General features: G+C 43.5%; 41 protein-coding genes. 21 read left to right on the forward strand and 20 right to left on the reverse strand.

The window, feature by feature from the left end:
- Positions 1 to 22: 22 nt before the first annotated feature.
- On the reverse strand, positions 23 to 613 hold the full coding sequence (locus B3Q46_RS08235; RefSeq protein ID WP_286714732.1) for a TIGR00730 family Rossman fold protein: 591 nt from the start codon (positions 611 to 613) through the stop codon (positions 23 to 25).
- Positions 614 to 765: 152 nt separating this feature from the next.
- Here B3Q46_RS08235 and B3Q46_RS08240 point away from each other — a divergent pair, with 152 nt between their 5' ends.
- Positions 766 to 1,779: a CorA family divalent cation transporter gene (locus tag B3Q46_RS08240; RefSeq protein ID WP_004786961.1), complete on the forward strand. Its 1,014-nt coding sequence runs from the start codon at positions 766 to 768 to the stop codon at positions 1,777 to 1,779.
- A 347-nt stretch (positions 1,780 to 2,126) separates the two neighbouring features.
- On the opposite strand, the gene B3Q46_RS08245 is transcribed toward B3Q46_RS08240, so the two are convergent.
- The 8 genes from B3Q46_RS08245 to dxs form a co-directional block, all read right to left on the reverse strand.
- Positions 2,127 to 2,417 carry an STAS domain-containing protein gene (locus tag B3Q46_RS08245; protein WP_180054098.1) on the reverse strand — a complete coding sequence of 97 codons (291 nt, stop codon included), beginning with the start codon at positions 2,415 to 2,417 and terminating at the stop codon, positions 2,127 to 2,129.
- Positions 2,418 to 2,429: 12 nt separating this feature from the next.
- A complete protein-coding gene (locus B3Q46_RS08250) occupies positions 2,430 to 3,065 on the reverse strand; it encodes an MlaC/ttg2D family ABC transporter substrate-binding protein (RefSeq protein ID WP_004786965.1) in 636 nt (211 codons plus the stop codon).
- 18 nt (positions 3,066 to 3,083) lie between these two features.
- Complete coding sequence (locus B3Q46_RS08255; RefSeq protein WP_262477757.1) at positions 3,084 to 3,761, reverse strand: outer membrane lipid asymmetry maintenance protein MlaD; 678 nt, start codon at positions 3,759 to 3,761, stop codon at positions 3,084 to 3,086.
- Positions 3,761 to 4,540, reverse strand: coding sequence for a lipid asymmetry maintenance ABC transporter permease subunit MlaE (gene mlaE, locus B3Q46_RS08260; protein WP_286714737.1), 780 nt, complete (start codon positions 4,538 to 4,540; stop codon positions 3,761 to 3,763). The genes B3Q46_RS08255 and mlaE overlap by 1 nt, the downstream gene beginning before the upstream one ends.
- The gene (locus B3Q46_RS08265) at positions 4,537 to 5,355 is read right to left on the reverse strand and encodes an ABC transporter ATP-binding protein (RefSeq protein ID WP_286714739.1); all 819 of its coding nucleotides are present in this window, start codon (positions 5,353 to 5,355) and stop codon (positions 4,537 to 4,539) included. Before B3Q46_RS08265 ends, mlaE begins: the two co-directional genes overlap by 4 nt.
- Positions 5,356 to 5,761: 406 nt before the next feature.
- Positions 5,762 to 7,570, reverse strand: coding sequence for a DEAD/DEAH box helicase (locus B3Q46_RS08270; RefSeq protein ID WP_286714741.1), 1,809 nt, complete (start codon positions 7,568 to 7,570; stop codon positions 5,762 to 5,764).
- Positions 7,571 to 8,099: 529 nt separating this feature from the next.
- Positions 8,100 to 8,930, reverse strand: coding sequence for an inositol monophosphatase family protein (locus B3Q46_RS08275; protein WP_286714743.1), 831 nt, complete (start codon positions 8,928 to 8,930; stop codon positions 8,100 to 8,102).
- 114 nt (positions 8,931 to 9,044) lie between these two features.
- Positions 9,045 to 10,955 (reverse strand): 1-deoxy-D-xylulose-5-phosphate synthase, encoded by a 1,911-nt coding sequence (gene dxs, locus B3Q46_RS08280; protein ID WP_005233697.1) that lies wholly within the window; start codon positions 10,953 to 10,955, stop codon positions 9,045 to 9,047.
- A gap of 312 nt (positions 10,956 to 11,267) precedes the next feature.
- Here dxs and ribA point away from each other — a divergent pair, with 312 nt between their 5' ends.
- Positions 11,268 to 11,870: a GTP cyclohydrolase II gene (gene ribA / locus B3Q46_RS08285; protein ID WP_004786979.1), complete on the forward strand. Its 603-nt coding sequence runs from the start codon at positions 11,268 to 11,270 to the stop codon at positions 11,868 to 11,870.
- A gap of 121 nt (positions 11,871 to 11,991) precedes the next feature.
- Here ribA and hemN read toward each other — a convergent pair whose 3' ends face one another.
- Positions 11,992 to 13,365, reverse strand: a complete 1,374-nt coding sequence (gene hemN / locus B3Q46_RS08290) for an oxygen-independent coproporphyrinogen III oxidase (protein ID WP_175966165.1) — start codon at positions 13,363 to 13,365, stop codon at positions 11,992 to 11,994.
- A gap of 242 nt (positions 13,366 to 13,607) precedes the next feature.
- Between hemN and hemF the strand changes: the two genes are divergently transcribed.
- The 6 genes from hemF (at position 13,608) to B3Q46_RS08320 (ending at position 19,244) form a co-directional block, all read left to right on the forward strand.
- On the forward strand, positions 13,608 to 14,555 hold the full coding sequence (hemF, locus tag B3Q46_RS08295) for an oxygen-dependent coproporphyrinogen oxidase (RefSeq protein ID WP_175966167.1): 948 nt from the start codon (positions 13,608 to 13,610) through the stop codon (positions 14,553 to 14,555).
- A 150-nt stretch (positions 14,556 to 14,705) separates the two neighbouring features.
- Entirely contained in the window at positions 14,706 to 14,912 is a 207-nt protein-coding gene (locus B3Q46_RS08300) for a hypothetical protein (protein WP_005233693.1), read from the forward strand.
- A gap of 98 nt (positions 14,913 to 15,010) precedes the next feature.
- On the forward strand, positions 15,011 to 15,799 hold the full coding sequence (aroE, locus tag B3Q46_RS08305) for a shikimate dehydrogenase (RefSeq protein ID WP_286714779.1): 789 nt from the start codon (positions 15,011 to 15,013) through the stop codon (positions 15,797 to 15,799).
- Between the two features lie 387 nt (positions 15,800 to 16,186).
- The gene (locus B3Q46_RS08310) at positions 16,187 to 18,010 is read left to right on the forward strand and encodes an acyl-CoA dehydrogenase C-terminal domain-containing protein (protein WP_286714746.1); all 1,824 of its coding nucleotides are present in this window, start codon (positions 16,187 to 16,189) and stop codon (positions 18,008 to 18,010) included.
- Between the two features lie 359 nt (positions 18,011 to 18,369).
- Complete coding sequence (locus B3Q46_RS08315) at positions 18,370 to 18,579, forward strand: cold-shock protein (RefSeq protein WP_004786992.1); 210 nt, start codon at positions 18,370 to 18,372, stop codon at positions 18,577 to 18,579.
- Positions 18,580 to 18,947: 368 nt separating this feature from the next.
- The gene (locus B3Q46_RS08320; protein ID WP_286714749.1) at positions 18,948 to 19,244 is read left to right on the forward strand and encodes a hypothetical protein; all 297 of its coding nucleotides are present in this window, start codon (positions 18,948 to 18,950) and stop codon (positions 19,242 to 19,244) included.
- 103 nt (positions 19,245 to 19,347) lie between these two features.
- Here the strand turns inward: B3Q46_RS08320 and hemW are convergent, their stop codons facing one another.
- Positions 19,348 to 20,502 (reverse strand): radical SAM family heme chaperone HemW, encoded by a 1,155-nt coding sequence (hemW, locus tag B3Q46_RS08325; RefSeq protein ID WP_286714751.1) that lies wholly within the window; start codon positions 20,500 to 20,502, stop codon positions 19,348 to 19,350.
- Between the two features lie 126 nt (positions 20,503 to 20,628).
- On the opposite strand from hemW, the gene B3Q46_RS08330 reads away from it, so the two are divergent.
- On the forward strand, positions 20,629 to 21,087 hold the full coding sequence (locus tag B3Q46_RS08330) for a DMT family transporter (protein ID WP_159122648.1): 459 nt from the start codon (positions 20,629 to 20,631) through the stop codon (positions 21,085 to 21,087).
- 40 nt (positions 21,088 to 21,127) lie between these two features.
- A complete protein-coding gene (locus tag B3Q46_RS08335) occupies positions 21,128 to 22,486 on the forward strand; it encodes an MATE family efflux transporter (RefSeq protein WP_286714754.1) in 1,359 nt (452 codons plus the stop codon).
- A 30-nt stretch (positions 22,487 to 22,516) separates the two neighbouring features.
- Here the strand turns inward: B3Q46_RS08335 and B3Q46_RS08340 are convergent, their stop codons facing one another.
- A complete protein-coding gene (locus tag B3Q46_RS08340; RefSeq protein WP_034169804.1) occupies positions 22,517 to 22,723 on the reverse strand; it encodes a DUF1737 domain-containing protein in 207 nt (68 codons plus the stop codon).
- A 288-nt stretch (positions 22,724 to 23,011) separates the two neighbouring features.
- Here B3Q46_RS08340 and B3Q46_RS08345 point away from each other — a divergent pair, with 288 nt between their 5' ends.
- Both B3Q46_RS08345 and B3Q46_RS08350 read left to right on the forward strand, forming a co-directional pair.
- Complete coding sequence (locus B3Q46_RS08345; protein ID WP_004787005.1) at positions 23,012 to 24,310, forward strand: ABC1 kinase family protein; 1,299 nt, start codon at positions 23,012 to 23,014, stop codon at positions 24,308 to 24,310.
- 97 nt (positions 24,311 to 24,407) lie between these two features.
- Positions 24,408 to 24,659, forward strand: a complete 252-nt coding sequence (locus B3Q46_RS08350) for a type B 50S ribosomal protein L31 (protein WP_004787006.1) — start codon at positions 24,408 to 24,410, stop codon at positions 24,657 to 24,659.
- 78 nt (positions 24,660 to 24,737) lie between these two features.
- On the opposite strand, the gene crcB is transcribed toward B3Q46_RS08350, so the two are convergent.
- Entirely contained in the window at positions 24,738 to 25,118 is a 381-nt protein-coding gene (gene crcB, locus B3Q46_RS08355) for a fluoride efflux transporter CrcB (RefSeq protein WP_286714757.1), read from the reverse strand.
- A gap of 166 nt (positions 25,119 to 25,284) precedes the next feature.
- Here crcB and B3Q46_RS08360 point away from each other — a divergent pair, with 166 nt between their 5' ends.
- On the forward strand, positions 25,285 to 25,617 hold the full coding sequence (locus B3Q46_RS08360) for a HopJ type III effector protein (RefSeq protein ID WP_004787011.1): 333 nt from the start codon (positions 25,285 to 25,287) through the stop codon (positions 25,615 to 25,617).
- A gap of 220 nt (positions 25,618 to 25,837) precedes the next feature.
- Here B3Q46_RS08360 and B3Q46_RS08365 read toward each other — a convergent pair whose 3' ends face one another.
- A complete protein-coding gene (locus B3Q46_RS08365; protein WP_286714760.1) occupies positions 25,838 to 26,401 on the reverse strand; it encodes a hypothetical protein in 564 nt (187 codons plus the stop codon).
- 180 nt (positions 26,402 to 26,581) lie between these two features.
- Between B3Q46_RS08365 and B3Q46_RS08370 the strand changes: the two genes are divergently transcribed.
- Positions 26,582 to 27,208, forward strand: coding sequence for a class I SAM-dependent methyltransferase (locus B3Q46_RS08370; RefSeq protein ID WP_286714762.1), 627 nt, complete (start codon positions 26,582 to 26,584; stop codon positions 27,206 to 27,208).
- Here the strand turns inward: B3Q46_RS08370 and B3Q46_RS08375 are convergent.
- A complete protein-coding gene (locus B3Q46_RS08375) occupies positions 27,205 to 27,789 on the reverse strand; it encodes a hypothetical protein (RefSeq protein ID WP_286714764.1) in 585 nt (194 codons plus the stop codon). The genes B3Q46_RS08370 and B3Q46_RS08375 overlap by 4 nt on opposite strands.
- Before the next feature lie 26 nt (positions 27,790 to 27,815).
- Complete coding sequence (locus B3Q46_RS08380; protein WP_286714766.1) at positions 27,816 to 28,283, reverse strand: Holliday junction resolvase-like protein; 468 nt, start codon at positions 28,281 to 28,283, stop codon at positions 27,816 to 27,818.
- 123 nt (positions 28,284 to 28,406) lie between these two features.
- On the opposite strand from B3Q46_RS08380, the gene B3Q46_RS08385 reads away from it, so the two are divergent.
- The 5 genes from B3Q46_RS08385 (at position 28,407) to B3Q46_RS08405 (ending at position 33,715) form a co-directional block, all read left to right on the forward strand.
- A complete protein-coding gene (locus B3Q46_RS08385) occupies positions 28,407 to 29,051 on the forward strand; it encodes a ParA family protein (RefSeq protein ID WP_286714768.1) in 645 nt (214 codons plus the stop codon).
- Between the two features lie 131 nt (positions 29,052 to 29,182).
- Positions 29,183 to 30,331, forward strand: a complete 1,149-nt coding sequence (locus B3Q46_RS08390; RefSeq protein ID WP_286714770.1) for an AI-2E family transporter — start codon at positions 29,183 to 29,185, stop codon at positions 30,329 to 30,331.
- A gap of 110 nt (positions 30,332 to 30,441) precedes the next feature.
- Entirely contained in the window at positions 30,442 to 30,984 is a 543-nt protein-coding gene (gene sodC / locus B3Q46_RS08395; protein WP_286714772.1) for a superoxide dismutase [Cu-Zn] SodC, read from the forward strand.
- Between the two features lie 142 nt (positions 30,985 to 31,126).
- Entirely contained in the window at positions 31,127 to 33,292 is a 2,166-nt protein-coding gene (yccS, locus tag B3Q46_RS08400; protein WP_286714780.1) for a YccS family putative transporter, read from the forward strand.
- Between the two features lie 126 nt (positions 33,293 to 33,418).
- The gene (locus B3Q46_RS08405; protein WP_004787034.1) at positions 33,419 to 33,715 is read left to right on the forward strand and encodes a DUF3817 domain-containing protein; all 297 of its coding nucleotides are present in this window, start codon (positions 33,419 to 33,421) and stop codon (positions 33,713 to 33,715) included.
- A 210-nt stretch (positions 33,716 to 33,925) separates the two neighbouring features.
- On the opposite strand, the gene B3Q46_RS08410 is transcribed toward B3Q46_RS08405, so the two are convergent.
- The 4 genes from B3Q46_RS08410 to B3Q46_RS08425 form a co-directional block, all read right to left on the reverse strand.
- Positions 33,926 to 35,155: an MFS transporter gene (locus tag B3Q46_RS08410; protein ID WP_286714774.1), complete on the reverse strand. Its 1,230-nt coding sequence runs from the start codon at positions 35,153 to 35,155 to the stop codon at positions 33,926 to 33,928.
- 266 nt (positions 35,156 to 35,421) lie between these two features.
- The gene (locus B3Q46_RS08415; protein WP_286714775.1) at positions 35,422 to 35,997 is read right to left on the reverse strand and encodes a hypothetical protein; all 576 of its coding nucleotides are present in this window, start codon (positions 35,995 to 35,997) and stop codon (positions 35,422 to 35,424) included.
- A gap of 79 nt (positions 35,998 to 36,076) precedes the next feature.
- On the reverse strand, positions 36,077 to 36,454 hold the full coding sequence (locus B3Q46_RS08420) for a hypothetical protein (RefSeq protein ID WP_286714776.1): 378 nt from the start codon (positions 36,452 to 36,454) through the stop codon (positions 36,077 to 36,079).
- A gap of 142 nt (positions 36,455 to 36,596) precedes the next feature.
- Positions 36,597 to 38,006, reverse strand: coding sequence for an FAD-binding oxidoreductase (locus tag B3Q46_RS08425; RefSeq protein WP_286714777.1), 1,410 nt, complete (start codon positions 38,004 to 38,006; stop codon positions 36,597 to 36,599).
- Between the two features lie 354 nt (positions 38,007 to 38,360).
- Here B3Q46_RS08425 and serA point away from each other — a divergent pair, with 354 nt between their 5' ends.
- Positions 38,361 to 39,593: a phosphoglycerate dehydrogenase gene (serA, locus tag B3Q46_RS08430; RefSeq protein ID WP_004787044.1), complete on the forward strand. Its 1,233-nt coding sequence runs from the start codon at positions 38,361 to 38,363 to the stop codon at positions 39,591 to 39,593.
- Positions 39,594 to 39,717: 124 nt separating this feature from the next.
- The gene (locus B3Q46_RS08435) at positions 39,718 to 40,584 is read left to right on the forward strand and encodes an EamA family transporter (protein WP_286714778.1); all 867 of its coding nucleotides are present in this window, start codon (positions 39,718 to 39,720) and stop codon (positions 40,582 to 40,584) included.
- Positions 40,585 to 40,642: the final 58 nt, after the last annotated feature.

Below are 40,642 nucleotides of genomic sequence, written 5' to 3' on the forward strand. Positions count from 1 at the left end.
TATTTCATCGAACTCAGGTTACTTATTTTACGAGATCTTCCTGATCGACCATACCCCATTTTGCTTCAGGCGGCTGGTAGTCTTGAAATTTTTGCAAAATTTCTTCGAAGTCATCACTCACGATCAGGGATTCAGTAAAACGTGGCTTGGTAAAACCTTTGTCCGTGGTCATCTGAATGAATTTAAGCAGATCATCATAAAAGCCATCGGCATTGAGAAAAGCGCAAGGTTTTTTATGAATTCCAAGTTGAGCCCAGGTCCATTGCTCAAAAATTTCCTCGAGCGTTCCAGCCCCACCCGGAATAGCAATAAAACCATCGGAGAGTTCTGACATTTTGGTCTTACGCTCATGCATATTGTCGACTACATACAGCTTGGTAATATGCGGATGTGCCAGTTCGCGATTAACCAAGGGTCTTGGAATGACACCAATAACCTCGCCCCCTGCAGCCAAGGCACTATCCGCTACAATGCCCATCAATCCGGAACGACCCCCACCATAAATTAGTGTTTGCTGTCTTTTTGCCAGGGTTTGGCCTACCTTTTCAGCAATTTGTTTATAACCAGGTTCAGAACCTAGCGCTGAGCCACAGAAAATTGCGATAGAATTCATCATTTTCACCATTGCATTGCCGGTATATAGTACGCAGGCAGCGCCTGAGAGTTTTTTTTCAAAAATAACTGCACAATCAGTGTTTTTATTCAATTCCTTGTCTAAAATACACGCATTTAGATTAACATACTGCGCAAGGGAGAAAAGATAGCATGCTTGAAGCCTTTTACGCCACAGAGCGCGGTAGCCTAGAAGATGCCACCATCAATGGTGATTTCGACCTGCATCCGGAACTGGTTTGGATAGATTTAATTGCGCCTTCACAGGAAGAACAGCAATGGATTCTGGATGCCTATGAGCAAAATCTGCCCACCTTAAAATCTCTGGAAGATATTTCTTCGAGTGCCCGATTTTACCGTGATGATGACGGTATTTTGCACATCAGTACCTATTTCTTAACGAAAAATAAAAATTATCAGGTCGAAAGTGAACATGAGGATGATGCCAGCATCCTCGCAACGGTTCAGACAGTCGCTTTCATTTTACATAAAGACCGGCTCTTTACCCTGCGTGGTGAAAAGCTGGTAGCTTTCCGGGCCTTTCGTGCCCGTGCGCGTCGCAATGATTATGATATTGACTATAAAGATCCAACCTGGATTCTGCTCGGTTTACTCGAAGCCAAACTGGATGAGCTAGCGGATATTCTGGAAGATGTACATAAGGATCTGGAAAAATACTCAACTGAAGTTCTGAATAACCGGCATCGTGAGCAGATCCTCGATCTGGATGACATGATTACCCGTCTGGCCCAACTGGAAGATATGCTCGGAAAAGCTCAGCTCTGTCTGATCGATTTACGACGGGTACTTACCTTCCTGTCACGTCCACGAGCCTTAGGCAGTCATATTTATGATGCGGATATTCGGGAACTCAGTGAAGACGTCCGCTCACTGGTCGAGCATGATGCCTTCCTGTTCCAGAAAGTCCGCTTCTTGCTGGATACCACGTCCGGATTCATTAACACTGAACAGAATGATACGATCCGTCGCTTCTCGATTTTACCGAGTATGCTTGCGCCACCCATGCTGATTGCCAGTATTTACGGGATGAACACTGATGTCTTGCCCTTCGCTCAAGGTTCGATGAGCTTTGTGATGGTGAGCATTATTATTATGGGCTTTTTGATTGGGCCATTGATTTACTTTAGATGGAAGAAGTGGATTTAGAATCCCTCCTAATTTCTCCTAAGGGAGGAATTTCCCTCTCTTTTCAGGTGATGTGCAGCACTGCTGCTCAAGGGTGGGGTCAGAATTAACCCTCTCTAACTCTCTTGTGCTTAGATTTAAGGCAGTGCTTTAAATCTCTCGCTCAGAAAGAAAAGACTTCCAATATTTGCTTAAAGTTCGAATCCAGGCCCATTTCTCCACTTTTTTAAAATACAAGTCCCCTCTCCTTTCAGGAGAGGGTTAGGGAGAGGTTAATTAACTAATCCCTCCTAAGCTCCCTTTGAGAAAGAGAGGAACTTTTTTAAAATATACCGGCAATAAAAAAGCACCTTTCGGTACTTTTTTATTTACTGAATGATCTGTAAATCATCCTGCAAATGGCAGGCCTGAATGATCTTCATCATTTTCTCAGGAACCGCTTTAAACTGTAGTCCTCGTGCTTGTGGAGTTTGGCGCAACCAGCGCACCAGAACTGCCAAAGCCAAAGTGCTACCCTGCTCAAGTCCAGCCAGATTAACTACCACAGGAAACTTGTCCTGTGACTGAATGACGCGCAGACCATCTAAGTAATAGCTCTGCGCATTGTCAGCGTCAATCTTGCCTGAAACCTGCAGTTCCTGATTATTGAATTGAATCACAGCTCACCTATCTTATTTTTTCTTGTCAATCGCCGCTTCAGCATCTGGCTTGAAGTTAGCAATGGCTTTATCCAGGTTACCACCATTACGTTTTACTGTAGCCGCAAACTGATTACGGAACTGCAGACCTAGGTCAATACCAGAAACATTGATGTTACGGATTTTCCATTGTGAACCTTTATCAACCAACTGGAAAGCAACCGGAATTTTCTCGCCTTTGTTATTAAAGTCGATGGTCACTACAGGATTTTTGCTGTTAGTCGCCTTGTAAGGACGAACGCTGTAAGTCTGGTTACTGAACTTAGAGAAAGCCGTACCATAATTTTCAATCAGGGTTTCACGGAAGTTTTTTTCAAACTGTGCACGCTGCGCCGCAGTACTATACTGATTGGTCGCATAAGTCCCCATCACGATCCGGGTAAACGATTGTGAATCGATATACGGGTCAAGGTTCTGACGGACAATCGTTTTCACAAGCGCAGGATTATTCTGCAATTTGGCATGATCGGTTTTAAGACGATCAATCAAATTGTCTGCAACTCTTTTAATAAAAGCAGGTGGGGCTTCAGACGGTGCAGCAAACACTGTACCAGCAACCATTGTTGAAAGAATGCTTGCAGCAAGCGTTTGTTTTACTAAAGTCTTCACTCAAATCTCCTCAATCTGTTATTCAACAAATGCAGGTTCTGCATCTGTTGTTTCTGAAAATGCAGCTTCTTCTGAGGCACTTTCCTGACTATCTGACGATTTTCCGGCACCGCCGGTAATAAATTTCGTCACTAAATCTTCAATTTCCATGGTCCCTTGAGTGTTCGCAATCTGCTCACCACGTTTCAAGTAAGTCAGACCGCCACCTGGAATAATTTTCAGATACTTTTCACCCAATAAACCATTTGTTGCTACCATAATGTAAGCATCTTCATCAATATTGGTGATGGATTTCATGTTGTCTAATAGTTGTTTTTCCATTGATTTTTGTTGCGCAGGATCGGCTGCGGTATAGTCTGAACTATAACGTAACTCTTCGAGGGCTTCCTGCTGAACCTGCTTGAGCTGCTCGGCATTAAAGGATGTCAAAGAGCCATCCAGTGTCATATGGACTGTGGCTAAACGGGTCACCGGATCAAGTGTAATTTTATCGACCTGACCGACTTTCACCCCACTTAAAGCAACTTTAGCGCGTGGTTTGATGCCATTTACATTTTCAAAAGTCGCTGTCATCTGATAGCTATCAGAAATATTGGTGCCTACCAGACCGCTGACACGCATCGCCAAGAAGAACAGGGCGATACCGAAAAGAATGACAAAAACACCAACGGCCAGCTCACTAGTACGTGATTTCATTAAATACCTCCGAACATGACCGCAGTCAACACGAAATCAAAACCTAATACGCACAGCGAAGAATAGACGACCGTACGTGTTGTAGAAGTTGCGATACCTTCTGATGTTGGTTCACAGGCATAACCCTGATAAACCGCGATCCAGGTACAAATTAATGCAAAAACAGAACTCTTGATAATGGTGCCATTTAGGACATCTTTATAGAATTGCACGGTACTTTCCATGCCACTCCAATATGCCCCTTCATCAGCACCCAGAAAATCAACGCCTACCATTTTTCCGCCCATAATCCCGACCGCAGCAAAGATCACTGAGAGCATTGGCAAGCTAAAAATACCGGCCCAAAGGCGTGGTGAAATCACCCGTTTTAAGGGATCAACCCCGATCATTTCCATACTGGACAATTGCTCGGTCGCTTTCATCAGACCAATTTCGGCGGTTAAAGCAGAGCCGGCACGACCCGCGAACAGTAAGGCAGCAACCACAGGTGCCAATTCACGTAACAGGGTTAAAGCCACTGCAGTACCAAGCATCGCTTCACTACCAAATGTTGACAGGATGGTATACATCTGCAAACCGAGTACTGAACCAATAAACAGGCCAGATACCGCAATAATCAAGAGTGACAACACCCCAACCCGGTACATCTGATAAACAAACAGCTTTACTCCAAGCCAGGTCGGCATGGAAAAGAGAATCTGCAACAGCATCAGTGTTGCAACACCAATCCCCTGAACACGTTCAATAACGCGTCTACCTAAGGCAGCAATGGCATTCATGAACGTACCTCATCACTTAAATAAGCCTGATGACTAAACTGATAATCTACCGGGCCTTCAACCGAACCGGTTAGGAACTGTTGCACAAAGGCTGAAGGATGATTTTTCAATTCCTCTGCTGTGCCCTCACCCTGGATTTTGCCTTCTGCGACCACATAGATGTAATCAGCAATCGATAAAGTCTCTGCTACATCATGCGAAACAATAATGGTTGTTAAATCCAATGCTTCACGTAGAGAGCGGATCAGTCGAGTCAAAACTCCCATAACAATCGGATCCTGCCCGGCAAAAGGCTCATCGTACATGATCAGCTCCGGGTCCAGTGCAATCGCACGAGCCAATGCGACACGACGATTCATCCCGCCAGACAGCTCTGAAGGCATCATCTGCTCTGCCCCACGCAGTCCTACTGATTCGAGTTTCAAAGCCACGATTTCAGCAATCAGATGTTCAGGCAATTTGGTATGCGCACGAATCGGAAAGGCAACATTTTCATAGACGCTCATGTCGGTAAACAGAGCGCCACTTTGAAACAGCATCCCCATACGTGCACGTGCAGAAAAAAGCTCAGAACGGGACATCTTGGCAATATCTTTACCGTCCAGTAAAACCTGACCCTGTTCAGGCATCAGTTGCCCACCTATCAATCTTAATAAAGTGGTTTTACCAGTTCCGGAAGGTCCCATAATGGCGGTAATCTGCCCACGACGAATGTTTAAACTGACATCGTCATAAATTACACGCTCACCCCGCTTGAAACTCAAATTCTTGACTTCAATCAAAGACTGAGGATCCTGCGCTGTTTGATTTTTCATAGCTGAGTTTATTCCTGCATTTTTTCAGCATGCATATGACAAAAGAACGAAGTTCAACATGTTAGCATTTGAAAATGAAGGGTCAAGTTCATGGAAAACATAATGCTCCATGCCTGGCCATATATTTCTAGTAATCAAAAATTTTATTTCGACGCAATTTTAACAGACTATGATCCATTTAAAAAACGATATACATAATAAATCAGATTGCACAAAAGCAAAATTACTGCAATGTAGGACATGTACCCCTCAATAATATGAAAGACTATAAAAAGACGCTTTCAGATTACGGATCATCATAAACTCAGAAAAAGTTGATGAAGTAGGCATTTTATGCTGAAAAAACAAAAAATCAATGCATAAAAAAACCAGCACTCAGGCTGGTTTTTTTTCAGACATTATTCAATTAGTCATTGAATTTACGACGTGGACGATCTTCACCGAATGAACGCTCGCCACGTGGCTTGTCATCAAAGTTGCGACGCGCTGGACGGTCATCACCGAATGAACGCGCTGGACGATCACCAAAACCACCTTCGCGACGTGCTGGACGATCACCGAAATCACGTTTTGGACGGTCACCGAAACCACCTTCACGACGTGGAGCAGGACGATCACCGAAATCACGTTTTGGACGGTCACCGAAACCACCTTCACGACGTGGTTTGTAATCTACACGGTTACCGCGGTTGTCATCATTACCTTCGAAACGAGGACGGTCACCGAAGTCACGACGCGGACGATCATTATTAAACTCACGACGTGGACGGTCTTCATTGAAGTCACGACGTGGACGATCACCGAAACCGCCTTCACGACGAGGACGATCGCTATTGAAATCACGACGTGGACGATCTTCGCCACTGAACGCAGGACGTTCGCCACGAGGTTTGTCATCGAAGCTACGACGTGGACGGTCATCACCACCTTCACGACGTTTGAAGTTGCTCTCGCCTTCGAAACGACGACCACCACCGAAGCCACGACCGCCATCACGACGACCGCCACGACCACGACCAGCGCCATCACGGCTACCGCGTGCAGGAGGTGGAGATGGCTCAAGACCTTCAATTTCGGATACATTTAGACGAGCTTCAAGGAAGTCTTCTAGTGCACGGATTTTACCGCGTTCACGATAAGTCGCTAAAGTAATTGCTTTACCAGTACGGCCCGCACGACCTGTACGACCGATACGGTGTACATAGTCTTCGTTCTTCATAGGAAGACCAAAGTTGATCACGTGAGAAATTGTCGGTACGTCTAGACCACGTGCTGCAACGTCAGTTGCAACCAGGATTTTTGCACGACCTTCACGGATGCTGCGCAGACGACGATTACGAACGGTTTGTGGCATCGCACCATGTAGAGCAACAACTGATAAACCTGCTTCAGCAAGTTCTTCAGCCAGCATATCTGTATCTTCTTGAGTAGAAGCAAAGACCACTGCCTGATCAACGTCTTCTTCATTCAACCAGTGAGTAAGAAGTTTTTTCTTGTGCTCGAAGCCATCAGTCCAGTGTAAAGTCTGGGTAATGTCAGTATTGGTAGAGTGACCAGTTTCAATTGCAATACGCTCTGGCTCATTCATCATGCGTTCAGCAAGGGTAATGATACGTGGAGCGAAAGTTGCAGAGAACATCAGTGTTTGTTTACGGTTTGCAGCCAAGTCACCGATTGCTTCCAGGTCTTCAGAGAAACCAAGATCCAGCATACGGTCAGCTTCGTCGACGATCAGCGAGTCAACTTTATCAAGTTTGATTTGACGACGGTTAACAAGATCAAGTAAACGGCCTGGAGTTGCTACAACAACCTGTGCACCTTTTAACTGCTGGATTTGTTTACCAAATGGCATACCACCCATAATTGCAGCAATACGAACACCTTTCATGTGACGTACAAATGCGATCGCGTCTTGGCATACTTGTTGTGCCAATTCACGAGTTGGTGAAATCACCAGAATAGTTGGTTGAGTCACCGCTTTCATACGTTCTTTAAATGGTACGAAAGTATCTTGGTTAGCAAGTGCGTTCAAAGTTGGGAGAAGGAACGCAGCGGTTTTACCCGAACCTGTCTGGCTAGATACTAAGAGGTCTTTACCTTCTAGTGCAGCAGGGATAGATTGTTCTTGTACAGGAGTCGGAGTAGTAAAACCTAAGCCTTGAAGGGCTTGTTGTAACGATTCATGCAAAGAAAATTCAGCAAAAGTTTTGCTCATAGAGTATTCCACCCGGAAATTGGGTGCTCCATTAAAAATAAAGTCAAATGGACATCGACAAAAAGCGGTACAGCAATTAAACGCTGAAAAGAGATGATTCAGCGGCGATCCGAGTAACGACGATGTGATATAACGCACGCATGATTACGGCATAACCTGAAGGAATCGCTTTAGCGATTGGGGCGCGAGATATCGTCCTCTCTTTGGACCGCACGCGCATACACAATGATAAGAAGAGAAATGTTCAGGTGACGAACAGAAATTAAGTGCGTGCGCAGATTATAGCAGGATTATTCATAAAGTCATCCGCTTTTCAGATTATTTTGTTTAACTGCTAATTTCTCGATCAATTTCTAAGACTTAAACAAGAAAAGAAATGTAATTAATTCTCCGGCTGGTCAATTTTCTTTTTATCAAGGCTGTGAATCATCTAAATATGAAGATATTTATCAGGTAATTATTTTCAAAAAATAAAAAAGGCATCCCGAGAGATACCTTTTTAATATTCGATTTACGGCGTTAAACCCGATTATTTCGCTGCGTCACCCCAAGCAGGAACAACTGCTTGCATAAGAGGTTTCAGCATTTTCATTGAACAAGCCAAAACTTGACCATTTTCCATAGAATCGCTACCACCACGCGCATCAACCACAGTACCGCCCGCTTCTTTCACGATTAACTCGCCTGCTGCAATATCCCAAGGTTTCAAGCCAAGCTCGAAGTAACCATCAAGACGACCAGCAGCGACATAAGCCAGATCCAAGGCAGCTGAACCCCCACGACGGAATTGTGCACCTGCTTCAGTCACATTGAGCAATGCATCAAAATGATTCTTGGCATAAGAGACTACTTCACCATTACGTTTAGTACGGTAAGCATGACCTACTGCCAGAAAAGTATTGTTCAGACTGTCTTTAACATTTACACGGATACGGCGCTGGTTCAGCATCGCACCACGACCACGGCTCGCAGAGAATAGCTCATCTTTCACAGGGTCATAAATAACACCGTGCTGAGTTACACCTTTGTGCTGAACTGCGATAGAGATACAGAAATGCGGAAAACCGTTGATAAAGTTTAGTGTGCCATCAAGTGGATCGATCACCCAACACCAATCAGCGTCGTGACCTTTACCTTCTTGCAGACCAAATTCTTCACCAAGGAAACTATGATTTTTATAGCTTTTACGTAGAGTATCGATGGTCAACTGTTCCAGATAACGATCTACACGCGTTACCGGACCATCAATGTCTTTTTCTTCGACTTGCAGATCGAGTTTATGACGATTTTGATGCGCTTTTAAAAGCTCTTGACCAACTAATTGAGCCGCACGCGCAGCCATCACCACCATAGGTTCCATTGAACACCCACTACAAATTTGAAGATACTGATAAAGAATAATGCATAAAAGCCCGCATATTTTAGCAAATATCCGGGCTTTTTGGGAAAAAATGTGTCGAAACTTTTTAAGAGTTTATAACAGGACGCTTTGACCTAGCTTTGACCAAGCTTCATTGATTGATTTTTCAATGCCTTGGCTATCAAGTCCTGCCTGTTGCAACATTTGACTATGTGTTGCTTGTGCCATAAAGCTATCCGCTAAACCTAGATTCAGGATTGGTTTAACAATTTGAGCTTCAGCCAGATACTCATTCACTGCACTTCCTGCGCCGCCCATGACTGCATGTTCTTCAACAGTAACAAACAGGCTGGTTGAATGGGCCAGTTGGTTTAACATTTTGGTATCCAGTGGTTTGATGAAACGCATATTTACCACGCGTACACCCACATCATGCTTGCTGGCAAATACTTGAGCAGCTTCAACTGCAGCTTGAACTCGACTACCGAATGCTAGAATCGAAACATATTCATCATATTGTTCGTTCAGACTGAGCAATAATTCTGCCTGACCGATCTGCATCTCGGTCATGGTTTTTTGGATTTCCACACCCAGTCCATTCCCGCGAGGATAACGCACTGCTGCCGGACCATGATACAGATAAGCCGTATGCAACATTTGACGGCACTCATTCTCATCTTTTGGTGCCATGATCACCAGATTCGGAATGGTACGCATATAGGCATAATCATAGGCACCGGCATGCGTTGGACCATCTTCACCAACCAGACCGGCACGGTCGATCCCAAACGTCACATCCAGATTTTGCAGTGCCACGTCATGGACCAACTGGTCATATCCACGTTGCAGGAAAGTTGAATAGATTGCGACGACCGGTTTTAGACCTTCACAAGCCATACCTGCTGCCAGCGTCACTGCATGCTGTTCAGCAATGGCCACATCAAAGAAACGTTCAGGATATTCTTTGGCAAACTGCACCATGCCCGAGCCTTCACACATTGCCGGAGTAATCGCCAATAGACGTTTATCCTGTGCTGCTTCATCACATAACCATTGTCCAAATACATCTGAATATTTGGGTGCTGGATTAGGGGCTGCAACTGCATTGAGTTTGCTAATCGCGTGGTATTTAATCTGATCACATTCTGCTGGCGCAAAGCCCTTACCTTTTTTGGTATAGATGTGGATCAGACGTGGGCCTTTACGTTTTTTCAAGGCTTTAAAAACGTGTACCAGCTGTTTAACATCATGGCCATCATAAGGACCAAAATAATCAAAACCAATGGCTTTAAACAGGTTATCTGCGGCATCAGTTGCAGCTTGATGTAAACGCGAGTTATACAGCCATTCCGGGTGCGGCTGTACATAAGCCTCACCATCTTCAGTTACGTTGACGAATTCGCCACGTTCCCAGATTGCAGCGAGATGCTTGGCAAAACCGCCAGTACTACATGAAATCGACATATCATTGTCGTTCAGAACCACCATCAGGTCAGCCTGATGTGCCACAGCATCATTCATAGCTTCAAAAGCCATACCTGCGGTCATGGCCCCATCACCAATGATTGATACGACTTCACACGGATTGTTCTGATAACGGCGTGCCAAAGCCATGCCGAGGCCAGCAGAAATTGCGGTAGATGAATGCCCTACCCCAAAAGTATCAAATTCGGATTCTTCACGTGCCGGAAATGCAGCCAGACCATCTTTTGCACGGATTGTAGTGAGCTGTTCACGACGTCCGGTTAACGCCTTATGCGGATAAGCCTGATGACCCACATCCCAGATCAGGCGATCATGTGGCGTATTAAAGCAGTAATGTAAAGCGACAGTAAGCTCAATCACACCCAGATTGGCCCCAAAGTGTCCACCACTCTGACCCGCAGCATACAAAATGAATTGACGTAACTCATCCGCCACTTGTGTGAGCTGGCTTTGCTCGAGTGCACGCAGTTGCTCAGGATGATCGATCGCATCAAGCAACGGTGTTACAGGGCGTTGAGTTGGTATTTCTGTATACAGCATATATGGCAAAGCCTTCTAAAGCCTGGCAAAATCTTAAGCTAGGTCAATGGGGGAATAACCGATCATATAGTTGAATTGTAGCAGCTTCAATTCAGCTACGCTTCTAGCGATGCAATATTAAACAGCGATCTCGTCGGGATGAAAAATTTGCAGGCTACGATTATCCTGAATAATCTTACTATTTATCAACTATTATCGTTCGCTTTCTACAAAAAAGAAAATGTTCTTCATAAATTCAGCTGAGCAATTCTACTAATGTTTAAGCATTACGCTATACTTTAACTACTTTATTAGGATTTTACGGGTTCAGCTGTGCCTATCGAATTTGTCGCAACTTCAAGATTACCGACCGCTCATGGTGAATTTAAAATTACTGTTTTTCAAGACCCTAAGACTGGCGAAGAACATGTCGCACTCTCCAAAGGCCTCGAAGAACCAAGTGATGAACCTGTGCTGGTGCGTGTACATTCTGAATGTTTAACCGGTGATGCCTTTGCTTCATTAAAATGCGACTGTGGCCCTCAACTCCAGGCAACACAAAAACTGATTAATGAAGTGGGTCGCGGTGTCATTCTTTATTTACGTCAGGAAGGACGCGGAATTGGCCTGACCAATAAAATCCGTGCATACGCCTTGCAAGACCAGGGACATGATACGGTCGATGCCAATCTGATGCTGAATTTACCTGCAGATGCACGTCAATATGATATGTGCAGCATCATGCTGGATCACCTAGGTGTAAAAGCCGTCCGCCTGATCACCAATAACCCTTTAAAAATTGATGCACTGAAAGAGCAAGGTATTAATGTAGTGGACCGTGTACCACTCACTGTGGGCTTAAATCCCTTCAATGAGCAATATCTCAAAACCAAGCATGAGCGTATGGCGCATATGTATCAGAAGGAAGATTTTTAAAAGAATCTCCCCCTGCCCCCTCTTTTTCAAAGAGGGGAAATTTCCTTTTATATAAGTATAGGGAAGCCTCCCTTTTTTAAAGGGAAGTTTGGAGGGATTTATAAGATCCTAAGAGGGATTCTTAAATCGTCATCGAGAAAATCCGGTTCTCTGGCATACGACGCTTTAAACGTAAATCAAAAGCCATGCAAATATTGCGTACAAATGGTTTCCCTTTCTCCAAAATCGTGACTGAAGAGTCTTCAATTTTGATCAGCTGATCCTGCTGCATTTCCTCAAGCTGCTTTAGAACTTCATTAATTTCAGCAAACTGCATGTCAGGTTTTGCCCAAGAGGTGGTAAAGCTACACATCAAGTTCAGGATATGTTTGCGAATAATCAGATCTTCCTGAGTCAGGATATGCCCTTTCACCACTGGAATCTGATTCTGCTCTAGCAGTTCATAATATTCTTCAATAGTTTTCACATTCTGCGCAAAGCTATACCAGCTATCACTAATCGAAGAAATTCCGAGTCCGATCATCACCTGAGTTTTAGATGCGGTATAACCCATAAAATTGCGGTGCAAAGTTCCAGACTGAAAGGACTGGTACATGCTGTCTTTTTCTAGCGCAAAATGATCCATACCAATTTCATGATAACCATGCGCCAAGAGCTTTTTCTTACCCTCTTCATAGCACTGACGCTTGATCTCATCTTTGGGTACATCAGCATCTTTAAAACCGCGCTGGCCATTCCCTTTAATCCAAGGCACATGTGCATAGCTATATAAAGCCAGACGGTCTGGTAATAGGGAATTGGTCTGATCAATGGTATTTAAGACATCCTCCAGGCTTTGAAATGGCAGACCAAAAACCAGATCATGCGAAATCGATTCATAACCAATTTCTCTTGCCCATTCAGTCACCTGTTTAACATTTCCATAAGGTTGAATCCGGTGAATGGCATTTTGTACAGTTTCATTATAATCCTGCACGCCATAACTCACCCGACGAAAGCCCAGGTCATACAAGCCTTGCAAATGCTCACGCGTGGTATTGTTTGGGTGACCTTCGAAGCTGAATTCATGTTCTGCTGCAATCTCGGCTTTGGACAAAATACCTTGAATGAGCTGGGTTAAATGTTCAATTGAAAAGAACGTTGGTGTCCCACCGCCAAGATGAATTTCTTTGATGATGGGTTTTTCTTCTAATAACTCATAATACAGCTCCCATTCTTTCAGCACAGCTTGTATATAGGGCTGCTCGACTTCATGACGTTTGGTCACCCGTTTGTGACAGCCACAAAAGGTGCATAAACTTTCACAAAATGGCAGATGGATATACAGGCTAATGCCTTCAGTCGCATTCGACTCCTGAAAAGAACGTTTTAGTGTCTGCTTCCAGAGCTCTAGTGAAAATCCTGAGTCTTCCCAATAAGGAACGGTTGGATAACTGGTGTAGCGGGGACCGGGGACATTATATTTTTGAATGAGAGAATTTGCCTGCACAGTCATGAATGCCTACCACCTTATCAGTCAGGTTAATGCGCTGCATAGAGCGCTGTTGAGGTTATTGTGCGGAGCTCAAAAAAAGAATTCAACCTAGTAGTCTGGTCGGATTTGAGCTGAAGCAAATTGCTCTAAAACATTAGGTTGAATGTTGTTACAGATGGTGAGCATCCAGAAAAACACCTTAATTTTTAGGCCATTTTATGCTTTGATGTTATCAGTCTTTTTATTTCCCTATGAGGGTTCTGATGCAGCATCCCACCTCTGCAGATATTCAACGCGTTCGCGATTTTCTCCTCGACCTGCAAGCCCGGATTTGTGCCGCGCTGGAACAGCAGGAACGTGCCGGTGGCGGCACAGCTGAATTCGTAATTGATGACTGGGAACGCCCTGAAGGTGGCGGTGGCCGTTCACGCGTACTGCAAAATGGTACGGTAATTGAAAAAGGCGGTGTGATGTTCTCTCACATCAATATTTCCAAACTGCCCGCTTCTGCCACCGAACGCCATCCGAATATAGCAGGAGCTAAAGCCCAAGCCATGGGTGTATCGTTAGTCATCCATCCTAAAAATCCGAATGTCCCGACCTCACATGCCAATGTACGTTTATTTGTAGCGGAAAAAGAAGGTCAGGATCCGATCTGGTGGTTTGGTGGCGGTTTTGACCTCACCCCTTTCTATCCAAATGATGAAGATGTGCTGTCATGGCACCAGACCGCGCATGATCTCTGTGCGCCTTTTGGCGAAGAGGTTTATCCAGAACATAAAAAATGGTGTGATGATTATTTCTATCTAAAACACCGTGATGAGCAGCGCGGTGTCGGTGGCCTATTCTTTGATGACCTGAATCAATGGGATTTTGAAACCTGTTTTCAGTATATACAGGCTGTAGGTAATGGTTATCTCGAAGCAATTCTGCCAATTTTCCAGCGTAACCAAGACAAGTCTTATACTGAAGCACAACGTGATTTCCAGCTGTACCGTCGTGGCCGTTATGTGGAATACAATCTGGTATATGACCGTGGCACACTGTTTGGCCTGCAGACGGGTGGCCGGATTGAATCGATTCTAGTGAGCCTGCCGCCTCTTACCGGCTGGTTATACCGCCCGGAATGGGCTGAAGGATCACCAGAAAAACGCTTGACCGATTACTACCTTAAACCGCATGACTGGTTAACAGAATTAAAAACTAAATAAAGCAATCAAAATATTTAAATACAAATTGCCCTCAGATCGAGGGCTTTTTTAATGGATAAATCCTCTATACTGCAACTCAGAAAGATATTTCAGGATCTACTCCTAGATCTCGACTCTGATAAAGATAAATTCTGCTAGGTAAAAATAACAATGTTTAAGCTTCACCTTAATCCTGCTACATTGGCCTTTTGGCTATTTCTGGCGCTTGGTATTAGTGCGATTAGTACCGCTGTCATCAGTCATAACCTGATTCTAGATGTAGTTGCCATTTTTGTGAGTGTCCTCACGATTGCCGGAACCCTCTTTAGTATGGCCTTGCTTTTTGTCGAACATATTATTGAAATCTGTAGTTCCTAAACCTTTAAACTCCAGCCTGCTTTTCACTGCTGACAGGCTTTAGCCCTCCTGCATTTTCACGTATATTAATGGCCATTTCCGCACATGGACATGGTGAAATGAGCAAGCAATTTGCCGTTATTGGCAACCCCATCGAACAATCACGCTCTCCTGAACTACATCAGGCTTTCGCTGCTAAAACCGGGGTCGATCTGACCTATACCAAACGCCTTGCCCCACTGGATGGTTTCACAGCCAATATCCAGGAATTTTTTGCTCAGGGCGGTATTGGCATGAATGTGACTGTGCCCTTCAAAGAACAGGCCTTTGCCCAATGCCAGGTCCTTACCGAACGTGCCAAAATCGCCAAAGCCGTGAATACCCTATGGATGAAAGATGGCATTCTGCATGGTGACAATACTGACGGACAAGGCTTAGTAGAGGCTATTCGTGCTCTTGACTGGACTCTGGAAAATACCGATATCCTGATTATTGGTGCTGGTGGCGCGACCCGCGGTGTTATCTATCCATTGGTACAGGCCGGTGTGAAGAAGATTGTTATTGCTAACCGTACTTTGTCACGTGCAGAACAACTGGTTGCCGATCTAAAAGACGCTGTTCCACAAGCAGAACTGCAAGCCATTGCCTTAACTGATTTAGCCGGTGAGTTTGATATTGTAATTAATGCGACTTCTGCCAGTCTTAGTGGTGATGCGCTGGTACTAGCTGAAGCTCTACAGTTTAAACATGCCTATGAAATGGCCTATGGCAAACCGTCCACTTTTCTGGATCAAGCTCAAGCCCGTGGCGTCCCTACTTCTGAGGGTTTCGGCATGCTGGTCGGTCAGGCTATTGAATCTTTTTATATCTGGAACGGGGTAAAACCTGAGCTGAAAGATTTTCTTTAATTCTGAATATTTTTGAGGTGAACGGGTTAGTCATTAATTCGTTCACTCTTTTCCTTTCATTAAAAACAATAAAAATTAAATTGGATTTAATGACATGATTTATCCAATGATTAGACCCTAACATTCGTGTACAATTCATACAAAAACACCCCTAGACAATCTCCCTAAATATTGATTAAAGTCCAGACAGATAAGCGTTTTTAAATACAAGTGTCTTATTTAAAGATGGAGATTTCCTTTATTTAATCTTTAAACTTGTCTGATCTTCTCGATTCGCTTTTCTGACATTTTTATTTGTTGTCTTTATCAATGTTTTTTTATCCCCAATGTGAATAATCATAGAATCGATACAAATAATCCAAAACTATTTTAATCAGGATTAAACGCATGCCAGCATATAAAGCTCCTTTACGTGATATTCGCTTCTTAATGAATGAAGTGCTTGATTACCCTGCACATTACCAAGAACTGTCAAATGGCGAATATGCCGATGCAGATACGGTAGACATGATCCTAGAAGGTGCGGCAGATTTCTGTGAAAATGTACTTTCTCCGCTGAACCAGACTGGCGATGCAGAAGGCTGTCACTTTGAAAATGGCGAAGTACGCACACCGAAAGGCTTCAAGGAAGCTTATGATCAGTTCGTGCAAGGTGGCTGGCAAGGTCTGTCTTATCCTGAAGAATTTGGCGGTCAAAATCTGCCGATGTCTTTAAACCTGATCAAATCAGAAATGATGGGTACGGCAAACTGGTCTTTCCAGATGTATCCAGGTTTGAGCGTGGGTTGTATCAATACCATCATCCAGTATGGTACTGATGAACAGAAAAATACCTATTTACCGCATCTGGTTGCAGGTACCTGGTCAGGAACCATGTGCCTGACTGAGCCACAATGCGGTACCGATCTGGGTCAGGTAAAAACTAAAGCAGAACCACAAGCTGATGGTACTTATGCGATTTCTGGTACTAAAATCTTCATTTCTGCTGGTGAACACGATTTAACTGAAAACATCGTACACATCGTTTTAGCACGTCTTCCAGATGCACCACAAGGCACCAAAGGCATTTCCCTGTTTATCGTACCGAAATTCATTGCCACTGAAGATGGCGGCATCGGTGAACGTAATGCCGTGAACTGTGGTTCGATTGAACACAAGATGGGGATCCGTGCCTCTGCAACCGCTGTACTGAACTTTGATAATGCAGTGGGTTATTTAATTGGCGAGCCAAACAAAGGCTTGCATGCCATGTTTACCTTCATGAATACCGCGCGTATTGGTACCGCAATTCAAGGTATCTGTCATGCAGAATTATCGTTCCAGGGTGTATTGCCATATGCCAAAGAACGTATGTCGATGCGTGCCCTGTCTGGTAAAAAAGATCCGGAAAAAGTGGCGGATGCGATCATCCACCATGCCGATGTGCGCCGTATGCTGTTGACCCAGAAAGCGATTGCTGAAGGTGGTCGTGCCATGATCTATCATGCAGCAAAAATCGCAGATAACATGAATGATGCCCTGCTGCGTGGTGATACTGCTGAATTTGAACAGCAGGATGATCACTTAGGTTTCTATACCCCTATTCTGAAAGGCTTCCTGACTGAAATGGGTTATGAAGCAGCGAACCACGGTATGCAAGTATTTGGTGGTCATGGTTACATCAAAGAATGGGGCATGGAGCAAATCGTTCGTGACTCACGTATCTCTACCCTGTACGAAGGAACGACTGGCGTTCAGGCACTTGACCTGATTGGTCGTAAGGTCCTGCTAACCTCTAAAGGTAAAGTGATTCGTGATTACACCGCTGAAATTCTGAAATTCTGTGGACAGCATGCACGCAATAAATACATGCGCCGTTTTGCCTGGGACCTGACCAAGCTATGTGCACAGTGGAATGCGTTAACTGTACGTATCATGCTGGCAGCACGTAAAGACCGTGACATCGTATCCTCTGCTTCTGTGGACTTCCTGATGTTCTCAGGCTATGTAATGATGGCTTACTTCTGGGCACAACAAGCTGCAGTGGCTTCAGCGAAATTGGTTGCTAGTGATGGTGCAGAAGTTCCAGAGTTCTACAAAGCGAAAATTAAAACTGCTGATTTCTACTTTGAGCGTTTATTGCCACGTGCCCAAGGCCATGCTGAAGCAATGGTGAATCCATCCAAAACCATGACTTCACTGGCAGCAGAACACTTCAGTTTTGATTACTAAGTCAAAAGTTTAGGTTTTAGCTTTAAAAAGAGCGCTACGGCGCTCTTTTTCATATGTCAAAATGATGACTGGATACAAAGAAAAATCTGCTGCGTACACAAACTACACAAATTTATATCTATAATTTTCAGACGTCTATTAAATAATCCATATAATTTACTTGAATATCTATAAATACAGGGTATGATGGCGATAACTAGAAAAATTCTTGTTTTGGTTAGTCTTCTTTTAAGTATCGCAGTTTTAGTCATAAACCTTCGTTTTAAAGATCAATAAGCTCCATCCTTTTTATTTTTCAAAGTTACAGCTAGTCATCTGAAATTTTGACTATAAATCCATAAGATTCAATAGGTTATATTATGTCTAACACAGTTACCGGTACAGTAAAGTGGTTCAACGAAACTAAAGGTTTTGGCTTCATTCAACAAGACAATGGTCCAGACGTTTTCGCTCACTTCAGCGAAATCCAAGGTTCAGGTTTCAAAACTTTAGCTGAAGGCCAAAAGGTTTCTTTCAGCGTAGCTCAAGGCCAAAAAGGTCCTACAGCGACTAACATCACTGCAATCTAATATTGCGAAGATGAAAAAAAGCACTCATTAGAGTGCTTTTTTTGTAACTTAAATTGACTAATTTTAGTTTCCAGATCAATTAATTAAATTTAAAAGATAATTAAATATTATATTCGCTTTTCATTCATCATCTTGTCCTAAATTTCTTCATCTGATTTCACTCACGTTAAAACATGAAGAAACGGAGAAGAATTTTGATGATTTTAAAATCAAAAATTGCCCATAAAATATAGAATTTTTAATAAAATTTATTATTTATTAATTACTTAAATACAAACTTGAAAGAAATTCTGAAATTTACAAAAGTGTTGTCTATGGCTCCATCTTCCCTACATCGCTGACTCCTATGATGAACTCATTGAATAAATATGAGTATGATCACGAAAAAATTAGTTTCTTCTTTAATGATTGGCTTGATTGCAACAACAGCTACCATGTCTGCAATGGCGGCGCCTGGACCGGATCATCGTCATCCAACCCCATCAGCGCATCATTTTGATAAGAAACCAATGCCGCATAGAGGTGGTTTCCATAAAGCACCTCCTAAAGCGCATTTTAACCAGCATGATCGTCATGATAACTTTGGCAAAAAAGACCATAAAGGCTTCTTCAACAAAAATCATCACAATGGCCCGCATCACACATTGCCACCTAAGTATCGTTAATCTGAATGGTTTAAATGCATAGTGAAGAGAGAAGAAAAGCCCGATGTAACTCATCGGGCTTTTTCTTTTTAAACTTGATTAATTATTCGGATAGATTAGGCAATTAAAGAAATTCTTCCAGCACAGAGTTTAAAAAGATGTGACCTTGCTCAGTACATGCCAGACGTTCTGTATCTTCTACCATCAGTTGACGTTGACGCAGTGAAGTCAATAATTCACTCAGTGTATCCAGACTATAGCCTGTTCGCTCAAGATAAAGCTTCGCTTCCACACCATCATTTAAACGTAAGGCATTCATCATAAATTCAAACGGCATATCTGCCGCTTCGATGCGCTTAAACTGCAAATGTTCGGCTGGCACTTTGGCTAAATAGTCTTTAGGCAAACGGGTTTTCTGGAAACGGTAAACACCATCCGGTTGAGTCACTTTGCCATGCGCCCCTGCTCCAATGGCCAGATAATCACCAAATTGCCAGTAATTCAGATTATGTGCCGAGGGTAATTCTTTACGCCAAGCAGAGACTTCATAATTGATAAAGCCATTGGCTTTTAAATAAGCCTCGCCCTGTTCCTGAATCTCTTCTAGTACTTCATCGACCGGTAAAATCGGCTGAGTACGGAAAAATACGGTATTTGGCTCAATGGTTAACTGATACCAAGAAATATGCGTAGCACCATTCTCGACCGCCAGTTTCAGGTCATTGAGTGCCTGCTCCAGTGTCTGTTCAGGCAAGCCATGCATCAAGTCGACATTAATCCGCTGAAATCCTGCGTCACGCGCCAAGCCAATCGCCGAGATCGCATCTTCATTGCTATGAATTCGGCCCAGCTTTTTCAGATGCTCGGTATTAAAACTTTGCACGCCTATCGAAAGACGATTAATGCCAGCTGCTAAATAGCCAGCAAATGGGTCATGTTCCACTGTACCTGGATTGGCTTCCAGTGTGATTTCACAATTCTCTTCAAAAGGAATCAGTGCTTTTAGTTCTGTAAATAACCACTGATAACCTGCAGCAGAGATCAGTGACGGCGTTCCCCCACCGATAAATACACTATGAATCGAACGACCTTGGGCAAAATCAACCTGAGTTTTAAAGTCCTCTACCAGCGCATGCAGATATTCCCGTTCCAGGTCCAAAGAGAGTTTTCCATCAGGTACGGTATGCGAATTAAAGTCACAATACGGACATTTACGTACACACCACGGCATATGGATATACAGGGATAAGGGAATAAGTGCAGGATTCAATTCAGCCAAAGAACTACTCAAAAACAACTACAAGATCTAGCGTAATTTTAACATGACTCGGCAACAACACTGCTAAAATTAAAATCGCCATCGCCTAATGCCTAAAAATTTAAATAGAATTAGATAGTTAAAATTATGAAAATATCTTCCCAGCTCCTCATTTTACTGCCTTTGGTCTTTGCAATCGGGGTCTTGCTGACCTTACAGACGGCTATTAATACCCAATTAAAAGAATATTTATATTCTCCTATTCAAGCTGCATTTTTTTCCTTTTTGATTGGTACAATAGTACTTGCCGGCATCGTGCTGTTTCAGTCACATCCCAAACCAGGCTTACAGGAGCTGATTGCAGTTCCCTGGTATCTCTGGTTAGGTGGATTTTTAGGTGTTTATGCGATCAGCATGAGCATTTATGCTGCACCTAAAATGGGCTTCCTGACACTGACTGGAATGATTATTTTTGGTCAGATGGTGATGTCCATGATCGTCGATCAGTTTGGTCTGCTGGGCAATGAAAAAATGCCGGTGAACTGGCAACGTCTTTTAGGTGGCGTGGTGATTTTTATTGGTGTGCTTCTCACTTTACAACGCTAAACCTTATCTCTAAGCACATGATCACTAATGAGTAATTTTTGTGTCTAATGTTTTGACAGCCACAACCCGTCGTTATGAATTAAAACAGCTGTTCCATCTGATGTTACCCATTCTGGTCACACAATTTTCCCAGGCAGGTTTGGGCCTGATTGATACCATTATGGCCGGACGTCTCTCACCGACTGACCTGGCAGCGATTGCAGTTGGTGTCGGGCTATGGATTCCAGTCATGCTGCTTTTTAGCGGTATCATGATCGCCACTACACCTTTAGTGGCGGAAGCCAAAGGCGCACGTACGCCTGAAAAAATCGCTACAATTGCGCGGCAATCATTATGGGTCGCATTCATCCTGGGGGTGATTGCCGGTCTGGTTTTACAAGTTTTGCCCCTCACTTTACCTTTACTAGGTGTCCCAGAAAGCCTGCAACCTAAAGCTGGCCTGTTCCTGCATGCGATCGGTTTTGGTATGCCTGCTGTGACTATGTATGCGGCTTTACGCGGCTATTCTGAGGCCATTGGTTACCCGCGTCCGGTCACTGCCATTAGCCTCATGGCGCTACTGCTTCTGGTTCCATTAAACTTCATTTTTATGTATGGAGTTGGCCCTATTCCTGCACTGGGCAGTGCCGGTTGTGGTTTTGCTACAGCAATTCTGCAATGGCTCATGTTAATGAGTCTGGCACTGTATATTTTTAAAAATCGGGTCTATCAAAGCAGTCAGCCATTTAGTCACTGGGAAAAGCTGAACGGATATTGGCTGAAACGGATTTTAAAGCTGGGCTTTCCGATCGGACTGGCAATTTTCTTTGAAGTCAGTATTTTTAGTACCGCAGCGATTGTCTTGAGTCCACTAGGTGAAACCATTGTGGCCGCTCACCAGATTGCTATTTCCGTTACCTCACAATTATTCATGATTCCGATGTCTCTGGCCATTGCGCTGACCATTCGGGTGGGAACTTACTATGGTGAACAGAATTGGGATGCCATGCATAGAGTACAAGGTTTAGGTCTGATGACCGCGACGATTCTAGCTCTGCTGATCATGCTGATGCTTTGGGTGTTCCGTAGTGAAATCGTAGCGCTCTATACTTCTGACCCGATGGTGACCCAGATCGCGCTTTATCTGGTGCTCTTTGCAGTGGCCTATCAGCTGATGGATGCCTGGCAGATCAGTGCTGCAGGCTGCTTACGCGGTATGCAGGATACCAAAGGCCCAATGTGGATTACCATGATTGCCTATTGGGTGATTGCCTTCCCGGTGGGGGTTTATTTGTCCCGTTTTAGAGATATGGGGGCGGCAGGCGTCTGGGTCGGTCTGATTGTCGGTCTGAGCGTGGCCTGTGTTTTATTGCTGGCACGGCTTTATGGCAATAACAAACGTTTAAGCCAGCGTGCCTAATCCTCTTATTATTTAAAAAGATGCATTGAATTACTGATTTAATGCATCTTTTAATCCCTGTGGAATCTCGGACTCATCTGACACTTCCTTAATCACCACTTGCCCGACAATGACATCTGTTCCATTAAAGGTCATGGTCGGTGCACCATAAAGTTCATAGCCTTCATTGAGTGCCTTGGTCACACGGGCACAAAAATTCACATCATCTTTGCCAGTAAAATATCGATAGACTTTCATTGAAATTTCTTGATCTTGAGGTGCCATTATTTTAAGCCTTTCATCATGGAAAGGAACTTAAAAATCGTGCTTTGCTCTCTTCAGAATAATTAAATAATTGATTCAAAAACTGCCGTACAGACGACAAAATGGTTTAAAAATTGCATAAATCAAGTGAACAATATCAAGCAAATATGAACACTTTGAGAAGCTTTGCAACATAACATCTACAATTAAATATAGGCAATTTATAGTTTGTCACCTATGATCAAATACACCCATAAAAATGGTGATTTTGAGGAATCTCGCATGGCAAAAACGGCTCGAACGCCTGGTCGCCGCTTTATGAAATTGGCTGGAATGACCGCAAGTATTGCAAGTAAAACCCTATCCAATTCGATTAAAAATTTAACTGCGGATGAAGAGCAGAAAAATGCTGCACGCAGTAAATTATTTCAGGATATTGGAGTACAGATTGCTGATACCTTGGGGGAAATGAAAGGTGCGGTGATGAAAGTCGGCCAGATTGCCTCGCAATATAAAGATATTTTTCCGCCTGAAGTTGCTCGAGCCATTTCCAAATTGCAGCGTCAGGCTCCACCGATGCCATTTAAAGAGATTCAATCACAGGTCGAAAAAGAATTGGGCAAGTCTTTGCAGGATCTATTCCAGCAGTTTGATGAGCAGCCTTTTGCCGCAGCCTCGATCGGACAGGTACATAAAGCGACTCTACCCGATGGCCAGCAGGTTGTGGTCAAAGTGCAATATCCAGGAGTGGAAGAAGCCTGTGAAAGTGACCTGAAACAGGTTCGTCTCGCTTTGCGTTTGATGGGTGTACTGAAAATTGACCGCAAATTGCAGGATCAGCTATTTAAGGAAATCCAGCATAGTCTGGACAATGAACTCAATTATGAAATTGAGGCTCAGAATCTGGAAGTGGCGCGTGCCTTTCATGAATCGCTCGATCATCAAATTGTGATTCCGAAAGTATTTAGTGAATATTCTTCCCGCCATATTCTGACCCTAAGCTTGGAACAGGGTGAGAGTATGGAAACGGCCAGCCAATGGCCGCTAGAAACCCGTAATGCCCTAGGCCGTCGTTTATTCCGTGCGATTGGTCAGGAAATTTTCTATCTGAAACGTTTCCACTGTGATCCGCATCCAGGGAATTTCGCCTTCCGTGAAGATGGCTCGGTGATTATTTACGATTACGGCGGTGTTAAAACCCTTTCTACTGAGATCATTACTCATTTCAAGGAATTGATCCATGCAGCTCGTGACAAGGATATTTCGACCATTGAACAGCAACTAGATGCCCTGCATACCCTGACAGAGACCGGAAAATTCCCGGCCGATCTGTATGAGCAATGGCTAGAAGTACTGATGCGTCCTTTAACTACCAATTATGATTTTGCTGAAAACTCAGCACATCATGATGGAATGGAATTGCTCAAACCTTCTCTGAAATATTGGGATGTATTCAAACCTTCGCCAGATACCCTGATGGTAAACCGTACTATTTCCGGACAATACTGGAACCTGATTCATTTGAAAGTACATGATGATTTGAGTGATGTATTTGAGGAAATTGTGCCAAGTCGCAGTTAGGTTACAGTAATAAGCTTACAAGCTGTAACCCTACTTCACTTGAAATATCAAATGTTACATTATAACATTACTCTTAAATTACAAGAGGAATATTACGATGCGTCCAGACATTCATCCCGAATATCGAGAAGTTTTATTTCATGACACTAATGCTGATGCCTACTTCGTGATTGGCAGCACCATGACTTCTAGCCAGACCAAGGAATATGAAGGTAAAACCTATCCTTATGTCACCCTGGATATTTCGAGTGCTTCACATCCGTTTTATACCGGTGAGCAACGTCAAACCAGTAATGAAGGTCGCGTAGCGAGCTTTAACAAACGTTTTGCCCGTTTTAAACGTGGTTAAACTTAAAACCTCCGATTTTTTTCTCTCAATTTAAATCGTGGTTTATGTCAGGAAATTACCTCCAATTTCCTGACTTTTTTATGCCTGCGCTAAAGCCAGCTGGGTTAAATAGAAGCCCACACCCAGCATAAATACTCCAACAATCACACTAGAGATCACATAACTTAGGGCAATCGTGACTGCACCCTGCTTAAGCAGCTGAAAAGTTTCTAGACCAAAACTGGAAAAAGTCGTAAAGCCGCCCAAGATGCCTACCATCAAAAATAGCCGCGCTTCAGTTTGCAGGAAACTGTATTTCTGGCTAAAGGCAAAGAAAATCCCGGCACACAGGCAACCTATAATATTGATCCACCAGGTCGGCCATGGAAATAGCATCTGTGGCTTGGCAATCAACATTCCTGTTCCATAACGCAGTGTTGCCCCGATCGCGCCGCCCATTGCCACCAAAAGCCAGTTCATGTCTACTCCGTCTTTATTCGATCTTAAATCTTTCGTCAGCCACCATGTGGGACGAGAATAATGAATAACATCATGCACCTAAAATTGCAGAATGAACATGGATCTTTGCCAAAAAATTGGTATATTCGACGCCATTTAAATTGATTTAAGTCTAGAAGGAATCCACATGGCTCAGGAATTACTGGCTCAATTGGCTGCGGGCGAAGCTAAATTTGCAGATGTGATTGCATATATCGATGCGCGCTATGCTCATACACCCACTGCTTTTAAAAATGGTCAACAGGCTAATGCTGCCACTGAAAACCAAGGCAGTGCCAAAGTATTTTCATTTGCCAAATTGAATGGCCTAGATCAGGCACAAACCTTGAGCCTGTTTGCAGAACACTATGCGGCTGTACTGGCTACACCAGAAGCAACGGATCACCAGAATATCCGCCAGTTCATGCAAAATGGCTGGGATGGCATTGCCTTTGAAGGTGAAGCTCTAGCTGCCAAATAAGCATGTCTTTAATATAAAAAACCGCCTATTTCTGGCGGTTTTTTATATCAAAATAACAGAACAAGATGACATTCATATTTAAGATTAAATTTTTTTTGAAGAAGTAGTTCAATTTAAAAATGAAAAACTCTGAGGCTAAAAATAAATTAAATATCAAGAAAGCCAAGCCACTCAGAAGCATTCCAAACGCCCCTTTCAGAAAGCTCTAAGTTTTCCAGTTTTAACCTTTACCTACTTTCTCAATCCACTTGATTGAGCTGACCCGAAACACTTCACAAGCACCATCACCAGTATCGGTTGGGGTTAAGGAAGATTTCCAGACGAGATCTTTATCACGCACTTCCACCAGCTCACCTTGTAAACGCACCAGATCACCACGTTTCACCTGTTTAATTGCTTTGGCAATTTGTGGATTGGCAGGAATGATGTGCATATTGAATACCATCTGTTTGGCCTGTTCAATGGGCACTGGCACGCGATCCATTTTCCAGTTCAGATAACGGTTATACTGATTGACCGTAATGTGGCGGGCAATTTCAGGTTGCGCAAACAGACCCCAACTCACCGCATAATCGATCGGAGAGAACTTGGCCTGCTCGTCGTCGGTATAAATTTTTGATCCCAAAATACGGAAATCACCTTTAAACGGCTGCAAGACTGAAATGGATTGGTCTTTGGCCATCGGTGGCAGTCCTTTGGCAACATTATGGTCTACAGAAGTGTGACCATAAAGCGGTAGTAAAAGACTGGCCGCCAAAGCATAGTATCGAAGATGTTTGAACATAATTCTGTCTTTATTCCATCAAATCTTTTCAAGAATATCTTGCTTGATAGTACGATTTTTTTAATGAATAAATAGTTGAAATTAGTAACAAGTTGATCAATTTTGGTGAGCAGACAGCTTTAGCTAATCCCATTATTTTCGGTTAATCTAAGCCTGTCTAAGAATCATTTGAATGCGACCATGCTGTATAAATTCTATCAACAACATATTTTTCCGCATCTGCTGAATCAGGTTATGCAGACCCCATTCTTAATGGATTTACGCCGTAAATTATTATTGCCTATTACAGGTGAAGTCCTGGAAATTGGCTTCGATACAGGATTGAATCTGCCTTTTTATCAGGCCGTAGATAAAGTCTATGCGCTGGAACCTAACCCGGACATTTTTAAACTGGCTGAGCAGCGCATCAGTCAAAGCCCTTTTGCAGTCGAACAGATTCAGGCTCGTGCAGAAGCTCTGCCTTTCGCAGAAAATAGTCTGGAAAATATCGTATCAACCTGGACCTTATGCAGTATTCCGGATCTGCATCAAAGTCTGCATGAAATTTACCAGGCTCTGAAGCCAGGCGGCCATTTTCATCTGGTTGAGCATGTATTAAACCGAGAGCATCTCAACATTCAGCGCTTGCAGCACTTACTCACTCCGATTCAGAAGAAAGTGGCAGATGGCTGTCATCTCAACCGGGATATTGAGACTGCTCTTTTAGAGGCCGGGTTTGACCTGGATGAAGTTCATTATATCGATGCCGAAGGTATTCCGAAAATTGGTCAGCGTATGCTGCTGGCACGAGTACATAAACCGCTTTAATCCAGCACTTTTAAATCAGTTATTCTAAACAGACGGCATTGGGCTGATCTTGGATTGCCTATTCCAACCTGAAATTCTTGCTGGCTGGTCGCTGATTTGACCTGTACCCAGTCCCCTTGCAGCCAGATCCGCTGATTTGCTTTTAAACGGCGAACCTTATTGGCAACAACTTCGCTGGCGGCAATCACACTCAGGTTCAGCAAATGAGGTTGAATGTTCGCAGGATTGGCCTGCGCATCTGTAGCGCTCATATTGAAACAACGCCTGTCCTGCTCAAGCTTGAATGGTTTAAATACAGTACTGGATACTTTCGGTGCGGCCAGTAACAGATCAATATTGCTGACATAGGCCAGATCATTAAAGCTTCCCACCACTGGACTGGCTGGATGAATGGTACGCCGCTCAGGCCCATAATACTGTTTAGCCAGTACGCGATATTCAGCCTGATGCGGCTCAATCGATTCTACCTGAAAATTTTTGAGTACTCCGGCCTGCTCCAGATTCGGAATCGCCCGAAAGTATTCCGACCAGATCCATAGTCCAAGCGCAAACAGTGCTGCGGCAATAATCAGTTTATCCATAGTGTAGAGTTGAAGCTTGCTGTCCTTCAGTCTTCAAAATCAATCCGGATGGTTTCAAAACGTACCCGCCCTTCCTGAATGGCTTGAGCAATTGCCATCTGGCCTTTGGTCAGACGTGCACCCCCACTTTTAATATCAATCAACACCACTTCAATATCTTCAGCCAGCCCTTCACCATCACGAAAATCGGTATAACCATCAAAGACCACATAATCCACCGGATCACCTAAAAATTTGGCATCACTAGGCAGATATTGAAACTCTGGCATGATCGGTGCCAACTGCTCGGCCATTTTGCCTTTGAGTACCGCGCGACTGGTATTCACACTGCGTTTTTGTGCAGCGACTAAAGCTTGCTGATGTTCCAGCTCCAGCTCGGCAATATATTGTTCATATTCTGCTTTAATTCGACCATTTCGCGTCTGGCCCAGAATCAGAGTAGTTAAAACCACTCCAATACAGGCACCAATCAGCATAGCCATTCCAATGGGCATTCAATCTTCCTAATCTGCTTTATTTTGCTGCCTACCTTCGACTGAAGTTGAAAGTGTCTGCCATCCAGTAAGCCTGCAAAGAATGATATGCTAGGCGGGAGCAGAATTAAATCATCCAAGGTCATGAAAACAATTTTAGTTGCAAATCAGAAAGGCGGCTGTGGTAAAACCATTACTGCAATTAGCCTGGCAGCTGCCCTGGCACAAAAGGGTTATAGAGTTGCTCTGGCCGATGCGGACAGCCAGAAATCGACCTTGCAATGGTTGAAACATCGCCCAAAAGATGCCGCGCCGATTCAGAGTCTGGACTGGCGAAATGCCAAATCGATTGGGGATGCGCCTAAAAACTTGGAATATGTGATCATCGATGCACCCGGAGCGCTGAATGAAGATCATGCCGAGCAGTTAATCAGTGAAGCAGATGCCATCATTACCCCGCTGCAGCCTTCATTTTTTGATATTGATTCTACGCGCCGTTTTCTCAAGCATTTGCAGGACATTAAACGCATCCGTAAAGGCAAGGTTGAAATTCTGCTCCTCGCCAACCGCACCAAACCTAATGCAGCCAGCAATCAGGACATTCAGCAGTTTTTCAATAAAATTGATCAGCAACCGGTTGCCTGGATTTCTGAACGTGCACCCTATAGCCGGCTGGCCATGCAAGGCCTGTCTATTTTTGACAAACAGCAGAAGATATACCGGGAATTACAGGATCAATGGCAACCTTTATTGAATGCCATTATTGACGATCCAAGCCAATGGTTCTAGTTCTGTTATTTTTGCCTCTTCTTTTTATTCTTAGGAAAATAATCGTACTACTTCCTGTACTATCGTTTTCGATCGCTTTTTTTTCAGTTAATATGCCTGACATGACCTAAAAAAATGAGCTTCTAAATTCAGTGCAACAATACGCGCCCACACTACAAAAAGTCTTATTATTTGGACTGTTTTTCATTCTGATTTTTCTGAGTTTTCACATACTCAAGTATTTCATCATTCCTGTAGTTTGGGCAGCCATTATTGCGTACATGACCTGGCCGTTGTATCAGTCGATCTTAAGAATGAGTGGCAATCGGCCGACACTGAGTGCGACTATTATGATTCTGGGTGTGATTCTGGTGTTTGGTCTACCTTTTATTTTTGCCATTTTTATGCTGCAGCACGAAGGTCGGAACCTGTATTTTGAATTGCAAAAACAGGTATTCTCAGGTCATCTTAGCGTTCCAGATTTTATTCGCGGCCTGCCACTTGTAGGTAAGGAAATTACCCGTACCCTGAATGAGATAAATGCCGATCCAAACAGCATTGCACAAACTATTTCGGTCTGGATTCAGGGTCATCTGAATTACGGTAAAGTTGTACTGAATGAAATCAGTAAAAATGTCTTCAAGCTGTGTTTTGCCGTACTGTCGTTATTCTTCTTCTACCGTGATGGTCATACCATTCTGAATCAGGTGCGTAAAGCCTTTGAGATGGTAGTCGGTCCACGTATTCACCATTATCTGGCGACAATTTCAGATACCACACGTGCGGTGGTCTATGGGGTAGGCTTAACAGCAATTGCCCAGTCTTTGCTGGCAGGTATCAGCTATTTCGTGGCTGGTGTACCGAACCCGATGGTACTGACCATTATCACCTTTATCTTTGCCTTAATTCCTTTTGGCCCTCCCGTTGCTTATGGTGCAGTTTCGCTATGGCTGTTCTCGCAAGGACAAACCATTGAAGCCGTTGGCGTCATGGTCTGGGGTGTCTGTATTGTGAGTACAGCGGACAACGTGATTCGTCCACTGGTCATTTCGGGTGCAACACAGATTCCATTCCTGCTGATTATGTTTGGTGTTTTGGGTGGTATTGCCAGCTTTGGTCTGGTTGGTGTCTTTATTGGACCGGTGATTCTGGCCGTACTACTGGCCATCTGGCGTGAATGGCTGCATGAAAGCAACCTGAACGAACCTTTGATGATGCCTAAAGCCACTATGGCGCATGAGGTTGAACCGAAGAAAAAATTCCATCTGCGCCGTAACAAAACACCGAAATCACCAGACTGACCGGCTTAAACAAATTAAAACATTTAAGTACTGATTTTCCATAGTGCTTTTGGTCTTGCTCTGTTTCAATAGATTCTGAAAAGCAGAATAAAGATCAAGGTGTGATAATTATGTCTTCATTATTTAAACTTACAGCTTTGTGCGCAGTCAGTGCCGCACTTTTTACTGGTTGCGCTTCAACCTCTACTTCGACTGAAAATGTTAAAACCGTGACCCTGAATGCAGTTTCTGCACAGGGCGTCGGTGAATCGATTGGTACCGTATTATTGAGTGACAGCCCGGCTGGCTTGGTGATTCGTACTAATCTGAAACAGCTTCCTGCGGGTGAGCGTGGTTTCCACATTCATGAAAATGGTTCATGTACACCTGCCATGAAAGACGGCAAGATGGGCGCAGCACTGGCTGCAGGTAGCCATTACAATCCAAATCAGGCTCCACATCACGGTACACCAACAACCGGTCATCTCGGTGATTTACCCGCATTGAAAGTTAATACAGATGGAACTGCACGTGTCACCCTGCTTGCGCCACGTCTGAAACTGGCTGATGTTCAGGGTCTTGCGATTATGGTACATGCCGGTGGTGACAATTATTCTGACAACCCATTACCATTGGGCGGTGGCGGTGAACGTATTGCGTGCGGCGTGATCTGATTTATTACAGATTACTAGCATTCAAAAACGGGCTTCTTGCCCGTTTTTTAGTAGACATTTCTTTTGAAATTGGCGCTTAAATTGCATTTAAAACCAGCAGTCAAGTACCACGGATCATATTCTTGTGAATAGCTCAGATTCCATGTTGCATCCTCTTCATCACATACTTAAAAAAGCCCTGTTGCCTTTTCAGTCTAGTGCCTTGATGACTTACTGTTTGCAGATGTTCATTGTGCTTTCAGGGACGACTTTTGGTCTAAAACTTCTCGGCTATGAGACCTTGATTGTTCCGGTCACTTTAGGGGCAATTGCCACTGCTCTGACCGATTTTGATGACCGTTTAAGTTTAAGACTACGCAATCTGGGGCTGGTCATGCTGCTGTTTTTTGCAGTCAGTAGTATGCTGGAATTTCTGCATCCCTATAAAGTCTGGTTTGCACTGTGGTTATCACTTTCTAGTGCCGTATTTATCTTGATGGGTGCTTTGGGACAGCGCTATGCCACCATTTCTTTTGGCACTGTATTGCTTTCCATTTACACCATGTTTGGCTTGGGAGAATATAGACACTGGTATGAGCAGCCGCTGTATTTTGTAGTTGGGGTGCTGTGGTATGGCCTGACTTCTATTCTGTTTTACCTGATTCGCCCCACCTTGCAGGTTCAGGAAAATTTGTCCATCAATCTGCAACAGATGGCGGAGCTACTATCGACCAAAGCCAAATTATTTGATCCCGATAATCAGAATAATGTTGAGCCGCTGCTCTACGAGCTTTCCTTAAAAAATACCCAAGTCATTGAAAGCTTTAACCGCACCAAAGATTCTTTACTGACCCGACTCAAAGCCTCACGTCCGAATCATAAAACTATTTACTGGCTGAATCTTTATTTTCTGACTCAGGATATCCATGAGCAGGCGACTGCCAACTATCTGCATTATGAGCAGATTCACCAGCATTTTAGCCGTACCGACCTGATTTTTCGCATTCAGAAAAATATCCATTTACAGGCACTTGCTTGCCAGCAATTGGCTGCTTGCGTATTGCGTAATGAAACTTATCAGCTTCCTGAACAGCATCAGCTGGCACTCAAAGCATTAGAAGCCTCCATGCAGGACTGGATTGCTCAGCATCCACAGAATATTGAGGTAAAAAACTTACAGCTCATTCTGAGTAATCTGCTCAGTGTGCATGAACAGCTGCAACATTTGCAGGATGGACAAGTCATTTACCGTCCGGATTATCCAAAGCATTTTGATGATTCCAGTCTGTTTGATGATGATCTGCGTGGACCTGCGGATTTCTGGCTGAAATTAAAACCCCATTTGGGACCACAATCGGCGCTATTTCGTCATGCGGTGCGGATCGCTTTGGTCTTTCTGGTTGGCTATGCCATTTCCCTATTGCCCTTTGCCAAAAATGGCTACTGGATATTACTGACCAGTTTATTTGTGTGTCAGATCAGTTATTTCGCCACTAAAAGCCGATTAAAACTGCGGACTTTAGGTACATTACTCGGCGTCATTTTAGGCATCCCGATCCTGTATTTTGTACCAAGTATTGAAGGCCAGTTGCTGCTTACTGTGATTTTCGGTGTCGGTTTTTTCTATTTGCGTTCCAAGAAATATGCCATGGCCACATTGATGGCAACCTTGATGGTACTGCTAATTTTCAATCTGAAAGGTGCTGGCTATGCAGTCATTCTGCCACGCATTATCGATACCCTGATTGGTTGTCTGATTGCCTGGCTGGCGGTCAGTTGTATCTGGCCTGACTGGAATTTCCGGAATATTTCCAGCAATATTAAAAAGTCTTCCCAAGCGACGCTGAACTATTTACTGGCTATTCTGGAGCAATATCAGTATGGCAAAAATAACAGCATTGCTTATCGGACAGCACGTCGTTTGGCCCACAATGCCCAGATTGACCTTTCCAATATGATTTCCAGTCTGAGTACCGAACCGAATCCCGATCCGGTGCTGATTCGCAATGCCTTTCGCTATCTGGTTTATAGTCACAGTCAGCTCAGTTATATTTCCGCATTGGGTAGCCATCGTGAACAAGTATCTGATCCGCAGATTCTGCAACTGCTTTCTGCCTGTCAGCAGACTTTAACTAATGCCCTGTCAAATCCTGAAAATGTACCGCAGCAGGACATTCAAGGCCAATTGTCAGAAATCCGGCAGCTGAGTCAGCAGGAACATATTTCCACCCACCTGCTGCTAGTACTTAAACAGATCAGTCTGTTACTGGAAACCTTGCCTGAATTATTGTCTTTAAGGCAGCAGTTACTGGCGGTTGAAATCAAATAACCAAGCAGATTACTAGGATATAAGTATCTAAAATAATTCATTTTATTCTATAAATTTCTTTTGCTTAAATCGGCAGATTGGGTACACTCAAGCCTGATTGAATAGGACATAGAAGAGTGAGCGCGCGTGAATATTAAAACTTTACGTTTGGTTGGATTGCTTGAAGGTATTTCATTTCTGCTGTTGTTATTTATTGCCATGCCGGTCAAATACATGATGGATAACCCGATTCTGGTGAAATATATCGGCATGGGTCACGGCGTACTTTTTGTGCTTTTTCTTGTGGTGTTATTTGCTGTCTGCGAAAAACAGAAATGGTCTCTGAGTATGTTTATTCTGGGCTTGATCGCGTCAATTCTGCCGTTTGGACCATTTATCTTTGATATGAAATTAAAGAAGTTGGAGCAGCCGGCTGAAGCTTAACTTTTGGATTCTAATCATTATTAAATCAATCATGGACGTTCCCTCCCTTTTAGGAGACGAGCAGCACTGCTGCGCAAGGGTGAGGTTATTTTATTAATATTTCCCTCTCTCTAACTCTCTCCCATAGGGAGAGAACATTCAATACATTTATTTGAGGCACATAAAGTAAATAGCTTCATTCGATTAAACATTTAAAAGGAAGGAATTCTTCTAAAACTCCCCTCGCCCTTTTCTTTCCAGCATCACCTGTTTCAGCTGCATACGTGGCAAGCTAAACCAGAGTGCAATTAAAATAAACGAGGCGCCGCAATAAGCCAAAAGATCAAAAGCTTCATAAGCGATCCTGACCACTTCAATCACGATAAAGAAACTCAGCATCATCAAGATAGATACCGTTGCCGCAACCGTGCCTTTAGACACTTCAGATGACATCAGCGCAAAACGGTACAATACTGAGAAGCTGATCCCTTCACCCAGACTGATGCAAGTGGTGCCGATAATCAGACAATGCAGAAAATAGTCTGGAATCAACATTCCCACTAAAAGCAAAATGGTTCCAAACAACATCAATGGCACACCCAGGATTACTGTTTTACCGAGCGGCATCTTGTCGATAATTTTTAGCAAAATGATATTGCCCAGAATCAGGCCACCCAATACCGGAAACTGAGCCAAGCCATATTGCATGCTGCTCAAGCCTAGTTCTTCAACCAGAATCACAGGAGATAAGGCAATCCATAACATCAATGGCAAACTTACCAACGGCAATGCCATAGTCATGATCACAAAGCGTTTATTTTTCAGAACCTGTTTAAAGTCATCGATAATATAGCTGAGTGGCTGTTTGGGAATACTGATATTGGGATTCGGCATTTTTGCTTTCAGTCCAAACCAGCTCAAAAATGCCAGACAGGCGATGCCGATAAAACCCCAATGCCATGAGACATGATCAATCATAAAAGCGCCAACCACTGGCCCTAAAAGTGGTGCCAGCAAGGAGACATTGGCCATAAGCGCCATCACTTTAATGGCATCGCGTTCTTCAAAACTTTCCTGAATCGCGGCATACCCCACAGCAGCAATAAAGGATAGTCCGAAACCCTGTAAAAAGCGCAGGAACAGAAAGCTTTGAATATTCGGTGTGAGTAAAATCGCCAGACAGCAGATTACAAAAAATGCCACGCCACCGAGCAGGACTTTTTTACGGCCTAAACGGTCCGATAAGGGTCCTAAAATTGCGGCAACAAATGCTCCACCCAACAGGAAAAAGGACATGGAAGATGGTGCCCAGGAGCTGCTTACACCAAAATCATGGGTAATGGCCAACATGGCCGGCTGGATCAGGTCATTACAGATATAGACGGAGAATTCAAACAGCACCAGTGCCAGCGGGAACATGAGTGTGGCACGGGTCAGTTTTTGGGTCTGGATATTTTGCATGGGAGTTTTTATTGTCAGTCTGCCGGATGAAGCAGAATGAGCTTTATCTAAAATAGAAAGCAGGAATTTTAGCAGAGTACTATTTTTAAATCCGTTCTCTTTTTGAGGGGTCTAATCAAAATATTATATTTTTCTATTTCTGAATTAACCTCAAATCATCCGGTTCATAAGCACGAGTGAAAAACTAAAAATTAAAAGAATTTATAGCTCTTCCAAGTTAATTCAATAAAGATTATATATTTATATTCTTATGATAATTAAGTAAATTATACAGTATTCCAGTCTTGAAACCATTTTTCTTTTCTAGAATCTTCAAAAGGAAGAAGTTGTTCTACTAACTCTATAATCAGTTGATCAATATCTTTTGCTATCGAATATCCTAAAGTTATTTTTGAAATACTCTCACTTTTTAATTGGTCACTACAGTCCAATCTAGAGTAATGATAGTTGGCCCTATCCATAATAAGTTTATCAATATAATCAATATGCCCTTCTGCTGAAAAATGGTCTTGAGGAAAAAACCTTACCAAACTTAACCAACAAAATCTTAAGAACCATATTAAATCTTCATTACCTTTCATTATATTAAGCGTGATGCCACTATCCCAATTAACATGACAATTTAAATAGACTTCTCTTTTCAGAGCAGGTAAAGAAAAAATAAAAAATTTATCTGCCTCTAGTTCATTATCTTTCTCACGATACAATAATTTTTCTCGTAGGATTTTTTCTGATTTTATTTTATCGTAGTTAGTATGAAACCTATTTAAGTAGAATAGTGAAAGTGAAGCTAAAAATCCCCCAATAACACCAATTGTGGCGGCTAATATATTTGAGTCCATTAACTCCCCTTTTCTAAAACAAAAAAGCGCATCAATAAGATACGCTTTTAACCAAATTTTGTTTAAAGATCAAACATTATTATGGACAGACTGCTTTCTGGAAAGTTTTGGTATTTGAACCACGTACACATTGATAAAGCTTCTCAGTATTGTGCATTTTCCAGTTCTTCTCTTCTTTTCTGAAATGATAAATGGTTTGAATCGATCTCACCGAGTCATCCATCAGACCTGTTTCAGTTACTTTCACCTGTCCAACTGTCGGTGACTCAACACGATTAAAGAACTGACGAATCTCGACTGTTGCCAGTTCTTCACGCAGGTCAGGCCTCATTTTAAGCACCTGATCCAAAGGCGTATCTGAAGAAGACTGCACTTTTGCAATCACTTTCTGGGTGGTTGTACAACCTGATGTCATCGCACCCAGACCTAAAATTGTAACCGCCAATAACCGTAACATATTGTTTAACCCAGATTATCTTTATTATGCAGAAATTATCATGCCGGGCTTTTCAGCTTAACGCTATTTAGACTCTGTAAGTCCAGTTACAGAGCAATAAAAAAAGCGCACCTTTCGATGCGCTTTTGTAAATCTATTCTGATTAAAGATCGAATAGTTTGCCTGGGTTCATGATGCCATTTGGATCGAACACTTTTTTCAGGGCTTTCATATATTCGATTTCTTCAGCTGAACGGGTGTATTCAAGATAAGGTTTCTTGGTCATACCTACGCCATGTTCCGCAGAAATTGAACCATCGTATTTTTTCACGGTATCAAACACATACTTGTTCACGACCTGACATTTGGCAAAGAATTCATCTTTGCTTAAGTTTTCAGGTTTCAGGATGTTCAAGTGCAGGTTACCATCACCGATATGACCGAACCAGCAGATTTCGAAGTCTGGGTAGTTTTCATTCACGATCGCATCGATTTCTTTAATGAATGCCGGTACGTGAGTGATCAATACAGAGATGTCATTTTTGTATGGAATGAATGGAGCAATTGACTCAGAGATGTCTTCACGCAGACGCCATAAGCTATGTACTTGCTCAAGAGTTTGGCTCATCACGCCATCCAGCACCCAACCCTGTTCCATACAGTGCTCGAAGATTTCCATCGCTTTGTCCATAATTGGCTCAAACGGCGCTTCAAATTCAAGCAATACATAGAATGGACATTCAGTTTCAAATGGACGCTGTACGTGACCATTGGCCAGTACTTTTTGCATCGCCAGCTCACCGAAGAACTCGAATGCAGTCAGGTCGATTTTTGCCTGGAATGCATGTAACACTGGCATGATCGCATCAAAATCAGGTACGCCCAGTACCAGCACTTGCAGGTCTTGTGGCTGACGCTCAAGTTTGATTTCTGCTTCAGTGATTAAACCTAAAGTACCTTCACCACCGATGAACAGGTGTTGTAACGCATAACCAGTCGCGTTCTTGATCATGCCTTTGTTTAGACGCAGTACATCACCTTTACCAGTCACCACAGTCAGGCCAAGCACCCAGTTACGGGTCATGCCGTATTTGATCACTTTAATCCCGCCAGCATTGGTCCCGATGTTTCCACCGATCTGGCTTGAACCAGAAGAGGCAAAATCTACCGGGTAATACATGCCCTGCTCTTCAGCATAGTTTTGCAGCTGTTCAGTCACTACACCGGCCTGTACGCGTACCATACGGTCAGCCGGGAAGAATTCCAGAATCTGGTTCATCTTGTCCATGCTTACCACAATCTCGCCATTCGCAGCGACAGCGCCTGCAGATAGACCTGTACGACCACCTGATGGAGTCACTGCAACATTGAACTGATTGGCAAGCTTCACAATTGCTTGAACCTGTTCAGTCGAAGATGGGAAAACGATGACCGATGGGTTTGGATCAAAGTGTTTGGTATGATCACGACCCCAATTCTGGAGGCTGTCCGCATCAGTTTTAATACGGTTTTCACCCACAATTGCAGTCAATTGGGTCAATAACTCTGGGGTTAAAGCGACTGGAGCATTCATCGTTTGCAGACCTAGCATGAATTAAACAAGAGAGACCTCGCCGGTTTATTTGTACATTTTTCAGGCATTAAAACCTGTATACAAAGCAGGCGAAACATGATGATTAAAGCACCAAAACTGGCAGCTTAAACAGCATGGCGCAATATTATAAGCTATTTTTAGGCGATTCCCTGAAAAAATGACAATTTAGCTAATATACCTTTGAAAATGATAGTTTAATTCAACCAGAATCATCATTTTCACCAATATCACTTGCAAAAATACCTGATATTCACGTCACGAAGGAAATGTAAATCAGGTACTTTCCTATGCTATTATACCGCGACTAAATTTGGCCTTTGTAGCGGAGCCGTAATGAGCCAACATCTATCTCTACCTAAAGATAAAATCCGTTTTCTATTGCTAGAAGGCGTTCACCAGAACGCAATCGACACATTGAATGCAGCTGGATATACCAACATCGACTATCGCAAAACAGCGCTTGAGGGTGAAGCACTGAAAGAAGCGATTAAAGATGCGCACTTCATTGGTATCCGTTCCCGTACTCAGCTCACTGAAGAAGTGTTTGAAGCTGCGAACAAACTGATCGCGGTAGGATGTTTCTGTATCGGTACCAACCAGGTAAATCTGGATGCAGCAATGCGTCGTGGTATTCCGGTATTCAACGCACCGTATTCAAACACACGTTCAGTTGCTGAACTTGTACTTGCTGAAGCGATTCTTTTGCTTCGCCGTGTACCTGAAAAATCTACAGATACACATGCAGGCGGCTGGAACAAATCTGCTGTAGGTTCGTTTGAAACTCGTGGTAAGACTTTAGGTATCGTTGGTTACGGTTCAATTGGTTCACAACTTTCTGTCCTTGCTGAAAGCCTGGGTATGAAAGTGATCTATTTCGACACAGTGACTAAATTACCACTCGGTAATGCACGTCAGGTCGGCACAATGGGCGAACTTCTTGCAAATGCCGATGTTGTTTCTATTCACGTTCCTGATGTTCCGTCTACACGTAACTTCATGACCAAAGAACAATTCGCGCAAATGAAAGAAGGTTCAATCTTCATCAATGCGGCACGTGGTACATGTGTTGTGATCGAAGATCTGGCTGAAGCGTTGAAATCTGGCCACCTTGCAGGTGCTGCGGTTGACGTATTCCCGAAAGAGCCTAAAGCAAATGGCGAAGAATTCGTTTCTCCACTACGCAACATTCCAAATGTAATCCTGACTCCACACGTGGGCGGTTCTACGATGGAAGCTCAGGCAAACATCGGTCTGGAAGTTGCTGAGAAATTTGTAGCTTATTCAGATAAAGGTATGACGCTTTCTGCGGTGAACTTCCCAGAAATTGCGCTTCCATTGACTGAAGGCAAACACCGTCTGCTTCACATCCACAAAAACATCCCGGGTGTTCTGTCTAAGATTAACAATCTGTTTGCTGAACACGGCATCAACATCTCTGGTCAGTCTTTAATGACCAAAGGTGATGTAGGTTACCTCGTAATGGATGTAGATGCGACTGCATCTAAAGAAGCACTTGATACGCTACACGAAGTTGAAGGCACGATTCGCGTACGCGTATTGTTCTAATTCAACTACTGAAAAAACCGCAGGCTTCGGTCTGCGGTTTTTTTTATTTTTTAGGGATTTATTTTCCCTGAGTACAGTCCGCTCCTGTGCGCCGTATTCGATTACTTCGAAGCCAAATTTAGTCATGCCAGATTTTAAAATTGCACCGATGGTGCAAGCGCCACTGATTTTGCTAATCGCCATGATCAGCATGCAAAGCAGTGGCTCCTTTGCCAAATATCTGTTTGGCCAGTTCCCGATCCTGACCGTTTCAGCCATGCGCCTGCTCTTAGGTGCAGCCGTGTTGGCGTTGATTTTTAAAATCTGGCAAATCAATTTCCGTCAGGTGAAATGGTCAGCGATTATCAGTTATGGCATCGCGCTGGCTGGCATGAATATGCTGTTCTATCTGGCGATTGATCGCCTGCCACTTGGTATTGCAGTTTCTTTTGAATTTATTGGGCCCTTAAGTGTTGCGCTTTTTCATGCTCGGCAGAAGTTTGATTTTATCTGGGTCGGACTGGCAATTCTGGGGCTGGTGCTGTTGTTTCCCTTTGATCAGACTGCACAGCCGCTTGACCCGATTGGCATCCTGTTAGCCTTAGGCGCGGGTTCCTGTTGGGCACTATATATCGTGGCCGGACAAAAACCTTCTGGTGTATCAGGGAATCATACCGTGTGTCTGGGCATGTTTGTGGGCATGCTAGTGCTGATGCCGATTGCCCTGTTCGCGGGAATGCCTGCTCATGTGTTTGAACCAAGTAGCCTCATGTATTTTGTTATTTTGGCTGCACTTGCCAGTGCCTTACCCTTTACTTTGGAAATGATTGCACTGCGTAATTTAACTGCTTTGAGTTTTGGCACTCTAATGAGCCTGGAACCTGCGGTTGCAGCACTCTCCGGTTTCGTATTCTTAGGCGAGACTTTATTGTGGACACAATGGCTGGCGCTGGCCACTATTATCAGTGCATCGATTGGCTGTACGGTGACCACACAACGAAAAAAACACTAAATAAAAAAGGCGCTCAAGCGCCTTTTTTAATAACCTATTTGTCCCGTCCTGAAATAAG

Origin of the sequence: Acinetobacter sp. UBA2581 (assembly GCF_002339435.1) — a bacterium.
In the GTDB taxonomy this organism is placed as follows: Bacteria; Pseudomonadota; Gammaproteobacteria; order Pseudomonadales; family Moraxellaceae; genus Acinetobacter; species Acinetobacter variabilis.

Excerpts from the sequence above, each read along its gene's own strand:
- B3Q46_RS08235 (WP_286714732.1), bottom strand. The coding sequence starts at position 613 with ATGAATTCTATCGCAATTTTCTGTGGCTCAGCGCTAGGTTCTGAACCT.
- B3Q46_RS08240 (WP_004786961.1), top strand. The coding sequence starts at position 766 with ATGCTTGAAGCCTTTTACGCCACAGAGCGCGGTAGCCTAGAAGATGCC.
- B3Q46_RS08255 (WP_262477757.1), bottom strand. The coding sequence starts at position 3,761 with ATGAAATCACGTACTAGTGAGCTGGCCGTTGGTGTTTTTGTCATTCTT.
- mlaE (WP_286714737.1), bottom strand. The coding sequence starts at position 4,540 with ATGAATGCCATTGCTGCCTTAGGTAGACGCGTTATTGAACGTGTTCAG.
- B3Q46_RS08265 (WP_286714739.1), bottom strand. The coding sequence starts at position 5,355 with ATGAAAAATCAAACAGCGCAGGATCCTCAGTCTTTGATTGAAGTCAAG.
- B3Q46_RS08270 (WP_286714741.1), bottom strand. The coding sequence starts at position 7,570 with ATGAGCAAAACTTTTGCTGAATTTTCTTTGCATGAATCGTTACAACAA.
- B3Q46_RS08275 (WP_286714743.1), bottom strand. The coding sequence starts at position 8,930 with ATGGAACCTATGGTGGTGATGGCTGCGCGTGCGGCTCAATTAGTTGGT.
- dxs (WP_005233697.1), bottom strand. The coding sequence starts at position 10,955 with ATGCTGTATACAGAAATACCAACTCAACGCCCTGTAACACCGTTGCTT.
- hemN (WP_175966165.1), bottom strand. The coding sequence starts at position 13,365 with ATGACTGTGCAGGCAAATTCTCTCATTCAAAAATATAATGTCCCCGGT.
- hemF (WP_175966167.1), top strand. The coding sequence starts at position 13,608 with ATGCAGCATCCCACCTCTGCAGATATTCAACGCGTTCGCGATTTTCTC.
- B3Q46_RS08300 (WP_005233693.1), top strand. The coding sequence starts at position 14,706 with ATGTTTAAGCTTCACCTTAATCCTGCTACATTGGCCTTTTGGCTATTT.
- aroE (WP_286714779.1), top strand. The coding sequence starts at position 15,011 with ATGAGCAAGCAATTTGCCGTTATTGGCAACCCCATCGAACAATCACGC.
- B3Q46_RS08310 (WP_286714746.1), top strand. The coding sequence starts at position 16,187 with ATGCCAGCATATAAAGCTCCTTTACGTGATATTCGCTTCTTAATGAAT.
- B3Q46_RS08315 (WP_004786992.1), top strand. The coding sequence starts at position 18,370 with ATGTCTAACACAGTTACCGGTACAGTAAAGTGGTTCAACGAAACTAAA.
- B3Q46_RS08320 (WP_286714749.1), top strand. The coding sequence starts at position 18,948 with ATGAGTATGATCACGAAAAAATTAGTTTCTTCTTTAATGATTGGCTTG.
- B3Q46_RS08330 (WP_159122648.1), top strand. The coding sequence starts at position 20,629 with ATGAAAATATCTTCCCAGCTCCTCATTTTACTGCCTTTGGTCTTTGCA.
- B3Q46_RS08340 (WP_034169804.1), bottom strand. The coding sequence starts at position 22,723 with ATGAAAGTCTATCGATATTTTACTGGCAAAGATGATGTGAATTTTTGT.
- B3Q46_RS08345 (WP_004787005.1), top strand. The coding sequence starts at position 23,012 with ATGGCAAAAACGGCTCGAACGCCTGGTCGCCGCTTTATGAAATTGGCT.
- B3Q46_RS08350 (WP_004787006.1), top strand. The coding sequence starts at position 24,408 with ATGCGTCCAGACATTCATCCCGAATATCGAGAAGTTTTATTTCATGAC.
- crcB (WP_286714757.1), bottom strand. The coding sequence starts at position 25,118 with ATGAACTGGCTTTTGGTGGCAATGGGCGGCGCGATCGGGGCAACACTG.
- B3Q46_RS08360 (WP_004787011.1), top strand. The coding sequence starts at position 25,285 with ATGGCTCAGGAATTACTGGCTCAATTGGCTGCGGGCGAAGCTAAATTT.
- B3Q46_RS08365 (WP_286714760.1), bottom strand. The coding sequence starts at position 26,401 with ATGTTCAAACATCTTCGATACTATGCTTTGGCGGCCAGTCTTTTACTA.
- B3Q46_RS08370 (WP_286714762.1), top strand. The coding sequence starts at position 26,582 with ATGCTGTATAAATTCTATCAACAACATATTTTTCCGCATCTGCTGAAT.
- B3Q46_RS08375 (WP_286714764.1), bottom strand. The coding sequence starts at position 27,789 with ATGGATAAACTGATTATTGCCGCAGCACTGTTTGCGCTTGGACTATGG.
- B3Q46_RS08380 (WP_286714766.1), bottom strand. The coding sequence starts at position 28,283 with ATGCCCATTGGAATGGCTATGCTGATTGGTGCCTGTATTGGAGTGGTT.
- B3Q46_RS08385 (WP_286714768.1), top strand. The coding sequence starts at position 28,407 with ATGAAAACAATTTTAGTTGCAAATCAGAAAGGCGGCTGTGGTAAAACC.
- sodC (WP_286714772.1), top strand. The coding sequence starts at position 30,442 with ATGTCTTCATTATTTAAACTTACAGCTTTGTGCGCAGTCAGTGCCGCA.
- yccS (WP_286714780.1), top strand. The coding sequence starts at position 31,127 with ATGTTGCATCCTCTTCATCACATACTTAAAAAAGCCCTGTTGCCTTTT.
- B3Q46_RS08410 (WP_286714774.1), bottom strand. The coding sequence starts at position 35,155 with ATGCAAAATATCCAGACCCAAAAACTGACCCGTGCCACACTCATGTTC.
- B3Q46_RS08415 (WP_286714775.1), bottom strand. The coding sequence starts at position 35,997 with ATGGACTCAAATATATTAGCCGCCACAATTGGTGTTATTGGGGGATTT.
- B3Q46_RS08420 (WP_286714776.1), bottom strand. The coding sequence starts at position 36,454 with ATGTTACGGTTATTGGCGGTTACAATTTTAGGTCTGGGTGCGATGACA.
- B3Q46_RS08425 (WP_286714777.1), bottom strand. The coding sequence starts at position 38,006 with ATGAATGCTCCAGTCGCTTTAACCCCAGAGTTATTGACCCAATTGACT.
- serA (WP_004787044.1), top strand. The coding sequence starts at position 38,361 with ATGAGCCAACATCTATCTCTACCTAAAGATAAAATCCGTTTTCTATTG.
- B3Q46_RS08435 (WP_286714778.1), top strand. The coding sequence starts at position 39,718 with ATGCCAGATTTTAAAATTGCACCGATGGTGCAAGCGCCACTGATTTTG.